Source organism: Halomicrococcus pelagicus, from assembly GCF_050954125.1.
Window position 1 is genome coordinate 1 of record NZ_JBPBWC010000028.1, and the last position, 42,788, is coordinate 42,788.

The 42,788-nt window shown below is 56.3% G+C and carries 41 protein-coding genes and 3 pseudogenes; 21 read left to right on the plus strand and 23 right to left on the minus strand.

The window, feature by feature from the left end:
• Positions 1–345: 345 nt before the first annotated feature.
• Together ACRYA2_RS25310 and ACRYA2_RS25315 are read left to right on the plus strand one after the other, a co-directional pair.
• Entirely contained in the window at positions 346–543 is a 198-nt protein-coding gene (locus tag ACRYA2_RS25310) for a hypothetical protein (RefSeq protein ID WP_433634347.1), read from the plus strand.
• A 333-nt stretch (positions 544–876) separates the two neighbouring features.
• Positions 877–2,223, plus strand: coding sequence for an LVIVD repeat-containing protein (locus ACRYA2_RS25315; RefSeq protein ID WP_433634349.1), 1,347 nt, complete (start codon positions 877–879; stop codon positions 2,221–2,223).
• 812 nt (positions 2,224–3,035) lie between these two features.
• Here the strand turns inward: ACRYA2_RS25315 and ACRYA2_RS25320 are convergent.
• From ACRYA2_RS25320 to ACRYA2_RS25330, 3 genes are all read right to left on the minus strand, one after another.
• A complete protein-coding gene (locus ACRYA2_RS25320) occupies positions 3,036–3,992 on the minus strand; it encodes an inositol monophosphatase family protein (RefSeq protein WP_433634351.1) in 957 nt (318 codons plus the stop codon).
• Positions 3,993–4,216: 224 nt separating this feature from the next.
• Positions 4,217–4,759, minus strand: a complete 543-nt coding sequence (locus ACRYA2_RS25325; RefSeq protein ID WP_433634418.1) for a YqaA family protein — start codon at positions 4,757–4,759, stop codon at positions 4,217–4,219.
• A 275-nt stretch (positions 4,760–5,034) separates the two neighbouring features.
• Positions 5,035–6,102, minus strand: a complete 1,068-nt coding sequence (locus tag ACRYA2_RS25330) for a family 43 glycosylhydrolase (RefSeq protein ID WP_433634353.1) — start codon at positions 6,100–6,102, stop codon at positions 5,035–5,037.
• A gap of 725 nt (positions 6,103–6,827) precedes the next feature.
• On the opposite strand from ACRYA2_RS25330, the gene ACRYA2_RS25335 reads away from it, so the two are divergent.
• On the plus strand, positions 6,828–7,550 hold the full coding sequence (locus ACRYA2_RS25335) for a ZIP family metal transporter (RefSeq protein WP_433634355.1): 723 nt from the start codon (positions 6,828–6,830) through the stop codon (positions 7,548–7,550).
• Positions 7,551–7,855: 305 nt separating this feature from the next.
• Entirely contained in the window at positions 7,856–8,044 is a 189-nt protein-coding gene (locus tag ACRYA2_RS25340; RefSeq protein ID WP_433634357.1) for a hypothetical protein, read from the plus strand.
• Positions 8,045–8,118: 74 nt separating this feature from the next.
• On the opposite strand, the gene ACRYA2_RS25345 is transcribed toward ACRYA2_RS25340, so the two are convergent.
• Both ACRYA2_RS25345 and ACRYA2_RS25350 read right to left on the minus strand, forming a co-directional pair.
• The gene (locus ACRYA2_RS25345) at positions 8,119–10,296 is read right to left on the minus strand and encodes an amino acid permease (protein ID WP_433634359.1); all 2,178 of its coding nucleotides are present in this window, start codon (positions 10,294–10,296) and stop codon (positions 8,119–8,121) included.
• A complete protein-coding gene (locus tag ACRYA2_RS25350) occupies positions 10,293–10,778 on the minus strand; it encodes an NAD-binding protein (protein WP_433634362.1) in 486 nt (161 codons plus the stop codon). The genes ACRYA2_RS25345 and ACRYA2_RS25350 overlap by 4 nt, the downstream gene beginning before the upstream one ends.
• A gap of 264 nt (positions 10,779–11,042) precedes the next feature.
• Here ACRYA2_RS25350 and ACRYA2_RS25355 point away from each other — a divergent pair, with 264 nt between their 5' ends.
• Positions 11,043–11,540, plus strand: a complete 498-nt coding sequence (locus ACRYA2_RS25355) for an Lrp/AsnC family transcriptional regulator (RefSeq protein WP_433634364.1) — start codon at positions 11,043–11,045, stop codon at positions 11,538–11,540.
• Between the two features lie 463 nt (positions 11,541–12,003).
• Entirely contained in the window at positions 12,004–12,399 is a 396-nt protein-coding gene (locus ACRYA2_RS25360) for a hypothetical protein (RefSeq protein ID WP_433634366.1), read from the plus strand.
• Positions 12,400–12,474: 75 nt separating this feature from the next.
• Here the strand turns inward: ACRYA2_RS25360 and ACRYA2_RS25365 are convergent, their stop codons facing one another.
• The gene (locus ACRYA2_RS25365) at positions 12,475–12,675 is read right to left on the minus strand and encodes a hypothetical protein (RefSeq protein ID WP_433634368.1); all 201 of its coding nucleotides are present in this window, start codon (positions 12,673–12,675) and stop codon (positions 12,475–12,477) included.
• 2 nt (positions 12,676–12,677) lie between these two features.
• On the minus strand, positions 12,678–14,267 hold the full coding sequence (locus tag ACRYA2_RS25370; protein ID WP_433634370.1) for a TrkH family potassium uptake protein: 1,590 nt from the start codon (positions 14,265–14,267) through the stop codon (positions 12,678–12,680).
• Between the two features lie 262 nt (positions 14,268–14,529).
• Here ACRYA2_RS25370 and ACRYA2_RS25375 point away from each other — a divergent pair, with 262 nt between their 5' ends.
• Entirely contained in the window at positions 14,530–14,973 is a 444-nt protein-coding gene (locus ACRYA2_RS25375) for a universal stress protein (protein ID WP_433634372.1), read from the plus strand.
• A complete protein-coding gene (locus ACRYA2_RS25380) occupies positions 14,970–17,249 on the plus strand; it encodes an amino acid permease (RefSeq protein ID WP_433634374.1) in 2,280 nt (759 codons plus the stop codon). Before ACRYA2_RS25375 ends, ACRYA2_RS25380 begins: the two co-directional genes overlap by 4 nt.
• Positions 17,250–17,281: 32 nt before the next feature.
• Here the strand turns inward: ACRYA2_RS25380 and ACRYA2_RS25385 are convergent, their stop codons facing one another.
• Positions 17,282–19,474 (minus strand): APC family permease, encoded by a 2,193-nt coding sequence (locus ACRYA2_RS25385; protein ID WP_433634376.1) that lies wholly within the window; start codon positions 19,472–19,474, stop codon positions 17,282–17,284.
• 186 nt (positions 19,475–19,660) lie between these two features.
• Positions 19,661–20,347, minus strand: coding sequence for a potassium channel family protein (locus tag ACRYA2_RS25390; protein WP_433634378.1), 687 nt, complete (start codon positions 20,345–20,347; stop codon positions 19,661–19,663).
• A 78-nt stretch (positions 20,348–20,425) separates the two neighbouring features.
• Between ACRYA2_RS25390 and ACRYA2_RS25395 the strand changes: the two genes are divergently transcribed.
• Entirely contained in the window at positions 20,426–20,785 is a 360-nt protein-coding gene (locus ACRYA2_RS25395) for a hypothetical protein (RefSeq protein ID WP_433634380.1), read from the plus strand.
• Between the two features lie 393 nt (positions 20,786–21,178).
• Positions 21,179–21,934, plus strand: coding sequence for an Lrp/AsnC family transcriptional regulator (locus ACRYA2_RS25400; protein ID WP_433634382.1), 756 nt, complete (start codon positions 21,179–21,181; stop codon positions 21,932–21,934).
• Positions 21,935–22,092: 158 nt separating this feature from the next.
• On the opposite strand, the gene ACRYA2_RS25405 is transcribed toward ACRYA2_RS25400, so the two are convergent.
• The 4 genes and pseudogenes from ACRYA2_RS25405 to ACRYA2_RS25415 form a co-directional block, all read right to left on the minus strand.
• Positions 22,093–22,794: a universal stress protein gene (locus ACRYA2_RS25405; RefSeq protein ID WP_433634384.1), complete on the minus strand. Its 702-nt coding sequence runs from the start codon at positions 22,792–22,794 to the stop codon at positions 22,093–22,095.
• A gap of 171 nt (positions 22,795–22,965) precedes the next feature.
• Entirely contained in the window at positions 22,966–23,244 is a 279-nt protein-coding gene (locus ACRYA2_RS25410; protein ID WP_433634386.1) for a methyltransferase, read from the minus strand.
• Positions 23,245–23,332: 88 nt separating this feature from the next.
• Positions 23,333–23,515 (minus strand): annotated as a pseudogene (locus ACRYA2_RS26695) (toxin-antitoxin system TumE family protein); the annotation flags it as partial.
• 66 nt (positions 23,516–23,581) lie between these two features.
• Positions 23,582–23,662: pseudogene (locus tag ACRYA2_RS25415) on the minus strand (helix-turn-helix domain-containing protein); the annotation flags it as partial.
• Positions 23,663–23,751: 89 nt separating this feature from the next.
• On the opposite strand from ACRYA2_RS25415, the gene ACRYA2_RS25420 reads away from it, so the two are divergent.
• The 5 genes from ACRYA2_RS25420 (at position 23,752) to ACRYA2_RS25435 (ending at position 26,775) form a co-directional block, all read left to right on the plus strand.
• Positions 23,752–24,861 (plus strand): MBL fold metallo-hydrolase, encoded by a 1,110-nt coding sequence (locus ACRYA2_RS25420; RefSeq protein ID WP_433634388.1) that lies wholly within the window; start codon positions 23,752–23,754, stop codon positions 24,859–24,861.
• Positions 24,862–24,864: 3 nt separating this feature from the next.
• Positions 24,865–26,157 carry an MFS transporter gene (locus tag ACRYA2_RS25425; protein ID WP_433634390.1) on the plus strand — a complete coding sequence of 431 codons (1,293 nt, stop codon included), beginning with the start codon at positions 24,865–24,867 and terminating at the stop codon, positions 26,155–26,157.
• A gap of 82 nt (positions 26,158–26,239) precedes the next feature.
• A complete protein-coding gene (locus tag ACRYA2_RS26700) occupies positions 26,240–26,365 on the plus strand; it encodes a DUF8118 domain-containing protein (protein ID WP_472850141.1) in 126 nt (41 codons plus the stop codon).
• A 19-nt stretch (positions 26,366–26,384) separates the two neighbouring features.
• Positions 26,385–26,630, plus strand: a complete 246-nt coding sequence (locus ACRYA2_RS25430; protein WP_433634426.1) for a hypothetical protein — start codon at positions 26,385–26,387, stop codon at positions 26,628–26,630.
• A complete protein-coding gene (locus tag ACRYA2_RS25435) occupies positions 26,542–26,775 on the plus strand; it encodes a SprT-like domain-containing protein (protein ID WP_433634420.1) in 234 nt (77 codons plus the stop codon). Before ACRYA2_RS25430 ends, ACRYA2_RS25435 begins: the two co-directional genes overlap by 89 nt.
• Before the next feature lie 1,318 nt (positions 26,776–28,093).
• Here ACRYA2_RS25435 and ACRYA2_RS25440 read toward each other — a convergent pair.
• Positions 28,094–29,731, minus strand: coding sequence for a potassium channel family protein (locus ACRYA2_RS25440; protein ID WP_433634392.1), 1,638 nt, complete (start codon positions 29,729–29,731; stop codon positions 28,094–28,096).
• Positions 29,732–29,988: 257 nt separating this feature from the next.
• Here ACRYA2_RS25440 and ACRYA2_RS25445 point away from each other — a divergent pair, with 257 nt between their 5' ends.
• A complete protein-coding gene (locus tag ACRYA2_RS25445; protein WP_433634394.1) occupies positions 29,989–30,189 on the plus strand; it encodes a DUF8118 domain-containing protein in 201 nt (66 codons plus the stop codon).
• Positions 30,190–30,290: 101 nt separating this feature from the next.
• On the opposite strand, the gene ACRYA2_RS25450 is transcribed toward ACRYA2_RS25445, so the two are convergent.
• The gene (locus tag ACRYA2_RS25450; protein WP_433634396.1) at positions 30,291–31,631 is read right to left on the minus strand and encodes an RNA-guided endonuclease InsQ/TnpB family protein; all 1,341 of its coding nucleotides are present in this window, start codon (positions 31,629–31,631) and stop codon (positions 30,291–30,293) included.
• 46 nt (positions 31,632–31,677) lie between these two features.
• Here ACRYA2_RS25450 and ACRYA2_RS25455 point away from each other — a divergent pair, with 46 nt between their 5' ends.
• The gene (locus ACRYA2_RS25455; RefSeq protein WP_433634398.1) at positions 31,678–31,905 is read left to right on the plus strand and encodes a hypothetical protein; all 228 of its coding nucleotides are present in this window, start codon (positions 31,678–31,680) and stop codon (positions 31,903–31,905) included.
• A gap of 930 nt (positions 31,906–32,835) precedes the next feature.
• Here the strand turns inward: ACRYA2_RS25455 and ACRYA2_RS25460 are convergent.
• Positions 32,836–33,018 (minus strand): annotated as a pseudogene (locus ACRYA2_RS25460) (hypothetical protein); the annotation flags it as partial.
• Between the two features lie 85 nt (positions 33,019–33,103).
• Complete coding sequence (locus ACRYA2_RS25465) at positions 33,104–34,174, minus strand: DUF7973 family transport facilitator (protein ID WP_433634400.1); 1,071 nt, start codon at positions 34,172–34,174, stop codon at positions 33,104–33,106.
• A gap of 628 nt (positions 34,175–34,802) precedes the next feature.
• Here ACRYA2_RS25465 and ACRYA2_RS25470 point away from each other — a divergent pair.
• Positions 34,803–35,138, plus strand: coding sequence for a PHP domain-containing protein (locus tag ACRYA2_RS25470; RefSeq protein WP_433634402.1), 336 nt, complete (start codon positions 34,803–34,805; stop codon positions 35,136–35,138).
• Between the two features lie 346 nt (positions 35,139–35,484).
• Here the strand turns inward: ACRYA2_RS25470 and ACRYA2_RS25475 are convergent, their stop codons facing one another.
• Entirely contained in the window at positions 35,485–35,934 is a 450-nt protein-coding gene (locus ACRYA2_RS25475; RefSeq protein ID WP_433634422.1) for a phosphorylase family protein, read from the minus strand.
• A 28-nt stretch (positions 35,935–35,962) separates the two neighbouring features.
• On the opposite strand from ACRYA2_RS25475, the gene ACRYA2_RS25480 reads away from it, so the two are divergent.
• Complete coding sequence (locus tag ACRYA2_RS25480) at positions 35,963–36,349, plus strand: DUF8070 family membrane protein (protein WP_433634404.1); 387 nt, start codon at positions 35,963–35,965, stop codon at positions 36,347–36,349.
• A gap of 220 nt (positions 36,350–36,569) precedes the next feature.
• On the opposite strand, the gene ACRYA2_RS25485 is transcribed toward ACRYA2_RS25480, so the two are convergent.
• The 5 genes from ACRYA2_RS25485 to ACRYA2_RS25505 form a co-directional block, all read right to left on the minus strand.
• The gene (locus tag ACRYA2_RS25485; RefSeq protein ID WP_433634406.1) at positions 36,570–38,399 is read right to left on the minus strand and encodes a hypothetical protein; all 1,830 of its coding nucleotides are present in this window, start codon (positions 38,397–38,399) and stop codon (positions 36,570–36,572) included.
• 346 nt (positions 38,400–38,745) lie between these two features.
• The gene (locus ACRYA2_RS25490; protein WP_433634408.1) at positions 38,746–39,339 is read right to left on the minus strand and encodes a metal-dependent hydrolase; all 594 of its coding nucleotides are present in this window, start codon (positions 39,337–39,339) and stop codon (positions 38,746–38,748) included.
• A 130-nt stretch (positions 39,340–39,469) separates the two neighbouring features.
• Positions 39,470–39,715, minus strand: coding sequence for a hypothetical protein (locus ACRYA2_RS25495; protein WP_433634410.1), 246 nt, complete (start codon positions 39,713–39,715; stop codon positions 39,470–39,472).
• Positions 39,716–40,157: 442 nt separating this feature from the next.
• Positions 40,158–40,691: a DUF7344 domain-containing protein gene (locus tag ACRYA2_RS25500; RefSeq protein WP_433634412.1), complete on the minus strand. Its 534-nt coding sequence runs from the start codon at positions 40,689–40,691 to the stop codon at positions 40,158–40,160.
• A gap of 403 nt (positions 40,692–41,094) precedes the next feature.
• On the minus strand, positions 41,095–41,295 hold the full coding sequence (locus ACRYA2_RS25505; protein ID WP_433634424.1) for a hypothetical protein: 201 nt from the start codon (positions 41,293–41,295) through the stop codon (positions 41,095–41,097).
• Positions 41,296–41,582: 287 nt separating this feature from the next.
• Here ACRYA2_RS25505 and surE point away from each other — a divergent pair, with 287 nt between their 5' ends.
• Positions 41,583–42,437: a 5'/3'-nucleotidase SurE gene (gene surE, locus ACRYA2_RS25510; RefSeq protein WP_433634414.1), complete on the plus strand. Its 855-nt coding sequence runs from the start codon at positions 41,583–41,585 to the stop codon at positions 42,435–42,437.
• Positions 42,438–42,564: 127 nt separating this feature from the next.
• Positions 42,565–42,788: helix-turn-helix transcriptional regulator (locus ACRYA2_RS25515; protein WP_433634416.1), on the plus strand; the 224-nt coding region annotated here is incomplete at its 3' end.

The following is a 42,788-nucleotide window of genomic DNA, read 5'->3' on the forward strand; positions in this document are numbered from 1 at the left end:
AGTGAGGCGGGCGATTTCAGCCATTGACCAGCCGAAATTCGCTCCGCCTCATCCTTCAGCCTTAACTAAACGCGACCCATGCAGTGGCAGTGTTCAGATAAGGATAAAGCGGTTGAGAGTCACGGTGCTCTATGCCTGAATTCGACCGCCTCACTGGAGACCTTCCCCGCTAACGATAAGGAGAATAGCGAGAACGACAACGAGACGCACGTTACAGGTCCACGCGTCGGCCAGGACACGTACAGCAACGTCGATCACCGCTACTGGCGGGTAAACACTGCGGGGCTGAGACGACCGACAAACGTGCACTCGACACCTGCTGCTCACCTTCCTTCTTCCCGTTTTATGACTCGCCAGCAGACGCGTCCCGAAGTCGCCGAACAGCGTACGCTCACCGACAGCATCGACGAGCCGACCGACGACTGTGACGCCTCCGATAGCGCGCCGACAACGCAGGCGGCGCTGCTCGGCCGAGCACGAACACATGCGGCCGATGTCGCTGCCGAACACTTCCCCACGTGCCCCGTCGAGTCGATCGACTGAGAGGTCTCTGAGCGGGCCCAATGACAGACTGGCGCTGACCGGTCAGTAGGCCCTGTCAGATGCGTCGATCGTTTCGACCACTCCGCTTTTTCTGAGTCAAGAGGCGTATAACGAAGAACGGCCGCTCCCTCTACGTCCTCTGATGGACGACGATGGAACCTCGACTGAGAAAATTGATGATCTGGCTCACACGAGACAGAGTCGAACAGATTTCCTGCGACGCCTCCTCTGTTTGAACGCGCGGAGACGGCGGGAAAGAGACCATTTCGGTAACATCTATCTGTCTTGTCTCTTGAAAATCACCGTCAAGAACTTACCAACACATAATCACCGATGACTCGCGAGAAACAGAAACGCCGTCGCATACTGAAAGTCTCCGGGGCACTTCTCGCCGGGTCGACCCTGGCTGGCTGTTCTAATTCACAGCCTAAAGACGGCGAAGACAGCACAACGACGACTACTACCGAGAGACAATCGATCAATCCGAGTCGCGTATCGCTGAAGAAACTCGACCAACTGTACCCCTCGGCCCAGCCCCCGTCGAGTTCGCCGAAGCCCAGTGGTGGGTATTCGGAGACGGACGTACGTGACGATGGCCATTACGCTGTTCTCGGAACCAAGTGGGGCGTCGACGGCAGTTATCTCTTTGACATCGCCGATCCGTCTTCGCTGAAACAGGTCCACTACCTGCCCAACAAGAACGACGCACCGACCATCGACGTCAAGTTCGACCACCGGAACGGCCTGTACTATCGGGCGATAGAGCGAACGTGGCCCGGCAACTTCGAAGTCGTCGACTACGGATACTCAACCGGAAAGCCGACGGAACCGACGGTCATCGGCACCGTCTCGGACGGCAAGTCGCACAACGTGGAACCGCACCCGACGAAGCCGGTTCTCTACACGATGAACTACAAACTGAGGACGAATGGGTTCGACGTGTACGATGTCGCCGATCCATCGTCCCCACAGAAACTCGGCGAGTACGGTCCCCAGGGAGCGGGTCACGATATCAACGTTGACTCGGAGCGCGAGGTGCTCTGCTGTGCGTACCAGTCTGGGAAATTCATCGGACTCGTTCTCTACGATGTGAGCGACCCGCGAAACCCGACAAAGATCGGCCGCTTCGACTACCGGAAGCGAAAACCGTACGATCAGGCGAAGGTGGGCGAGGAAGCCTTCGGGAGTGCGCACCACGGGCATTTCGATCCACGACGCGACTTGCTCGTTATTGGAGACGAGCGGGGATCTGGAGTTCCTGGCGGCAAGCACATTTTCGACGTCGGATGGAAGAACGGATCGCTGGCCAATCCAATTCCCATCGGCTTCACTGTCTCGCCGAACGCTCGTCGGATGGGCGACGAGTTCGCTGAACGCTTCGACTGGACCGGCCACCACTTCAATATCGTTCCGTGGGGAGACGCGACGTTCGTCGTCGCCGCCGACTGGCACGACGGGGTGGTGGTGTACGACATCACCGACCCGACGAACCCGCATCCGGTCGATCGGTATCCAACCGACGACGGGACGCAGGCGAACGCGCCGAACGACAAGGTTTCGCTGCTCGGCGAACCGCCGATGGCGTGGCAGGCGGTGTACGACGACTCGCGTGACCGCAAACTGATCGTCGGAAGTGATACATTTACTGGGCTCTACACGTTCGAGCTAACGACCGGATAACGAAAGTTCGTGGACGAAGACGCTTTCAGCTGGATTAATCGCCGCCAGATACGCATTTTTGACTGCCTCGAGCGTTTCAACCCCAGCCAGATCAACGATGACCGCCCCACCATCTTTCCGGTCGTCTGTGATCGTTCACCTGCTGGATTGACCGCCTCGATATCGCCCAGCACTGCGAGCGGTTCACCTCGTCCAACTGGTGGCTGATTTGCGTGGATTGTGGCCAGCGTATCGGGCGGTATCGTCGCTCGAAGACAGTCTGCACTTCCGAGGACTACCAGTGTAGCGACTGTAGTGGAAATCTCCGCGTCGAAGAGGCCCCGGCCAATGATTGTCAGTTGCTACTCGCACTACAGCACGGTAGGTGTGATGACAGTCGCCCGAGGACTCTCGATCATAGCTGGTGCGAGAGCCTGTTATGGTGTCTAGGTAGAAGCCTTGGAAGAGATTTGAACTCTCGACTGACTCCTTACAAGGACGTCACTGAACAGCGCACGCTTACCGAAAGTATCGACGAGACGACCGCCGCTTGCAACGCCTTCCAATAGCGTACCGGAGACGCAGGCGGCCCTGCTTGACCGAGCACGAACGCATGCCGTTGACGTCGCTGCTGAATTCTTTCCCACGTTCCCCGTTGACTCGATCGACTGGGAGGGTTCCAAGCGGCCCCAGCGACAGGCTGGCGTCACCAAATACGATCCAGATTCTGAGTTGGTCACGATCCGTCTCACCTAGGGCGCCTATCAAGAATTCGGTTGGGAGCAGTTCAGCAAGACAGTACGTGAAGAGCTCTATGAGCCCTCCTAATCACACTATTCTGCGGCTGCTTCGATTTGCTGTGTTGCTTCGATAACTTCCTCGTGTGCTCCGCTATTTGACGCGACGAGGCCGTGGCTGTCATGACACCAATCATTACCTTGTAAGTCAGTGACTGTCCCACCAGCCCACTCGACCAGCGCAGCACCTGCAATCGTATCCCACGGATTTAGATCGTCGAGGTTGGTGATGGCAGCTTCGGTCTCGCCTGCGGCAACCGCCGCAAGAGCGAGTTGGGTTGAGCCGTAGCGTCGAAGATCGTTGAACCGTCTGACGACTTCGCTCGTCGCGGTTGCGAACTGGTCTCGACTGTCCATTCCCCACCAGTAGGTTGGTGCAACCATGAACCCGGTTGGATCTGTCCGGTCACTGACCGATACGGGGTCGCTGTTTCGTTGTACTCCGGCAGGACTGCCCGTATAGATATCATCACGTTCCGGAACGGCAGTTGCAGCTGCAACAGCTTCTGCATCCTCTATAGCTGCGACACTGGTACACCACAACGAATTGCCGCGAGTGTAGTTATACGACCCGTCAATAGGATCGACAGTAAATGCAAGTCCGGAACTAGGTACTTTTTTGGTAGCCTCACCCACTTTTTCCTCCCCGACAATGGGCGCATCTGGATAGGCTCGTTTGAGGGTATCAATTGCTGTAGCCTGAGCAGCACGATCAGCGTCTGTTACCACAGCGGCTTCTGAACCCTCTTTATATTCGACTTCAACCCCTGTCCGAAAGAGATTCTCTGCTGTAGCCCCTCCTGTGACGGCTGCTTGTTCGACAACGGGAGTGTAGGGGGAAGGTTCTACGGTCTTCGAGGAAGATGCTTCTGACGTTTCTTCCATTGATTTCGATTCTGCGTTTTGTGCCGACACTGAATTAGCGATGCCGATGCTGGTAACGCCACCTGCGACTCCTTTCAAATATGTTCTTCGGTTAAATGGATCCACCATACAGTGGTTTGCTAGATAATTACAAACAATAAAAGTTAGTGAACTTCAAACAGAGTACTCAGATGAATGTCTCGTTCAGATATCGTCGGTTTGAGCCACTGATTAGCAGACGAGCCAATATATTCTCGATTTCACTCCGTGAAATCTAACAGGGCTGCAGCAGATCGGTGATTTGTGCGTTTTAGCTCCATATGTGACTGGGAGGCATATCGCATCGAGATCGGTTAAAGAATCGTAGCTGTTCCTTCAAAGATAAAAATCGTTACAACAAGACGTCCGAGACTTCCAATGAACGTTGCGGCTGCGAATTTCAAATAATCTTTTTCGAGTATGGCAAATGCATAGATCGAGAGTGTATCTGGAAAGAAGGGAACACACAGTGCAATCGCTAATCCACTATATCCATATCGGCGGGCGAGTTTCACTGTTCGTTTCTCCGACCATTCAATGATATCAAATCGAGACTGACGAAGCCACCGAATGACTGGACCAGATTGTTTTGCCTCTTGCCCGAGATAGAACGCAAGGACACTCCCGACGGCCTTTCCCGTTGCGCTTACTCCCATTATAATTCCGAAATGTACCCAGAGCGGGATTCCGAGTTCAAGCGGTGCAGCAAGTACAACCTCACTTGGACCGGGTAGTATGAATGCTATCAAGAACGAGTAGACGAAAATAATCGCGAGTCCGGGCCATCCGGTTGCAGTATCAACTGCAGCATAGACATTATCAACAATATCTGGAATTAGACCAGAAGCAAAAACGATACTCTCAGAAGCTGCTACAATCACACTTGAGACTCACAAGCGAAAACATAGTAAATATTCGGTTCCCATATTATCCACCGCAAAAGTAACTAGTATTATGTATAATTCGTCACCTTCTTTACCCCCAAAGCGCAAGGTTTGTCGGTTAACTCACGTTCTGCCGTCATGTAGTGGCCGGGCGCCACGCCAGTCACGCTCACGGCCCTTACCTCCGGCTTTGAAACCCATTGACCGAACGTCCCCTCTAGTAGGAGAGTTTTACCCTATTGTAGTGGTCATCGGTTAGTCGGTGGCGTTGCATGTTTCACACTCGGTTTTTTGTTCGGAACGACTGGCCATCTGTCGTTCCAGACGAGTCGATCAAGCATCAGCACGCGTCGAGGCATTGGGCCGACCCAGGGGTTCGACCGCACATAGGCGTGATAGAGAATCCAATAATCGCCATTCGGTCCCCGTAGAACTGCACAGTGGCCTGGCCCAGCGAACTGATTGCTTCCGTGAAGAATCGTCGTTCCAGTTGCTGATAGAAGATTCTCGCCGTTCTTGTTCTGATACGGACCGCGTAGTTTCCGGGAGCGACCGACGACGACGTGATAGGTGCTTTTCGCTCCCTCACAGCAACTTCCGCGAGAGCCGAAAAAGTAGATATAGTCGCCACGTTTAATGAGATACGCAGCCTCAACACCTTCGCCAACGATCTGGAATTTCTCGCCGGTCGTGCGTAGTCCGTCCGAAGAGAGACGAATTCCATAAATTCCGGCATGGCTTCCCCAGAAAAGGTAGGGTGTTCCATGATGAACGAGAAGGCACGGATCGATTGAGTGAGAGACACCGATTTCGTTGCTTCTGAATAACGGACCATGGTCGTCGAATGGGCCGGTTGGCGTGGCAGCGGTCGCGACGCCGATGCCTGGATTACCTGCCTGGAAGGATGCATACGAATAGTATAGTACGTATCGTCCCTGTACTCGTGCTATATCGGGGGCCCATAATCCCCCTTGGTCACGCCATTTCGGTTTTTGCTGGAATGCTTCACCGACGAATTGCCAGTCGACGAGGTTTTGCGATCGTAGAATGGGGATGAGTGGTCGTTGGCCGGGACGTCCCCAATCCTGGTACGTTCCATAGGCGAAATATGATCCATCAGTGCTGGTGACAGTAGGATCTGCAAACACGTGGTTATACACGGGATTTCGGTAGGTGTCAGACTGACCACTCCTCGTATCTTTCTGAGTGGTTTTCGTATCTCCTAATTCGCCTATGCAGCCCGTGAGAGCTGTCATTGCGACCGTACCCCCGGAGCGAAGAACCGACCGCCGTACGAAGCCGTCGGTGCTAGTCATCACTACTCATGTCCTTTTCCAAGACGGATGTGTCCTTTGCCCGTATCTCAGTACAATTCATTCTGACTATCTGTCATGAAAATCGAGATGGAACAGAGGAGGCAGTCTGACTAAAACGAACTAGTAAGTGCGACGCTATTGGCTGAATCTCATCAACACACATTCTGAAACCCTCTCAAACACCTCCGAATTACGCCGGAATAGTGCTAGAAACCTTGTAGTTATCTGGGTCCACGTACTAAAATTCTCTCGCTCTTTACATTCTCCTGATCACAGCCGTACGTCGTCATTCCCATGACGTCCTCGACGGCTTAGACACGTAGTAGAAGTCTTCCAACAGCCAGACGTATGGCTTCATGTGCTAAGCGTTCGTGCCATGCCTTGGGCGACGTCCGTCAGATAGGCCGTTCTCAGTAGAGCAACGACCAGGGCGCTAACAGTGTTAAACATTAAGTCGAGAACGATATCCCGTACTCCATACTGGGCGAGGACGGCTTCTCCATCAATGAGGCTCGCCACACCGCCGCTGGCGACCGAGAACGGAGCGGTTCTCAGGGTTGACTTCGGCGTGAACAACCTCGCCGTCACTAATACGGACATGTTCTGGACGAGCGACGACTTCGACCACTGGCGCAGAAAAGACGATGAACTCGAACAGGGGTATGGCTTGTCCTCGGGAAGACTGGTGATAGCCCTCAACTGCGTGGAAGACAAAAAGCCAACGAATGTCCGAGACACTCGTGCAAGCACTCTTGTACTCGATGCTGGCCGTCGTGGCGGCACTTGCTGGTGGGTTGATCGCCATCTACCGCCCGCCGGGGCCGCAGATGGAGAGTAATGTCCAGCACTTCGCGGCGGGCGTTGTATTTGCCGCCGTCGCCGCCGAACTACTCCCAGATATCCACAGCCGTGCTCCGAGCGTGGTAGTAGTCGGGTTCACAATCGGCGTTGCCACCATGCTCGGGATTCATCAGCTCAGCAAGTACATCGAAAAGCGGGGTATTGGCGGGAAGGTCGCGGGAGCGTCAAGCCTTCTCATCACCGTGAGTATCGACATGCTCATCGACGGCGTCCTGATCGGTGTGACGTTTCTCACGGAAGCGGCCACAGGAATTCTTATCGCGGTGGCACTCGCCATCGAAATCCTATTTCTCGGCGTTGCCGGCGTCATCGCGTTACCGTCGGGGATGGCAGCACTTAAGAAACTCGCGGTACCTGTCGGATTTAGCGGCCTTCTCCTCACCGGAGTAATTACTGGAGTACTGGTATTCGACGGCGTGACCGGGGTAGCAATCGCAGTCGTGCTCTCCTTCGGTTCCGCCGCTCTCCTATATCTCGTGACCGAGGAGTTGCTCGTGAAAGCACAGACAGTTCCGGAGACGCCGACGTCAACGACGCTGTTTTTCGCCGGCTTTCTCCTCATCTTCCTCCTCGATATGGTCCACTGAGATCGTAGCTCGCAATCTAGATCGCCAATGGAACTCATCGCCGGATTGCAGCCATCCGAATGGGAGAGACTCACTTTTCAGATTACGGTGGAACCTACCTATTGTATAATCCTAATCGAATTTTGCGATTCTGGAAGATTTCCATATGAAAACTTGAATAGATAGCGTTTTTAGAAATTTTATACTATACAGAAGATTATCGAAGGGCAACCACCGAACGTCGCCCTCAGAGGAGTGGTTCGGGGCCATACCACATAACCCAAGAAACATTCGTACTCGGGGGCGGACCAATCGGTCTCACGCTCGTGAGCCGACTAGCGGCACAGAACCAGTCTGTCGCCATCGTCGACGAAGAGTCAATGGCAAGCCGCGCACGTGAGGCTGGCCTGATCGCCTACGAATCGACACTCGAGACTGCAACATCATCCGTCGACCGTCCAGCGTCGACCATCGTCACGACGGCCAGTAGTGCGTTCTTCTGGGGACTCTGGTGATGAAACACAGCCATCAATATCAGCGCTTATGCTGCAACGAGGGGAGCAACCCCTGCGTTGGAACCAGCGTCTAGTTAGAACGTAATTCGTTCAAGTAGCCGACGCACGAGACTTGGTCTGCGCGATTCGTGGGGATAGACAGTGACCGTCGTACAGCCCGGACTCGGGAACACCGGCCGGTCGTTGAACAGCGCATCTCGAAGCCTGTCATCGGCCCCGCGACGGACCAACAAGTCAGGTCGAGATGGTTGCCCACCGTCAGTCCAGAGGGGCTCACCGTAGACCGGCATGGAGAGCATCGCAGCCAACTCCGACCGGTACTCGTCGATCGTGCGCCTGTGCTGATCGGTACTCCCATGGTTTGTGGGATACCAGAGGAAAATACCTCCCTCATTTGCTGCGGCGACAGTCTCTGCGACGTTCACTGCCAAAGGCGGGTACGGTCCGTTCTCCCCGGAGAGGACGATCCGTTCCGGACGATCATAGCCGAGGTTGTCCACGAGGAGCACGTCACACGGTGCGTGCCGCACGACCCAGTCAATCGGGTCGCCGAACAGCCGCGACCGCAGCCGCAGTGGTTCGTGTTCGGCCACGATCGTGTCCACACCGCGTTCCTCTGCGAAATTAACGATTGCGTGTTTCGTATCGTGGCTGACGATTTCGTCGGCTTCGATACTAACGTCGAACTCCGTCGAGAGTGATTCCATCCGTGTTTCGAACGAGATATCCGACGCCGACTGGACCGTTGCCTGCTCGGTGAGCGGCGCCTGATCGGGTATCTCTTCGAACCGGCCGACGACTACACGCCCGTCGTCTTGGCGAACGAGATCGGCAGCCAACGCGACGAGTGCGCGTTCGCGGTCGTCGTCCCCGTCTTTCGTGAGTGCGACGAGAACCTCGTGGGTGTGCTCTGCCATGGTGGATTCGACATCCGTAAGAGCGTCCCTTCCGACCTGCCGCCGGAGTGCGTCGGTGGCTGCACCCTCACGGCTGACCCGCGGTCGAACGTAGAGGAGATACCAGCCGATGCTACCGAGTACGATGACGAGAGCTCCCACAAGGGCGACAGCTCCCATCTGCGTGAGGAGCAACACTCCGGTGATGGTACCGAAGATCTGCATCCAGGGATACAGTGGCGATGTGAACTCGGGGTCATACTCCACATTCCCCGTTCGGAAGGCGACGACGGTGAGGTTGATCAGCGCGAAGACCATGATCTGAAAGGCGCTGGCGAGCTTTGCAATCTCGAGAATCGGGACGAACGCGATGAGTATCAGTAACACTGCACCCGTCAAGGTAATCGAGATCACCGGGGTCCCGAACCGGTCGCTGACCGTCGAGAGCGACGGCGGAGCCAACCTGTCTCGGCTCATTGCGAACGGGTAGCGCGACGAGGAGAGGACTCCAGCGTTGGCGGTCGAAATAAGCGCGAGAATAGCTGCGATGATGACAGCGACGACGCCGGCCTGTCCGAGCGTCACTTCGGCGGCGACGGCGACCGGTGTCAGAGACCCGGCGACGCTTCCAGGATCCGTTATTCCGACCAGGATTGCGACGATTGCTACGTAGAGGACCGTCGTGAACGCGAGTGATCCAAGAATGCCGAGCGGAATATTTCGACCTGGGTTCTCGACCTCCTCGGCGATACTCGCGACCTTCGTGACGCCAGCGTACGAGACGAACACCAGCCCGGTGGCGGCCAGCAGACCGCCGATGCCTGCATCGAAGAAGTTGATGTAGTTAGCTGACTGAACACCAGGTGCGCTTCCGGCGGCGAACCAGCCAAGTGCCGCCAGCATGACGACGACGATACCCAGTTGGAGTCGCCCCGTCTGTTTCGCCCCGATGAGGTTCACCAGAATTAAAACTGTTGCCAGTCCTAGGGCAACCGGCTTCAGCGGGAGGTCAAACAGGAGTAATAGATAAGGAACACCGCCAACGAGCGCAAGTGCACCCTTGAACGAGAGGGAGAACCACGTTCCGACGCCGGCAATAGTCCCAAGTAAGGGCCCCATTCCTCGCTCGATGTAGATGTACGTTCCCCCAGCTTCCGGCATCGCAGTGGCCATCTCTGACTTCGAGAGCGCAGCGGGGACAACGAGTAGGCCAGCGATTAAATACGCGAGAATTACGGCAGGTCCAGCGATTTCGAGGGCGAGTGCGGGGAGAATGAAGATTCCACTGCCGATCATCGCACCGATGCTTATCGCGAGGACAGACGGCAGGCCGAGGTCTCGTTCGAGTTCCTTCATGCAGTATACCCAAGCTTGAGTTCCATATTTTCCAGGCTGTCGAGGACTGTGTCGGATAGTACAGTCGTCGCACAGATCGGCTCGTGACCGACCTCGGCAACAAGATCGTATCTGTCGGGAGTGTTCACCAGTACGAGGATTTCGGAGACATCAAAGTGGACGCGTACGAGTTGCGCGATGAGTAGATTCCGGCTGTCCCGCGATGTCGCCACGATGACCGTCGACGTCTCGGAAACGCCGGCCTCCTCCAGCACCTGGATGTTTTCTGGATTCCCATGCAGTCCTGGTAACTCTGTTGAATCGTGTGTTTCGTCGACAATGCTGACGGGGTGACCTTCGGCGTGGAGGCGCCGTGCTATCGATGTGCCCAGGTGTGCGCCACCGAGAACAAAATACTCAGCCTCGATTCCCCCGTTGGACAGTTTCTCATCCGCTAGTCGGGTCTGTTTTATACTCATGATTCTGTCGGTGATTGCTGGCATGTTTCTGTGATACCGAACTGTGGTCGACACTGCTACTAACACACGGAACACTATAAATGAGTCGACTTAATTGACGGAGCGTCAAAATATTGCCCGTATTTCGTCGAACCGTCTTTAGATTCGACGAATCAATTGACGTTTACATTGGACTACGAATTCGCAGTTGTTGAACGACGATACTGTCTGGTTCAGCTAAGTCCCGAGTTACCAGTCATCGAAACAAGCAAACAAGAATAATACTCCGGACAACGAATCACCCAATACATGAAAGACGGCGAACTTGATTCGGTCGATAGATCCATCCTCTATTACCTCCAGCAAGACGCTCGACGGACATCCTCGAACGACATCGCAGAGAAACTCGATCTATCTTCAAGCACTGTTCGAACGCGGATCCAAAAGCTCGAAGAAAGCGGTATCATTCGCGGCTATCACCTCGATATCGACTACGATCTGGCTGGCTATCCCCTGTACACCAAAATCATCTGTACGGCACCGGTCACCAATCGAGACACGCTTGCGAACAAAGCCCGAGAGGTGCACGGTGTCACAGCTGTCCGCGAAATCATGACCGGTAAATGTAACGTGTATGTGAACGCCATTGGACAGAGTCACGATGATCTCAACCGAATCGCTGGCGAACTCGACGAACTCGGTCTCGATATCGTCGACGAACGGATCATCCGAGATGAATACGTCTGTCCGTACCACGGGTTTCTCGAAAAAGAGGACGAGTCACAGCCTACAGACCTCGAAGACTAATTGGCAGATAGCCGGCCGAACCTGGCTCGATGTTACCGTATCTGAGATCGAACAGTAGGGCGAGTCAGGAACCATACGAATGAAAGTGTTGCCATTGCAACAGCCATAATCATCATATTCTGCCAGCCGTTGAGCAGTATCCCCGCAAGCCAGAGCACGACGAACGCACCGGTTCGAAGTGCTCGTCGGTGGTCATGTCGCGCAACTCCCCAATATCCAGCTACGAGTAGCGTGAGGAGTCCAGCAACCCCGAACCCAGTATCGATAACTGCCGGCGTTACCATATCTAACTCGTTGTCCGTTAATCACTTAGACTTATTTTATATATTACACCATATTTCTGCAATCAGTTTTCCCCAAAGCAGTGTGAGAGATGTCGGATTCACTCCCGCCGTTTACGGCGGGATTCTCTCCTCGTAGAGAGATAGAAACCTATACCTCTGCCCCACACAAGGTTCCGTATATGACGAGCTCAAGGACATCCGCATTCATGCTGGGCATCATACTCGGAGTCGCACTCGTCGTTTTGGGCGTCGGTGCCTACGTGCTTTCCGACTTTGCGAGTATCACGGCGCTCATTCCAGCCGTCTTCGGCGTTCTCATCGCCATCTTGGGAGTGGTGGGATACCAACAGACGGATCGGCAACAACTGGCTGCCTACGGAATCGGCCTGCTGGCAGTGCTCGGAGCGCTGGGATCAGCGCGTGGAGTCCCAGACATAATCGCGTTGCTAACTGGTGAAGCAGTCGAATCAACTATCGCGGCCGTCTCACAGGGCACGATGATCGTTATCTGTCTCATCCTTCTCGCCGCCGTGATACAGTTCATCCGCCATACGCGCACTACGACGAATCCGTGAGCGATCTGCAGCCAGAAATCCACGATTCTGAACGCGCTCGGCTAAGAGCCCAGAACTATTCACGTACACCGACCGTCAACGAATACCATTATAGAGCACGTATCCGATGAACGAGAGGATGTACAGTCCTGTGACGGTCTTCGTGAGGAGATTTCGCCCGAGGATGACGAATGCAAGGATGACGACCGGGCCGAGGAGCAGGATAGTATCGAGTACGCGGTCGCGCGCACCGAATCGAAACACCGCACCGACGAAGGGGAGCTTTTCCGGATTCATCGTTATCGGTAAAGGTCGAAGGTGTCGAACAGGCCCCGCAACAGGACCAGCACCGGGATTATTTCGAGCCGCCCTATCCACATATTGAACAGGAACATCACCTTCGGTGCGACGGGCATGTCAGGGCCGGTGATGCCCGACGAGAGGCCGACGTTGCCCTGGGCGGAGGCAACCTCGAAGATAGCGTTTTCCAGCGTGAACGACGGGTCGATGGTCAACAGCAGGACCGCCAGCCCGATTCCGAGGAACAGCATCCAGAGGAACGCGATGATCGATGCTTCCTCGAACTCACGGCTGAGTTCGATCTCAGAGAGATGACGCCCGTTGAGGTTGAGGTAGCGAACCGCCGACTCGGGATAGAAGATGCCTCGAATGCGGAAGGCGGTCCCTCGAATCAGGGTGATGGCACGGATGAGTTTGATACCGCCCACCGTCGATCCGGCGGCTGCGCCGACGAACATCGCCAGCGACATCGTCAGCTGAGCTTGTGGTGACCAGTCGCCGACGCCGGTCGTCCCGAAACCGGTACAGGAGGCCGCCGAGACGAACTGGAACAACCCGTATCGAATCGTCTGGAACAGCGTCGCTGCGGTCCCCGTCAGCACGACACCGTTGGTCACGACGACCTGCGAAGTCTCGAAGGTGCCGTTCAGCAATAGGATCCCGATTAGCGCGACGGACCCGAGCGTGAAGTAGCCCCAGAGCCACCGCGTCTGAATGTCCGTGTACAGGTTCCGCAGGTCGCCCTGGAATATCAGGTAGTGGACCGGGAAGGCGATGCTCCCCAGGACCATGACGGGAATCATCGCGAAGTCGATGAGAGGGCTGTCGTACGCACCGATACTACCGTCGGTGACGCTGAACCCTCCGGTGGCGAGGCCCGTCATCCCGTGGTTGATAGCGTCCCAGGGCGGCATCCCGGCCAGCCACAGGAGGCTGATCGAGAGGAACGTGAAGAGGATGAAGATCCACCAGATTGTTCGGACGGTCGAGACGATGCTTGGATGAATCTTCTCGGAGCGGGCTTCGCTCTCGTACAGCGTCAGCGACCCCGACCCGGGTCGGGCGAGGATAGCCGTCGTGAGGACGATAACCCCGACACCACCGACCCACTCGATGAACGTCCGCCACCATTGGAGAGTGCGCGGAAGCACCGATTCGTCGTCGGTCATCGTCAGCCCCGTCCCCGTGATTCCAGACATCGACTCGAAGAAGCTGTTTAGCGGGTCCTGAAACGCGGCGAGGGTCGGAGTGACGACGTTCGCGGGGACGGCCAGCGGCCCGCCGTACGGGTCGAGTGCGACCGTCCAGGCGATTAGGTAGAACGGGAGGCTTCCGAACACCCCGACGAAGAACCAGCCGGACGCGGCGATCATCATGCCGTGGAGCTTCCCGATGTCCTCGGGGTCGGGGTATCGCGTCGTGAGGAGGTGACCGAGTCCGAGCGGCACCATCCCCGAGATGACCAGCGCGGGAATCGCGTAGTATTCACCCCAGACGATGGCGACGATAATGGAGAGAAATATCATTCCGGAGAGAGCTTCGAGAATCCGTCCGAGATCGCGAGCCAGCGGCTTCAGTCGTCGCCCCATAATGTGCGGCTACCGTCCTGGGGATATATAATCTACTGATTCGTTCTCCGGAATGCTGAATCCAATTCTTTAATGCTGGCCGGAGAGATGGCTGTGGCTTCGCCTCTACTAAGATATCCACAAGACGCCGCCCATTCCTCCACCTCACTCACCGGTTGCAGGCGAATGAACTAAGACATCGGGTTCCCACCAAGTCCGTATGTGCAATGCGCTATCAGCATGCAGTCGCATCCTCTCTATACGAATAAACAGATAGATCAGTATGTCTTCCACACTATTCCAACGAATCATCGTTCCGGTTGCGAATAAAGACGATGCGGAAGCAACCACAGCAGCACTCACACCGTATGTAGACGCGACTACCAGCACGGTCATCGCAGTCCACGTCATCGAGAAAGCAGGCGGGGCTCCGGATAAGGCATCAGTCGAACAACGCGAGCTCTTCGCTGATGAAGCGTTCGAAAGAGTCGCTGACGGGTTGGAGGACGTCGAGTTACAAACCGAGTATCTGTACGGCACGGACGTTGCAGCGGCGATCATCGATGCTGCACATGACCTGGATGCGAGTGCGATTGTCATTACTCCGCGTGGTAGTAGCCAGTGGCTCAAGCTTCTCACCGGTGACGTGACCGCAGGGCTCGTGAACAAGAGCGATATCCCGATTATCGTGCTTCCGGATCACTCGGACGAGGAGGACACACAATGAGCGAATCAGAACAGGAGCTGGCGCGGGACCTCGGCTTCCTCGAGGCCTATACGATCGGTCTCGGAACGATGATTGGGGCGGGAATCTTCGTCCTCCCGAGCATCGCCGCTAATCAAGCCGGTCCCGCGAGCATGATTTCATTCCTCGGGGGTGGAATGGTGTCGCTGCTGGCTGCCCTCTCGTTGTCGGAGTTAGCGACCGGGATGCCGAAGGCCGGCGGCAGTTACTATTACGTGAACCAGGCACTCGGGCCGTTTTTCGGGAGTATCGTCGGGTGGGGTATGTGGGCCGGCCTGACGTTCGCGAGCGCATTCTATATGATCGGGTTCGGGCAGTATCTTCTCCCGGGTCTCGGACAGTATCTGACATTCCTCTCCGGATGGGGTGACATTGGAATCACCGTCGCGGCGCTCGTGATGGCAGCTCTTCTGACGGCTGTGAACTACTACGGTGTCAAGGAGACCGGCGCACTTCAGAACGTCATCGTCCTCTCGCTCCTCGGCCTCATCGTCGGATTCCTCGGACTCGGCATCGTCGACGGGCCGACGATTCAGACGTTCAATCCCAACGGTTGGCCTGCAGTTGCGGCCACGATTGGTACCGTCTACGTGTCGTTCATCGGGTTCGAGGTGATTGCCACCAGTGCCGAGGAAATCAAAAATCCGAGTCGGAACCTCCCACTGGCGATGATTGCGGCTGTCGTGACGCCGACGTTGATGTACGTCGGTGTAATGTACGTCTCGACCGGGACGCTCTCGATTACTGCCCTCGCGAACTCCCGGATTCCGGTCGCCGACGTCGCTGCCGAGTTCATGGGGACGATTGGTTCGTTGCTCATGATTGTCGGAGCCGTCTTAGCCACGGTTTCGAGCGCGAATGCGAGTATTCTCTCGGCGGCGCGCGTCAATTTCGCGATGGGTCGTGATCGAATCCTCGTCAACTGGCTCAACGAGGTTCACGACCACTTCCGGACGCCGTATCGCGCGATTTCGGCGACGGGAATCATCACGCTCGTTCTGATTGGCGTCGGTGTCGGCGTCGGCACGCTTGCCGAGGTGGCGAGTTTCATGTACTTGATCACCTACGCGCTCGTGCACGTCGCCGTTATCGTACTGCGCCGTGCTGACCCGGAGGCGTACAAGCCGTCGTTCCGGATTCCAAGCATCCTTTATCCCGCTACCCCGGTTCTGGGCTTTCTGGCCTGTCTGGCAATCTTGCTCCAGATGAATCTCATCGTTCAGGCGATTGGCACCGTCATTATGGTGTTTGGAATCGTCTGGTACTTCGTCTACGCCCGTGACCGCGCCCTGAGTGAGAGTCTCGTCGGTGAAGCGATTGCGCCGGAACCCACGGCGCTCGCCAACGGTCGGGGCAAGTACCGCGTCGTGGTCCCGGTCGCGAACCCGGAGACGGAACGGGATCTCCTCCGGATGGCTGCTGCCAGCGCTCATGCGCACGAAAACGAGCAGGCCGAGGTTATCGCAGTGAACGTGATCGAGGTGCCACAACAGACGTCACTATCCCAGGACCTCACCTTCGAGGAGGAACGCGTCGAAGGTCAGCAACAACTTCTAGCATCGGCTCGCGACATCGCAGACGACCTGGATATCGGGTTGCGAACGCGGTCGATCGTCGGTCGGAACGCCGGGTCGGTCATCCTGGACGTAATCGAGGAGGAGAACGCCGACCACGTGCTCCTCGGCTGGCAAGGGACTCGCAGCCGCCGAGAGCACGTTCTCGGGTCGACCATCGACCCGGTCATCGGAAGGGCACCGTGTGACGCGACGCTCGTAAAACTCGGACCCGAAGGCGGACGAGGCGAAGGTGACATCATGACCCTCGCCGGAGAAGGACCTCACGCACCCGTCGCTGCTCGGCGTGCCGCGGAGTTCGTCGCTACGACGGACGGGGAGGCTACGCTCACACTCTTCCACGTGCAAGAACCAGACGCCGAGGATGACGACGGTCTCTCCCCGCAAGAGCGTGGTGAGGCAGTGATTGCGGACCTGGCCGAACGTGCCGGAATCGAGTACATGGACTACGACACTCGCGTCGAGGTCGCTGACGATGTCGAACAGGCGATTCTCGACGCCGCGTCGGAGTACGACACGATCTGCGTCGGGGCGACGCGGTCGGGAACGGTGTCACAGGCCGTCTTCGGCTCACTTCCGGAGACGGTCGGTGAGAAGACCGATCGGACCGTCGTGATGGCGCGTGGACCCGAGGAATCGCCGATGTCGGTTCGCGAAGCCATCGTCCGGCGGCTCGAAGTGTAGTCGTTTCTCTCTGGCGTTAGCTGCCTCCCCCTTCAGAATGCGAGTTTCTCGACGAGACCACGTACGAGACTTCGGCTTTTCAGCTCGCGAGGATGAGCCAGTAGAACAGTCGCGTCTATTCGGTCGCTAAGTTCGACTGCCGGATCGCCGAAGGCGAACTCGTGGATGCGTGAATGTGCCACCGTCCCGATGACGGCAACGTCCGTGTCACCGGTAGCTGCAACCAGGCCGTCGATGACGTGAGACGTACGGACGACCTCGCTCTCCGTTGGTGCAGTGCAGAGCTTTTCGAGCTCGGCGTGGTACGTCGTCGTTGCCGTAACCTGTTCTTCGGGTGCCTCCTCTTCGACTGCCGTGAGGAACCGAATCCGGGCATCGTGCTGGACGGCGATGGCATCAGCGAGGAGCACCTTGAGTGGACGATACGGTCCCCGTCGAGTTATCACCGTGATATCGTCGATCGAGTCCAGTCCCCGATGGCGGAGGAATATCGTGTCACAGGGAGCGCCGTTCATGAACCAGTCGACGTCACTTCCGAGGAGTTCTGCATGAAGTCGGTCGGGCTCCCATTCACCCAGCAGAAAGTCGGCATCGACGCTGTCCGCGTAGTTGACGACCGCTCGCTTCAGGTCGTGTGAGACGATTTCTCGGGGAAGAATCTCCGCAGGGAGCTCCGCTGCTATCTCCTCCGTTTGTGCTTCGAACGTCCGATCCGACGCGTCCATGTCAGTGGCCGACGAGAGCGACAGTTGCTCCGGGACTTCCTCGAATCGAACGGCATGAACACGTCCTCCGTTCCGTGCCGCGACACTCGCGGCCACACCGAGTAGCGTCTGCTCCCGATCGGGCGGCGTGTCTTCGTCCATCGCAACGACCACCGTCCCGCCCCCATCTGCGAAGGTTTCTTCCACCTGCTTGAGCGATTGCGCATCAGCCGACCGGCGTAACGCATCGAGAGCTGCTCCCTCTCGCTCGGTCTTTTCGCGGCCATACACTAGATACCAGACGATTCCGATGAGGATGATGCCGACTGCACCTCCGATCGCGACAATGCCCATCTGGGTCAGCAGCACCAACCCACCACCAGTCCCGGCAATCTGGACCCACGGATACCCCGGCGACGTGAATTCCGGCGAGTACGACTCGAGCGAACTTTCCCGGAAGGCGATTAGCGCGAGATTGACGAACGTGAAAACAAGGATCTTGAACGCGCTTGCAAGTTTCGCGAGTTCGACGACCGGCACGAAAGCGATGAGACCTAGCAAAAGCACCCCCGTTAGTCCAACCGAAACGATCGGCGTTTTGAACCGCCCGCTGACCTCGCTCAATCGTTCGGGGGCCAACGCGTCTCGACTCATAGCGAACGGGAAACGAGAGGAAGAGAGCACTCCTGCGTTCGCCATGCTCGTCAGCGCGAAAATGGCGACGGTTGCGAGAGCGAGTTCGCCGAATCGGCCCGCAAACTGGCCAGCGGCGTACGCCATGGGAGTGAGCATATCATCGGCCATCAGGCCGTCAGACGGTGAAACGCCGACGACAACGAACACCGTGAGCGTGTAGACGAGCATCATCGCGACGACGGAGAAGATCATCGCGAAGGGAATGTTCCGGCCCGGATTCTCGACTTCCTCGGCGACGCTGGCGATTTTCGTGACCCCTGCGTAGGAGACGAACACGAACCCCGTGGCGGCGAGGATGCCGCCACTATCGTGCGTCGTGAACGGGCGGAATCGGCTGCTGTCGACGTAGGTGATTCCATCGAACACGAACGCAGCCAGGGCGAGCAGGACGAGACTGACGATAATCGCTTGTAACCGGCCGCTCTGTTTCACGCCGACGACGTTCACGACGATGAGAAGGACGCCCAGACCGAGGCTAAGATACACCAGATAACCGCTTGGGATGGATACGAGAAGAACGACATACGCTCCGAGTCCCACGAGCGCGAACGCACTCTTGAACACGAGGGAAAACCATGCCCCAATCCCTGCGATAGTTCCGAGTAGCGGACCCATTGCACGGTCGATGTAAAGATACGTTCCTCCAGCCTCCGGCATGGCGGTAGCCATCTCTGCTTTCGAGAGCGCGGCAGGGAGGACGATGAGACCGGCGAGAAGGTACGCGAGGATGACGCTCGGACCGGTCTTTTTCGCCGCTAAACCTGGGAGGACGAAGATTCCGCTCCCGATCATCGCCCCGATACTGATCGTGATCGTTGCGTACAACCCCAGATCTCGTTCTAGATCTTTTACCATGGTTTAGTTGTCAACGGTATCCGAGCTGTCTGGTCGGCCCGAGCAGGGTGTCGTCCTCGCTTTGGTGGACATGTAGTATCAAACCATGAGATTGCAAAACACGATGCCGGTATAGAACGGCTCACGCGGATTACTATCGGCTGTAGATATTTGAATTCATTTACGGCTCTCGATTCGTTCTGAGCCTGTAAACATATCCATAACGTCCGGCGTGAATCCTTGTTTAGAGAACACAGTCAGAAGATCTCCGACTCGAACTTCGACGTCACCGCGTGGCGTAATAACGGTTTCATTGCGCTCGATAGCAACGACAAGTACGTCGTCGCCTAGAATACCCATCTCTCCTGCCGTTTGCAGTGTCTGGCCGGCAATCGGGCTTCCTTCCGTCACGGTGATTTCGAAGACTTCTGCCTCGTCACCGATGTGCATGAAGTCCTTGACCGATGGACGCTGAACGGCTCGGAAAAGGTACTCGGCGATGAGATGCTGCGGATTTTCGAGGACGTTAACGCCGATTTGTCGAAAGACTCGCATGTGCTCGGGGTTGTGGACGACCGAAACTAACGACGGAACTTCGAGTTCTTTGGCGAGCAACATCACCATGATGTTGACCGCATCTTGGTCCGTCGTGCTGATGATGGCGTCAGCCTCGTCCGCTCCGGCCTCTTCCAGATTCTCCATGACCGTGGCGTCGGCATTGAGGACGAGACAATCGTAGTTGGTGGCTGCCTTCTCGGCGACATCCGCATCGTTCTCGATGACGACGACGTTGTTCCGTTGTCGAGTAGCCAGTTCGATCAGCGGTGTTCCGATACTTCCGGCGCCGACGATGATGACGTACATCTGTTGGTAGCTTCTGCTAGCCGAGGGTATATAGGATTGTCTAATTAGATATTTAAACAGGGGGCTCGAAGACTGACTATGAGCGGTAGTAGTTCAGGTTCCGATAATCTACGGGTGGCTGCCGGCGTTCCAGACTCGCTCACCGACGAGCTGGCGTCGCTCGACGACGACGCGTTACGAGCAGTCGTCGGTTATGCACGGGACCTCCTGAACGAGCGGCTATCGATGGCGACGCTCATCGAAGAGAACGGCGACGAGGAGATCGCCGACATCGACGAACGCGATGGATACACGTTGGTGACGAAGAAGCAGTCCTGTGCGGACGGTTGCGAACACTGCCCACACGGACCGTACCTCTATCGCGTGCGAGTCGAGCCGTCGCCGACCGACGATGAGCCGACGCTTCACTGGTCGTTTCTCGGTCGCGTGGAGTCTTGACATCCTCGACGACCCAAACCGACACAGCTCCGAAGGTCAGTGTCTCTCAGACGAAGGTGTCCATCGACATCTGGACGAACCTGCCGCAACAGGTCTCTTCGCTCGCTCTCGTGAACGATGGCCGCTGCGGTGGCGACGTCGCGTGTTCGCCCGCCGTGCCGGCCACGTTTCACCGGAGGACCGTGTCCCACAGATCCCGCCGGATGCGTCGACAGACCGAACGTTCTCTTCCCGTACGCTGAACGAAGCTCGGCCTTTTGTATCGCACACGGGAACGCTGTTCCAGTCGAGTGTTCAATAGTCAAGCCGGAAGGTAGACGTTCGCAAACCAAGTGACGGCTTCGCGAAGAACAGGGACGAAAATGGTTTGGTTCCGTGCAGATACGTGTACGTATGGGCTATCGGCTCGACGAGATTGACCGGAGAATCATCTACCACTTGATGAGAAACGCGCGTGACACGTCGGCACCACAGATAGCGGACGAAGTCAGCGTCTCACCGGGGACGATTCGCAACCGCATCCAGCAGATGGAGGACCACGGCATCATCACCGGTTTCCACGCCGCCATCGACTTCGAACGGACCGACGGACGATTGACGAACCTCTACACCTGTACTGCGGATGTTTCCGACCGCGAAGCGCTCGCCAAACGCATCTTCGACATCTCCGGCGTCGTCAACGTCCGCGAACTCATGAGCGGCCAGGGGAACCTCCAGGTCAAGGCCGTCGGCACCGATACGAACGACCTCGCTCGTATCTCCCGGGAGCTCACGGATCACGGGCTCCAGATCGTCGAGGAAAGTCTGATCCAGAACGAGATTTCCCATCCGTACCATCCGTTCGGTCCAGACGAAGGCCAAGGTCGGCTCGAACTCACCGACTTCATGAGCCTCTCCGGTGACGCTGAAGTCGTCGAATTCGTCGTCGACGAGGGAGCGTCGATAGCCGGGAGGACGCTCGAAGAAGCCGGGAAAGAAGGACTCATCGAAACCGAGCTTCTCGTCATCTCGATCGAACGCGGCGATACGATGCTCACACCGAAGGGGGAGACGCGCGTCCAGCCGGACGACGTGATAACCGTGTTCTCGCGCGGCGGCGTCTCGAAAGACCTGCTCACGGGGTTCACCGCCGACCCGGTCGAGGAGTAGTCTGACTCGGTATCGCGAACGAGGATTCCTTGGCAGCGAGAGAGACCAACGCGATTCGAGACGCGTCGACAGTGGACTGCTCGACCGATTTCCGTCGTCGTCTCTCCGGTTTCGTGAACTAGCGCGTACGGTAATTCACGTCCCCGGGAAGACGGTCGTCACTCGCGGACGACGATTATCGGTCGATCCGTCTGCTCTGCAATCGACTCGTAGGTCTTGCCGAACACGCGCTCGAGCGACGACTCCTGCGTCTCGCCCATCACCAGAAGTTCGTAGTCGCGCGCTGCCTGACTTATCGCAAACGGCGGGTCGTCCGAGACGACCACCTCCGTGTCGATGCGCGTCCGCGGGAATCCCTCGTCGACGAGGTGGTCGCGGACCGTCGACAGCATCTCGCGCCCTGCCTCCACGTCGTCGTCGCTGTCGGCGACGTGGAACAGCGTCGTGTGCAGGAGGACGTCCTCGTCGAGCGTGCTCACGAGGTCGGTGACGGGCTCCTGGAACTTCGCCTCTCGAAGGGGAACCAGTACCCTGCCAAGGGTCGTGATGGGATTCGGGACGAGCAGCGCGTCGACGTCGCGGTCTTCGGCGACCGTCGTGGGGACGTCGCTCACGTCCTCGTCCATGACCAGTTCGACGTCCGCCGTCTCGCCGCTCTGAGCGAACTGGTTCGCCAGCGTGTACAGGATATCGTAGGCTTCGACCTCTCGGCGCTGTCGCTCGTCCGCATCCACGTTCGATGGTATCTCGTACACCCCGAGTAACAGCACCCGACACGAGGTGAGACAGTCGATGAACGTAGACGGGAGCGGGTCGGGGTCGGGAAACTCGACCGGTATGAGTACGGTTTGCGGCTCCATATTCTTTAACCAGTACGCAATACGTATCTCCTGTTTAAAAGTACTAACGGATGAGTATTTGCAGCACGATTTGGATACGGTATCGATAATCTCAGGATGCGCGTCGGATTCCGTGAACCAGGAGTCGATACCTCGAAGAGGCATCCCGAGCGAGTTATTTTCAGTGACCCCCTATTCATACGTTTGGTGGTAAACGTCTGCCGCCGGCACCGCCTCGAAGAAGTCCCCGGTAACGTAGGAACACCGATCCTCCACACCCATCTCGAGCGCCCACAATCGGTTCTCCTCCTCGAGGACGTCGGGACGTTCGAGGACTATACCTTCGAGATGCGGGTGTTCGTCGAGCAGTGAACAGAGCAGATGGCCGTGCCCACCGCCCACGTCACACACGTGCGAGACGTCCGACCAATCGTACCCCGCCAGCATCTCACGGGTCCACGCGGTACTCATCACCTCACTCCACCACCCACTGACATCACTAGTACTACACGTACTAGCCGTACTAGCCTCTTACACCGGGATAAGAACAGCCTCTTGTCTACTCCCAAAACGACTGGATACGCTCACTCAACTCCGACACCACACGCGAGATCACCTCCCGCCAATCACTCGCGAACACCATATCCTCACCAGGCGTCGCCGCATCCGGCGGCGGATGAAAATGCTCCCGTTCGTTGTGACTGTTGGGATGCCTATCCCACCGACACTCCCACGACTCCCCATCCCGATACTGCTCCGTTTGAGCTACCCACGACTAAAGTCGTGGGATTCCGCTCGCACCACTGCGAGTGAGATCCGGGTGGCGCTCCGAGATCTCCCGATACGGACACTCGTATTTGACCCGGAACGAGGCCTCGTAGAGACTCATAGAAATATCTTCGAGTTCGAATCAATTAACAGTGCCGCCTATGTCCGGCACCACCTATATTCTAACCATTCCCCTATAGGCAAACATCAATGTCGGAGATGAGTCCCGAAGCACTCGGCGAACGACTACATGCTAACGCCGACCTGCTCGTACTCGATATTCGCCACGAGGAGGAGTACTACGACTGGCACATCCCGGACAGTACCAACGTCGATGTCTACGACGAACTGCGTGACAATCCCGACGCGGCGAAAGACACGCTTGCAGACCTCCCCGACGAGAAGGAGATCGTTACCGTCTGTACCGCGGGCGTCGTCTCACAGACCGCAACGGAGGTCCTTACGGATCTCGAGTACGACGCGAAGACGCTCACGGACGGCATGAACGGCTGGAGTCGCGTCCACGGCCATGCACCCATCCCCGTGGACTTCGATGGCATACTCGTTCAGGTCGCACGCCCGGGGAAAGGCTGTCTCTCGCACGTCCTCATCGCAGACGGGGAAGCCGCCGTCTTCGACCCGTCTCACTACCTCGACGAGTACGAGACGATTCTTGACGACTACGACGCCGACCTCGTCAGCGTCATCGACACCCACGCCCACGCCGACCACGTCTCCGGCGCTGCAGACCTCGCTGACCAACACGATGTCTCCTACTACCTTCACCCGAAGGACGCGCTCGCTCTCGACGCAACGCCCCTCGAAGATGGCCAGACTCTGACTATCGGCAGTCTCGACATCGAGGTCATCCACACGCCCGGCCACAGTGAGGGAAGTGTCTCGTTCGATATCGAGGATGCAGCACTGGTTACTGGCGACACGCTCTTCCACGAGAGCGTCGGCCGTGTCGAACTCGGCGTCGAATCAGGAATCGAAGATTCCGACGTCGAACAGAATGCCGAGACGCTCTACGAGAGCCTCCAGCGGTTGCTGGAGCGACCGGACGACACACTCGTGCTGCCGGCGCACGATCCTGGCTCACCTGAACCACCGGTGACCGCGACGCTCGGTGACGTCAAAGATCGAAACGAAGATCTCGACCGTGACCGCGAGGATTTCGTCGCGGAACTCGCATCGGATATCCCAGATCATCCGCCGAACTTCGAGCGCGTCAAGCGGACGAACGTGGGACAGGAATCAGTTCCTGACAACGAGCTAGCCGACCTGGAACTAGGCCCTAACAACTGCGCAGCCGACTAATCCATGAGTACGGAGACTGACCTCAAACAAGGTATCCGTGAACATCTCGGCCAGTTCTCGCTGCACGTCCTGTTAGTGTTCGCTACGGGGTTGACCATCGGGTCCGAACGCGCAGTCGTCCCCGTGTTAGGACGGGACGTGCTCGGCGTCGAATCACTACTCGTCATCGGGTCGTTCGTCGTCTCGTTCGGCTTCGTCAAAGGATTGCTCAACCTCTACGCCGGCAAGTGGGGGGAAGAGTACGGTCGAAAGCCAGTGCTTATCCTCGGCTGGGCAACCGCATTGCCGCTTCCAATCATTCTCATCTTCGCTCCGAGCTGGGGCTGGATTACCGTCGGGAACATCCTGTTGGGGATCAACCAAGGGCTGACATGGAGCATGGCGATCAACGCCAAGATCGACCTCGCAGGCCCCGACCAGCGCGGGCTCGCCGTCGGCATCGACGAGGCGTTCGGGTACAGCGGCGTCGCCGTCGGTGCCTGGATTACGGGCGTCATCGCCGCCCGAACGAGTCTCCGGCCCGAGCCGTTCTACTTCCTCGCCGCCGTCGTCGTGCTGGCGTTCCTCACCTCGATCGTCCTAATCAAAGAGACCGTCCAGTACGCAGAAGTCGAAGTCGATGACGACGACCACCACGATGCGAACCTCCCGTTCAACGAAGTACTGAAGCGGGCGACCTACGGCGACAAAACACTGTTTGCTGCTGCACAAGCGGGCCACATTGAGAAGTTCGTCGATACACTGTTCTGGCTTGCCGTTCCGCTGTATCTCACGAGTCAGGGCCTCGGAATCGCAGCGGCCGGATTCGTCGTCGGCGTCCATAGCGCGATGTACTTCGTCCAGATCGCAACTGGTGGCCTTGCCGATCGCATCGGTCGTCGTCCGCCTGTCGTCGCTGGGATGTTCCTCGCCGGCGCGGGAATCCTCGGAATGGTACTCGTCGATGGCTATCTCCCGTGGGCCGTTCTCGCCGGTGTGTCTGGCCTTGGAATGGCGTTACTCTACCCGAATCTGATGACCGTTCCCGGCGACGCCGCCCATCCGACGTGGCGTGCAACCGGGATGGGTGTCTATCGGATGTGGCGCGACGCCGGCTACGGCGTTGGCGCAATCCTGATCGGGCTCTCGATGGAGTTCGTGAACGCCGAAGCTGCGTTCTACATGACCGCCGCTCTGATGTTCGTCTCTGGAGCAATTGTGTTTCTCTGGATGGAGGAAACCCACCCCGAGTTTGGGACCCACGAGCCTCCTGCCCCTGCGATGGAACAACCGGCTCAGTCGGCTCCTCAAGACTAGCTTGGCAGACCAGTCTTTTCCGATTTCCTGATCGTATCGTACGTTCACTTTCTCTCAGCGCGTGTGGGGCCAGGACAGTGCTGTGACGCGCGTAGTTGGCCCGCACATCGGCCAGGGCACGTACGACAATGTCGATCACCGCTACTGGCGCTGCGAGCACTGCGGGGCTGAGACCACGGACAAACGCGCGCTCGATGCCTGCTGCTAACCTCCCTTCTTCCTGTTTTATGACTCGTCAACAGACGCTTCCCGACGTCGCCGACCAGCGCACGCTCACCGACAGTATCGACGACTGTGATACCTCCGATAGCGTGCCAAAAACGCAGGCGGCGCTGCTCGACCGAGCACGAACGCACGCCGTCGACGTCGCTCGCGAGCATTTCCCTGAGTTCCCCGTTGAAGCGATCGACTGGGAGATCTCTGAGTGGGCGCAGCGACAGGCCGGCGTCACCGAATACGACCCCAGATACTGAATCGGTCACGATCCGGCTCACCTGGGACGCCTACCAAGAGTTTGGCTGGGAGCAGTTCAGCAAGACGGTGCGGCACGAACTCGTCCACGCCTGGCAGTACTGGCAGTTTGACGACGCCGACCACAGTGAGACGTTCGCCCGCTAGACCGACCCGTTGGACATTGACCAGCATTGCGAGCGATTCACCTCGCCCAACTGGTGACTGATCTGCGTAGACTGCGGTGAGCGTATCGGGCGCTATCCCCGCTCGAAGACCGTGTGTAATCCCGAAGACTACCAGTGCGGTGACGCGGTGGAAACCTGGATGTCGAGAAGGGGCCTAGCCAATGACCGCCGACCGCTGTCCGCACTGCAAGGCGGCGGTCGCGACAACGACTGTCCGGGGTCCCTCAACGATGGTGGTGCATCCGTGCGGACATGAAATCGCGTCGGAATCGCCACTGATCGAATTCGGCGACCCCTCGCCTCACGCCCCGACGAGTGGCTCACGGCCTTCCTGGCCGACACTGCCGACGACTGACGGCCGCTGGCGCTGTCGACCCTCCGTCTTCACTTCAATTACGCCGTCTGATTCGCTTTCCACACGCCGTAGCCGTTCTGTCGCGCCGTCTGCATCTTCTGCATGAATAACGGGCGCTTGCTGAACTCACTGTCTGTGACGCGGGCATAGCCAAATCTGGAGCAACTGGCGGCCCTGCCGGGATGACGGCACACCCTCGAACACCGCCGGATTCGCGTCCTTCGCTGGCTGCGGCGTCTCAATTTCTACCAAGCGAAGGATGGAATTGAAGGGGAGAGAGTGACACTGCGAACCGGGCAGGTCACAGCGCTCTCGATGGGGAAGCCAGCCCCGTTGATGGGCAGGCGAATCACGGCCACTATGGAGCGTGATGCCGCGTGCCACAGTCGTGCGCATAGTATTATAAAAAGTATGTATGCGTTCACAAGTAGGATGTTATCAAGAATGAAAGTGTGTTGAGAAAACTTGAGTCCGAACGACCGTGCTATTCGTCCTAATTATCAGCGTAATGGTTCTAGGTGCTGCCGAATGTTCGAGCGCTGTCGCTACGGACGGGTAGGCATCCACCGCCGCTGAGCGGCCTAGCGTAGCTCGTTGATGCTCCTGGGGGCGTGATGGTCTTCGACGCGAGTTCGATGGTAGTCGCCGACGGTACGCTCGTTTTGGTCAGAGACACGCTCGGCAGTCAGCAGGAGCTAATGGCATGCGTCGTTTGCATCCCTCCATGTCGAGATCATGGGTGCAACTCTGTGGGTGGAGATTGCGCGCCACACGGTGAACAGATATAGCATGCGTCAGGAGTGCACCGAGATTGCGATGCCACTCTTGTTTCGACTCCTGCGTCTAAGGTGCTTACTTCCAGTCTGTGTGCGAGAAGATTGCAGGCATGCTCTAAGTGGGGGAGAAGAAGGGAGGACGGCCTCCCACCCGGACGTGTCCGGTCTCACTCTCCGAATTTACGTTCAAACGCTGTGATAGAGTCGTCGATTCCAGCGATGATGACTTCATCATCGGCGGCAAAGGTAAAGCTCGATGGATCGAACTCAGTAATCGTCGTCCTGTTTCTGATGACTGCCACCACCGTACACCCCGTTTCTGTCCGAACCTCAGCATCGGCGAGTGTGGTCCCGGCTAGTCCCGTGGCTGGAAGACGAACAATGCTTACTCGTTGATCGTACGCCAGTACCTCTTCGTCTTCGAACACTGTCGAAGCAAGCATACGGCCGCTGACCGTCGTTAGCGACTGCACGTAGTCAGCTCCTGCTCGATACAATTTCTGAACATTCTCATCTTCGTTCGCTCGCACCACGATATAAAGTTCCGGATTGAGATCACGAGCAATCAGAGTCGAAAAAATCGCTGTTGTATCGTCTGCGACAGTAAGGATCAGGGACGAAGCCTCTTTGATTTCCGCTTCTATCAATACATCAGGATCACGCGCATCACCGGCGATATCGACATTCTCTTTGGCATCGATGTCAAGAACCGTCAGCCAGGAGTTTAGCGGGGCCAGCGTCTCGTATGCTGCCTGTCCGGCATCACCGTAGCCAGCCAGGATGATCTTCTGAGGAGTAAACTCGCGGACGGACGAAGCCGTCGCTTCTCGCAAGGCGTCTATCTGGTCTGGTTCCCCAGCCACGAGCAACCGAATCCCGGCATTCAATTCGGCGTGCGGATCGACTGGCGTTACAAATTCACCGTCGAACCATGCACCAACTGCGTTCACGCCGAATTGCTCGCGCAGTCCTGCCTCGGCGAACGTCTTGTTACAGAGCTCGCTGTTCTCTGCAACCGAGAGTTCAAGGAGCTCAAAATCATCACCGATGACTGCCCCTTCTTTGTCATCTGTCGTTACGGCTGTGGGCAGTTCCAGAGCTAAACTCTTGCCCAGTAACTGGCGGGGCGAGAGAACTTCGTCAGCACCGGCCACTTGGTGATAGTGAGTCAATTCTGCGTCTTCGACGAGGGTGATTATACGAACGTCTGGAGTGATATCGCGCACTGCAAGGACGATACTCGCATTTGCATCGTCGGCAGCGTCGGCGACGACGGCAGTCGCCGACTCAATCTGCGTGTTTCGTAGTGAGGTTGTGGATTGTGGATCGCCGTAGACGACCCTGTATCCTGCTTCGTGGAGTTCATGTGCTATCTCAGAATTGGATTCGATTAGAACGTAGTCGCGGCCCCGAGCGTCGAGTTCCATAATGAATGCCTCGGTGCGAGGGGTGTGTTCGCAGACGATGACGTGGTCTCGGAGTCCGGTGACTGCCTTGGGAGCGGTCGGTGTAAGCGCGCCACGAAGCCAGGGGACAGCGAATACATCGACTGCAGTGAGGATAAGCGCGATCCCGGCGAATTGCATTCCGATCGCTAGGAAATTCATTTGGGGGGTGCGCCATGGCGCATCTTCTCCATATCCTGTGGTAGTGAAACTCTGAACGACGACTTGAAGAGATCGATAGAAGGGTTGCGGACGATGCTCCCAGATGGCCATACCGGCATTATAGATGCCGGTGAGTATTAGGGTCGTTACAATAACCAATGCAAGATAAGAGACGGTTCGACGAGTTTGAAACGGCATATGAGAGAATAGGTCTCGTCAGTAGATATCTGCATGGTCCCACTGGGACTGCGACGACGACGAACTCGGCACCTTTCTTCTTGTTGCTCGCACTCGTCGCGGTATCGACATGGAAATCCCTGGCCAGGTCGAAGTGACTAATGAGAGCCACAACGACCCCGCTGACCATCAATACGTTGTCTCGCTTGACGACGTGACCGGCGACCTACTGGCGCACCTGCCCACACCACGTCCACCGCAACGCCCACTGCAAACACATGGCCGCCGTCGAAGACGCGACCACCGACGGCTCCCTCGACGCCTTCCCCACTGGCGACGATGACGAGAATGATGGGCCGCGCATAACTGGTCCGCACGTCGGCCAGGACACGTACGGCAACGTCGATCGCCGCTACTGGCAGTGCGAACACTGCAGGACTGAGACGACCAACACACGCACACTCAAGCACTGCTGCTAACCGCCGACGAAGACGCTGCGACCCATACCGGCGATGGCACCGAGTATGACATCCTCCCCGGCGTTCACGCCGGGGTTTCCTCCGTGGGAGTCTCAGCCGGTCTACGACTCCCCGGAAGCAACATTCCCGTCCCGGTAGACGGTACTCGGGTCTGTGCGCTGTTCTTTGGGACGGTGAGAGCGCGGTGACTCCGACCAGTCGTGGTCGTCCCACTCGAACCGCACGGGCCGTGCCATCGGCCTGACTGCCTGTTCTGTGTGCCGCTTCAGGAACGTTTCCGACGCCGTGAGGTCGGCGTGCCCCTCGAACCCACACGGGCAGGTGAGCGTGTCCCGATGCCGTGTCGTTCGGTCTGTCCCCCCGCACTGGAGACACTCTTGGCTGGTCCACGCTTCCGACCGAACTTCGACCGAGATACTGTATTCCTCGGCGGTACATGCTAATCGTTCGGTAAACTTCTTGAACGACCAGAAGTTGTGAGTCTTGGCATTGGTTTTGACCGACCAGTGCGTTTCCAGCACGTCGGTAAGACCACCGATATACACGGTATCAACCCCGTCCTCGTACAGTCGGTCCAACAGGTCACGACACAACGCTTCTTGAGCGTGGTCGCGGCGACGAGTCCGTTTCTGGTACAGCCGCCGGATACGCTCGCTACTGTATCGGCCTTCTTCGAGTTTCGACTGTAACCGGGCGATTTCTCGTGTCGTGTCACGGAATCGCTGGAACAACTCGCGCCCTTCGTACAGATATTGCTCACCGGTCGTGGTGGTACAGGCAACGAGATTGTTCGCACCAATGTCCAGAGCGGCCTTTTCATCGGCCAGTGGAGTGTTCCGTGTATCGTCAGAAACAGTCACGGGTTGCGAAGCTCGGAAGGTGCTGTCTGTCTCGTCGTACCACAGGCCCAACCGGCCCTGTTTGTCGTAGTCGGACCAAGTCGGGCCGCCAGCGATTTCGAGTCTGAGACGCCCGGTGTGGTCGTATTGGTCTTTCAACTCGCTCCCGACCAGTATCTCAAGGCGGGCCCACTCGCCCCATTCGACGGTGTACGACGTGTTGCGAATGACGGTTTTGAGTTGGCGTCCCTCGTCCTCGTTGCCACGGAATCCCGGCGGTTCCGGGTGGTTCGTAATCGACGTGTTCGACTCGTCGTGATATTGGTCTTTCAGACGGAAGAACCCGCGCCACGCTTCGCTGTTCTTCCGTATCACCTGTTGGGCAGTGGACGCGCCAAGCACGCCTTTGTATTTGCCTTCGAGTCGGCCTGTATCGGCGTCCCACACGTCCTCGCCTTCGAAGCCGTCCTCGCCGTTGTACCGCATGAGGCGCTGGTAATTGACTTCGTTCCAGAGAGCGGCGGAAGCGTCCAACAGGTCCCGTAGCAGTTGCTCTCCATCGTCAGAGAGCGGTCGCACAGCGAACGTGTTGGTACGCTTCATACCACAACCGTTTACCCGTCTTTCCGTCAAATAAGTCTTGTAAGACATGACGACTGAAACGCCACTAACCTGCTACATCTGTGGACGGACCAGCGACGACTGGATGGCAGTTGACATGATTGGGTTGTTCGAGGACCAAGAGGCAGCCCGTGAACGCTTCAAAGAAAAGCACGACAAGGAACCAGAAAGTTACCTGTTCGTCTGCCCGGAATGTGAGGACGAGACCCCTCACCACGCCGAGAACTCTTACGAGAAATACGGGAAATACCAATGAGGCCAGCAATCGACATTTCGCACGGTTTGCACGGACGGCTCAAAGACTATGCAGAAGCGAACAATGTGGACCTCTCGGAAGCCTATGTAGAAGTGTTAGAGGCTGGTCTTGAATCGTTGGAGACTCAGGATCAGCAGTAAGGTGGCGGTACATTAACCGAGCTTACGCGATTCACGCCTGCCGTGAACGGCGGGACCCTCTCGCTGTTGAAAGGTAGGTGAAGTAGTCGTCGTCGCTCATCACGCGTTCTGGGATCATGCCGCAAGCGGGTGTGTCGGTAGGTTTGGAGACGGTGCTGAGCGTGAACCGTTTCACGACGATATCGTAGAGGAAGATAATGGTGCCGATGATGATTATAGTATCGCCAGAGAGGCATGAAACCCACTGCTCACCTAGTCATCCGCTGATCCCCGTAAGACGGGATTTCAGCCAGGTCTCATTTACAGCAAATGCTCTCCTAAGGGAGTGCTCACGACTGGAGTGGACAGAATGATTGTCTCTTATCGATAGATAGAATCCCTCTGGATGTGGAGTCCCCGCTCCGATTCCAGAGGGATCGTGGGTGCCGAGACAAGACGCTCCAGATCACTTCTGGCCGCTCTCCACGAACGGCCACTCACTACTCACGAGCCGTCTCTCTATAGTAACTCGCCAATTGAAGAAGCGATAACGCAATTGAGGCCATCAGACAGTACGAATTTCTCACAGCCGAGTTCTGCCACGAGAATCGAGATATAGAAGGTTCAAATGTACCGTTTCACGGACTCACGTTTCAGAATTGGATACTGAAGGGAGACATCCTTCGATCAAGGCTGCCAGACTCCGGTGCAATCGCTGTGAAAATCTACTGCAGCATACCTTTATCGCGCTCAGAAACCTCCCTGAATCAAGTTTTCATCGAGAGGGTGACGCAGCTGTCGCTACTAGGAGCTATGCTGCAGTCGCTTGTTCGGCGAGCGCATCGACATCCTCCAGGTCGTCCGGCTCTAACAGCAACCGAAGGCGTGGCCGCCCACCCTCGATCGGAACCTTCTCTGTATCAATCAGCCCATGATCTTCAAGGCATGTCTTGGTCCGCGAGAATGTTGCTTTACTCGCCAGTCCTACGTCCTTCCGGTTATCTTGAACGAGTCATTGGTCGAATCGAACGGCGTCAGCCGTGCGCGAGTAGATGTGTAGTTCACCGTCTGAAAAAGAGTTAAAGACCAAGGTATCCGGAATTGGGCAATAGGCCAGCCAGATAGAGCACGCCAATTACGAAAGTGTAGATGGTGATCGACATCGCGGGCGGGTCGACGTGCGTCCCAGAGTGGGCGTAGAAGATTCGTTGGGTGACTTCGCCAAGCAACGCTCCAACGACGCCACCAGCGATAGCAACAATCATCACTACCAGTTCACTTCCTGTCATTCCCGCAGCGACGACCGCGAATGTGGAACCGCCAAGCGTGATATGGTGAGTAACCGGGAACTTCTCAACGCCGAGGTTGAGAAACAACAGACTTGCGGCCGAGATACCGTATGCCATGAAGATACTCCCGGTCATAATCCAAGTCCAGCCGCCCAACGCACCACCGACCAATCCGATCGCCGTGACGCCGGACCACGTGTACTGGTGGGGAAGCCACGGTTCGACGGCGAGCCGGCCACTGCTGTCACTCCGCGTCTCGTCCCGTTCGAACGGCCCCATATCGAAATAGCCACTACCAGCCGGACTCCCGACGATCGGGTAATTAAAGGCTATGCGGGCGATGACCGCAGTTGCGAATACGGCTAATGCGATCCCATCGTAGGGAAGCGCAAACGCGCCGCTAATGCGAGCGATCAGCATGCCGAGGATGCCAAAAATGGCACCAACTGCGAGGATGTCTGGTTTCGTACCGAAGGCATAGAGGATGTCTTTTCCGAAGTGGTAGTCCCATCCCTCCGGTTCCATCTCTCCGTATCGCTGGCCTGCGTAGGCAGCGGCCGCAACGCCGCCAGCGAAAGCGACGTGTGGCCCCGTGACTGGTCCGAACCCGATCGTACCAGTCACTCCGGACGCCAAGTCGGCACCGGCGAGCCCAGTGAACTCTGTGCCTGTACCGCTGAGGGCGTTCAAACCTTCACCTAGCAGAACAACAAATCCGGTAAACACGAACGATGGGAGTGCTCCGACTGACGCTCCGAACGCGCCGCCCGCTGCGGCAGCGAGCACTAATACAATGAAATGCCCGTACTCCATATCGAGGATCGGGACCTGCAGGGCGACGTCGATTAGTTCAATAGTCATACGCACCCTTCTCCGTCATATGTGTAGTTACGCGAGGGAATGATGTGTCTTTCCGGCGACTGAGCCAGTCGTTATTGCTTCCCGATGTCGATGGATTCTGGATAGCGACTGTCTTTGTTGTCTTAGAGGTATCTCTCATGGCGTGCGTACCATAGCTCGCCTCCGAATGGTTCTGTTTGTGTTTTTCTTCTCCGGTTAGGACAATTCTCCCTGCCTGATGGAGAGCAACGAAGTGCAAACTGGTCAATCTCTGATCAATCACGCTAGTGGGGGTGTGTGCTGGCATTAGCCCAATCTGCTTCATGTTTATATTTGTTAGGATTGGTGGCAACAACAACTTCCTCTCTCATAAGTGTTCGCTAAATAATAGCATGGTGATCCGCGGAGCCTGACCTCGAGACGCTCGGCTTGGTTCGCCTGGAGATGTTTTTAAGAGCCGACAAAGGAGTACTCATTAAGATCGTCAATATGGATCAATATAGTACGACTAATTCGTTCACCTTCTGTTTGGGACTATCTGTCTGCGAGGAGAGCCCCGTTTCCGGCGGGCGTGAAGCCGACATCTCCCACACAACCCACGCATCGACCCCATACGGAGGTCGATAAGTACTTCGAGAAAGTCGTCGCATTGGTCGATTCGGAGTTGTTCGAGATCGCGGCCCATCTCGACCTTATCGAGCGCAACTCCGCCCTCCGAGGATTCGCGACCGAATCACACTATCGGCAGGTCGCCGAGGCCCTCAAACGCTCGCAGACGATCACCGAACTGAACGCCGGGCGCATCCTCGACAACTACGGGGAGTACCACCCATCCCCCTCGTTTCTGGACATCCTTCAGGAGTACAACGTCTCCGTTACCGTCGGAACTGACTCGCACACTCCGGAGGCACTCACCGACCGCGTACCCCACGTCGCTGGCTGGTTTGAGGAGAAGGGGATTGCACCCACCGAACTTCCAGTATAAACGCGGCTGCTCGTGCGTCCGCACACCTGTCTGTGAGTCCGACTAGACTGACAATCTCCGACGGCGAGTCGTCCGTCACGGGACAAGTGTGATGTCCGCACACTTACAGAACAGCTATTTCGTCTCTGACGGGTTGAAACGAACGATAGTCGTCTGCTGCTTACATCCTCTGTATCTTGCACGCGGGTATTGTCAGCCATTGAGGGTCTCAACAGAGCCTATTCCCCACTCCTCACAAACGGACCTGAATCGGCGTGACGGAACACCTGGCGCACTTTTTCTCCGACGACCGCCCCGTGCTGCTCCGGTCGGCGTTGACTACTGCTCTTGAATCTCGGACTTCTCTTTAAGTGGTTCTGGCGACAAGGGATAGATACGACGGACGATCCTCGCGATGTTTCCTTTCGAAGCCTGAATTTCGAGCACCAGCTATGTCGACGGTCGTGAATGAGACGTCGATATGACTCCTCACTATCTGTCTGTTCTCACAATAGTCCAACAGACATACTTGCGACGGGGATCGGACATGGCTAGCGCAAAGGAAGCCCGGGCCAGGCGAGAAAAGGAGTGAAATAGCACCAGGTATAATGTCTCGATACTGAGTAATCGTGAAGAGGCTTGCAATTTTCATCTCTATGGTCAGGACGTCATCTGCGGTATAGTAATTGATTTCAGCAGTCGTCTCTCGATAGAACGCGTCAGTCGTCTGCGTCGCCCCATTGTGAGCGTCGATCCCCGCTGTAGCTGGTTGCCGTTGCAGTTCTATGTATAGACTCCACCCCGTCCACAGCCAGATCTATTGTTGACTAATATGTTTTGTTATTATGGTAGATTGGTCGCTCATTCGTCGGTGTGGCCTCCGCTATAGCCTTGGATATGGTAGCGTCACCGTTGCCATTGTTGTCGCCGCTGCAACGACCGTCCGCTCGTGGGCGCTTCTCTTTAGTCCTGTTCTGATTGGGGTTTTACTTGTCGTGTACTCGCTGAATGGGTCTGGGGACGTTCGAACGGGGGCTGCTGTTGTGGCGAATGAAGACCCAACAGGAGTGACAGGTACAACCGTTGGCCCAGCCGACGAAAATCAGACTCCAACGACACTGGAATCTGACATCAAATTTTTCTTCTACGCAATTGGCCTGGTTGTATTCGGAATGCTTGGAATGGCGTTCATCGTTATTACAGGACAGCTATCCTCATTCTATACTTTTTGAACGACAGCCGCTTTTTCAGCAACTATAGAGACGACGACGATATGACTCGCGGCGGACGGCCGACAGTCACCTCGCCCTGAAGTCGGGGACTGTGACGTCGAATCGAGGATTTGTCTCGTACTCCACTACGGAGGCAGAGGCAGAGTCCACCGACAAGCCCCACCCTCAACGAGCGAACTCGTCAGGGTGAGCGAAGTAGGAGGGGGTTGTTGACTCGTCGTTAATTCTCAAACGCCGTTGTTGTCCACTTTGGGAACTCGTATCCGTCAGCTTGTGTCTTGGCCTCGTACATCCACAATGCTCCGTGCGATGTTTCCGCCTTATCGTAGATCTTCGTTTCGTCCATCGTGATAAGTTTGTACTTCGTCCCGCCGTCATATGGAACGGGAACAACCGACGGATGCGGAGCCTCATCATTGGTGTTCACCTCCAAATCAAAACCAGTCCGATTTGTCGAGACCGTCGGATACTCACAACTCACCATCTGGCCTGCCATCGAGGGATCAGCGTATAGCACCTCGTATTCGCCGTTGACCTTGACAATCCGGCCTCCCTCGATCTGATTCGTCGAATCACGGTATGAATCGAGTACCGTCCACCCACTCGTTAATGATTCGTCAGTTGTCTCGGCGATCGACACCTCATCTATCCCACCGGAGTTATAGACTGCACGCCATTTCTCAGCATTCTCGTCATAGATACCGTTGAAATCGTGGTATCCCCCGTTCCCTACAGTGTTGCTCCGCGGCAAGTTTGAGTCAATCGCTTCCAAGTAATGTGTACCGTTGAGGATGTTTTCTTCAGTGTGCGTTACCCATATCCGCTGAAACCCGTCATCCTGTTTTGGGTCGTTCGGGCCATTTCCGAATCCACTCCACATAATCGTGAATTTGTCGTTCATATCGTCGTAGATAACGTGTGATGCGACATAGTTCGAAATGTAGTCAGTCTTGGCTTCCGCGAAGAGAACAGCCTCCATTTCGATTTGGAACGTCTCGAGATCAATGGTTGCAATCGTTTGGTAGCCGCGATGGTTTACCGCCCCTGGTGTGAGCGCACAGTAGAGCTTTTCGTCCTTGATGAGTGGCGCTCCGTTCTTGTGGGTGACAGGGACGGGGCCCCGAACACCGATTTGGTATGAGTGGAACAGCTCAAAATCGCTGAGTGTTACACTCTCACCGCCGCTGCACGCTGTGTGGACGTATGGATTGAAACTCTCCCATGTCGGTCTATCGAAGAAGTCGTACACCGGCTGGGTCGTCCCGGCATACCCAATACGGGCGTCTCCGTAGTATTTCCAGTCTTTTTCGCCATTCCCTTCACGTGCTAAGCAGGAGATATGATCGCCCTGGAAAATAACGTACAAATCAAATGGAGCTGACGGTAGAGAATAGTCAGTGTCGAACGCTTCTGTGTTTGTATGGGTTGTGCCAGTCTCGTCAGTTAATTTTTCGAATAATTGGAGTTGGTTGTCAGCCACATTACTCCCAATCCAGAGATAGTTGTTATCGTCTTGAATAAGCCCGATTCCAGCGTTCGATACGCTACCTTGCGTTCCAGGAGTCCCGCTGGACTCCTCAACGCGGAGCATTCCGCTGAAAAACGGCGCAACGGGGTGACATCGGGGCTCATAGCCCATTGCTCCGAAGTTTCCTGAACTCTTCGAGACCGTCATCGTCCCCGCCTCGATAGTTTGCTCGACACCGGTCCTCTTGAGCTGGTGCTTTTCGATCATGTTGCCTGCCCCTTCTTCCGCGCTCCTAAATGGCTGGGCGGCCATCGACCACCGGTACAATGGTACTGCTGGCGTTTCCTCCAGTCCAAACTCCTTAGGGAGGACATCACGCCACGTCCGATCCATTTCCCACGTTATCTTCTCAAGTGGTGTTCCATCTGTCACCGCGGACTTCTGTTCACTGTTTGTTTGTGAGACTGTGTATGAACCGGCAGCGAATCCTGCTGACCCAGCAGCCGTAGCAATTGCTCCCGCCGTCCTAAGATACGAGCGTCGATTAAGTAACGACTCGTTGTTCTCCATCTCACGTGCCATGCCGGATTTCAATGGACAACTACAATTTAAATAGGTTGCGGTATGGGAGAGCAGGTGCATCCCAACACCACCTCGCCCTCCCTGAAATCGTCCCCTAACTGCAATACAACCCCATTATTCCGGCCAAAATCGTCTAGGTCATCCTGGCCGTCGTGATCGTCGAAGTTGCTGATTCGGTAGTGAGTGTTTGGGGTGTGGTCGCCGTGGTTGTTGTAGTGGTTTGACTGCCGTCAAGTCCGAATCCACCGAGACAACCGACAAGCACAACCAGGAGGACAAAGTCGAAAACGGGCAGAGATCGCACCATACCTGCGGTCGTCTCTAGGATTAGTTCAGTCTTCTAGCCTCAAAATACTAGCCACCAACATTGCCACTGCAGTGAAAGCATGTAGCCGACGGTGGCCATCGCGACGGTGCCAGCGAGAAACAGCACGCTGTTCGCGAGCGTGCTGTCGGCGTGAAGCCCCGACAGAGACACTCGCCGACGAGAGAACGGCAGAAACGGCTTGATGCCGCTCGTCGTGATGATATCGCCGGCCAAATGCACGCAGATCCCGCCGACGCCAACCGCGAACCCAGCGAACGTGAGCGTCGCTGGATCGAGCGCTGCCAACTGGTCGATCACAACGGTGATGCTTGTGGTGTCGATCCCGGCGGTCGTTGCTGCCAACCACTCGGCAAGCGGGACCGTGACATAGCGACCGAGTAGCCATCCGAAGCCGGCGCAAATGACGCCAATGATGCCGGCGGCGGTGAGTGAATGGCTGACGCCTCGGTGGGAGAGACCTGGTATCCAGTGGTCGTTGTCGGGGCGTGGTTCGACCGTGATCACGCCGACCGCGACCAGGAGGGCGAGCGCGGGCTGGCCGCTACTCGCAAGCACGTACACGATGGGTGCAAGGACGAGTAACGCTAGTCCAAGATGGCCGTGTCGATGCATGCTACACCTCGCTATTGTATAAATCCACGTAGAACGGCTACTAGGATAAGTTCTTTGTATATATCGTATTCAACTGAAATAGGCAAGAGAAGTTATTGACTGATGATTTGATGTTCTTCGCAATTCTTCTCTATCCCATCGAGTAGTGCCGACCACGAATTAACTCGTCTACGCGCTCGGTGGCCACAAGCTCACCGTTCTGTTCCTCGAGATAGCCATTTTCGATGGCCTCGGTGATTGCAGTGCCGAGGTCGCTGTTGAACCGACTATGATGCTGGGCAATCGTCCCTACCTGCTCGCGAGCTATCGTCTCGCGATTCTTTCCGCCCGTGTTGTACTCGACAATCCGCGCGATGATCGTCGCACTCTCGGTCATACCTTACGCTAACAAACGAGTATCGGTAAAGGCTATCCTGAGTTAGTATGTTATGATAACGAAGTTAGAGCCTCTATACTACCTCTCTTCTTAGAATATTCGCCTGCTACTGACTATGCGTCTGACGGGCGTGCGACTCATTTCGATTGGAACAATTCTCCCACAATTCAAAGTGGAAGGCAGTGCGGCGGGTAGGACTGTCTTGTGAATAACTGGAACGTGGGGTGGAACACGTTCCATGTGGAATCTGTGAGTCGAGTGCGGAGAGGGTAGGTGCTCATGCACTCGACACGGCATTCTTTTGGGGCGAGTGAACAAGTGACTTTGGCTGGCTTACCCCGTCTTCAGATCGAATAGAATTCTACGAACTGACATCGAGCGGATGTAGTTCGTGGTGGCAAAGACATGATCCAAAAACGCCGCAAGCAACGGGGTTACTAGACTATTGGCCAGGCGGCAACCCACGTATAGCATGACGATGATGGTAGAGATACTGGCCGAGTGCCAACAGTGCGTAAAGACTGAGAATCACCGGGATAGCCGTGGACTGGGAGAGCATCACGAATGGACTAATTTCCCCCCAAACACCACCTAGCAACACGAAACTCACGAGCGAGAGCGAGAGATAGTATCGATACCAGGGCTTCGTCGACGGAGAGTTCGCACTAAGATAGTCGTCAAGCAGATAAGCGTGGTCGGAAAGCTGGACTGTCCCGGCGTCAGCATCAAATTCGAGCAAGTCAGCGTCCTCAAGTCGCGGGAGATGGGTTTGATAGAGCGAAATGTAGCCGCGTTTCCGTTGCTGGGGTGTCAGCTCCTCCGGTGTACTATCCTGTTCCCATGCGGCGACGTGTGTAGCCAGAATAGACAGCTCAGCGGTGGGGCCATCGCGACGGAGGTAGTAGAGTACGTATCGACGGCGAGTGCTCTTGAGCACCTCGAACAGATCATCTTGCGAGAGGTCAGAACTAGCCATGAGACAGCGACTCTGTTATCCGCACAAGTGGACTGGCTAGCCTGCTCATCATCCTCATTCCCCCAGAAATCACACCCACCACCACTGCATAGCCGAATATTACCTGATCAGTACTTTGTTCTACTGCGGTTGTTCTACCCCAGTGTCAGTCTACTATCCTTTCTTTGAAGCACTAGTAAGGACGTTCTCGAAGTCAGATACCGGAAGAAGAGCGTGTCTACAGCTAGTACCATCTGCTACCTCAGAGGACGGATAGAGGAAGTCCCAGCAACCACCAGAGTCGCGAATTGCGGGCCTCACGCTGGCGGGGACGGGGTTCCAGCTTTCCTGAGGGCGTCGACCCAGCGAATCCACGTGCATTGATAATCTTGACTAGTAGTGAATCACTACTTCTCATCGATAGTCAAAGCTCAACTTCGCTCATCGACGTGATGATATTCGCTTCCGTGGGTGCGGCCAGATACGGCTCAATCGCATCATAGCTCGACCACCCACCGAGCGCCATCACGATCCGCGGCGAGACGTTCTCCTCAACGAGTAAGTGATTCGCCCAGCAGCGACGTAAGTCATGCGTAGACACGCGCCGATAGTCGTCGTCGCCTATTTCTTCGGCTGCTTGGTCGGCGGCCTGCTCAACCCAGTACTGGACAGTACGTTTCGACCGCCCAACAGGGGGTCATCGTCGCGAAAATCGGTCTGCTGGACGTAGCGATTGGTCATTGTCTCGACCTCGGCCGGCAGCCACGTTTCGCGTTGCCTGCCGCCTCGTAGTTCCCGGTCATGTTCTTGCCATTCCTGATGTCAAGCTCGTAGAATCGTTACGGAAAGTGCGCTCTCCGTAGGTCGGAATCCACCACATCCTTAGTAGCCGGGATTCGTCTGTTGAATCCAATGACCCAGCCAAATGTTCTCCTGACCAATGATGACGGAATTGATGCCCCCGGCCTCGCCTCACTGTATGAAGAATTAACAGCAATTGCAGACGTCACTGTGATCGCGCCTGCTGACAATCAAAGCGGTGTTGGCCGGACCCGCAACGGCACAGTGACACTCGCCGATCATCCCTGGGGCTACCAATTGACAGGGACACCCGCCGATTGTGTCGCATTTGGCCTTGGTGGGGGCGTCGAGACCGAGTTTGATTTTGTCCTCGCAGGTGTCAATGATGGTCCGAATATTGGCAACTATGTCATCGGCCGATCAGAGACCGTCGGTGCCTGCGTCGAAGCCGCCTTCCTCGACGTTCCAAGTATTGCAGTGTCCGCATATCATTCACAGGATTACCACTGCTATCCCCCTGATCAATATGAATTCAATCAGCCAGCCGCCATCACACGGCAACTTCTTGAGCAACTTACTTCGGCAAATCTGTCTACAGATCTCGGGTTTTTGAATATCAATGCACCTGTTAACTGTACATCGCCCCCACTTCGGCTCACTCGCCTCGTCGCTGATTACGCACAGCGTGTTGAGTACGAGAGAGACAAGTCGTCAGTGAACGACGGCTCTCATACATCGATTCCTGATCGAGATGCGAGTCAACATGATTTGGATGGAACTACGATCGAGTTAGTCGATAAAACCTGGCCGCATGTCGATGGCTACGAGAATCCACTCCACGAGGCAGACCAATACCAAGACCGATATCCCGAAGCCAGTGATCGGCGAGCGCTCATTGACGGAGCAGTCAGTATTTCGCCGCTATCACTCACTCCTATGTCGAGTCACCAACGCTCTCGACACTGATCGATACGATCAACGGAACGTAATGCCAGCCACCGCATCTCATGCACTCATAAGTCATCAATTCGTGTGAACTTCAATATACAAAAATTAATTTAATATATAGGTTATATTATATAGTCGAGTACCAATGCACAATCTCACCGGCTTTCAACGTGACCTGCTGTACGTCATCAACAGCTTAGACGAACCACACGGTCTCGCCATCAAAGACGAACTCGAAGACTACTACGAAAAGGAAATCCATCACGGGCGGTTGTATCCCAACCTCGATACGCTCGTCGACAAAGGCCTTGTCGAGAAGGGTGAGATAGATAACCGGACGAACTTTTACACGCTGACCCAACGTGGCCA

What these genes read in the sequence shown, in the direction of transcription:
- ACRYA2_RS25310 (WP_433634347.1), top strand. Translation starts at nt 346, where the DNA reads ATGACTCGCCAGCAGACGCGTCCCGAAGTCGCCGAACAGCGTACGCTC.
- ACRYA2_RS25315 (WP_433634349.1), top strand. Translation starts at nt 877, where the DNA reads ATGACTCGCGAGAAACAGAAACGCCGTCGCATACTGAAAGTCTCCGGG.
- ACRYA2_RS25320 (WP_433634351.1), bottom strand. Translation starts at nt 3,992, where the DNA reads ATGGTGGATCCATTTAACCGAAGAACATATTTGAAAGGAGTCGCAGGT.
- ACRYA2_RS25330 (WP_433634353.1), bottom strand. Translation starts at nt 6,102, where the DNA reads ATGACTAGCACCGACGGCTTCGTACGGCGGTCGGTTCTTCGCTCCGGG.
- ACRYA2_RS25335 (WP_433634355.1), top strand. Translation starts at nt 6,828, where the DNA reads ATGTCCGAGACACTCGTGCAAGCACTCTTGTACTCGATGCTGGCCGTC.
- ACRYA2_RS25345 (WP_433634359.1), bottom strand. Translation starts at nt 10,296, where the DNA reads ATGAAGGAACTCGAACGAGACCTCGGCCTGCCGTCTGTCCTCGCGATA.
- ACRYA2_RS25350 (WP_433634362.1), bottom strand. Translation starts at nt 10,778, where the DNA reads ATGCCAGCAATCACCGACAGAATCATGAGTATAAAACAGACCCGACTA.
- ACRYA2_RS25355 (WP_433634364.1), top strand. Translation starts at nt 11,043, where the DNA reads ATGAAAGACGGCGAACTTGATTCGGTCGATAGATCCATCCTCTATTAC.
- ACRYA2_RS25360 (WP_433634366.1), top strand. Translation starts at nt 12,004, where the DNA reads ATGACGAGCTCAAGGACATCCGCATTCATGCTGGGCATCATACTCGGA.
- ACRYA2_RS25365 (WP_433634368.1), bottom strand. Translation starts at nt 12,675, where the DNA reads ATGAATCCGGAAAAGCTCCCCTTCGTCGGTGCGGTGTTTCGATTCGGT.
- ACRYA2_RS25370 (WP_433634370.1), bottom strand. Translation starts at nt 14,267, where the DNA reads ATGGGGCGACGACTGAAGCCGCTGGCTCGCGATCTCGGACGGATTCTC.
- ACRYA2_RS25375 (WP_433634372.1), top strand. Translation starts at nt 14,530, where the DNA reads ATGTCTTCCACACTATTCCAACGAATCATCGTTCCGGTTGCGAATAAA.
- ACRYA2_RS25380 (WP_433634374.1), top strand. Translation starts at nt 14,970, where the DNA reads ATGAGCGAATCAGAACAGGAGCTGGCGCGGGACCTCGGCTTCCTCGAG.
- ACRYA2_RS25390 (WP_433634378.1), bottom strand. Translation starts at nt 20,347, where the DNA reads ATGTACGTCATCATCGTCGGCGCCGGAAGTATCGGAACACCGCTGATC.
- ACRYA2_RS25395 (WP_433634380.1), top strand. Translation starts at nt 20,426, where the DNA reads ATGAGCGGTAGTAGTTCAGGTTCCGATAATCTACGGGTGGCTGCCGGC.
- ACRYA2_RS25400 (WP_433634382.1), top strand. Translation starts at nt 21,179, where the DNA reads ATGGGCTATCGGCTCGACGAGATTGACCGGAGAATCATCTACCACTTG.
- ACRYA2_RS25405 (WP_433634384.1), bottom strand. Translation starts at nt 22,794, where the DNA reads ATGGAGCCGCAAACCGTACTCATACCGGTCGAGTTTCCCGACCCCGAC.
- ACRYA2_RS25410 (WP_433634386.1), bottom strand. Translation starts at nt 23,244, where the DNA reads ATGAGTACCGCGTGGACCCGTGAGATGCTGGCGGGGTACGATTGGTCG.
- ACRYA2_RS25420 (WP_433634388.1), top strand. Translation starts at nt 23,752, where the DNA reads ATGTCGGAGATGAGTCCCGAAGCACTCGGCGAACGACTACATGCTAAC.
- ACRYA2_RS25425 (WP_433634390.1), top strand. Translation starts at nt 24,865, where the DNA reads ATGAGTACGGAGACTGACCTCAAACAAGGTATCCGTGAACATCTCGGC.
- ACRYA2_RS25430 (WP_433634426.1), top strand. Translation starts at nt 26,385, where the DNA reads ATGACTCGTCAACAGACGCTTCCCGACGTCGCCGACCAGCGCACGCTC.
- ACRYA2_RS25440 (WP_433634392.1), bottom strand. Translation starts at nt 29,731, where the DNA reads ATGCCGTTTCAAACTCGTCGAACCGTCTCTTATCTTGCATTGGTTATT.
- ACRYA2_RS25445 (WP_433634394.1), top strand. Translation starts at nt 29,989, where the DNA reads ATGGCCGCCGTCGAAGACGCGACCACCGACGGCTCCCTCGACGCCTTC.
- ACRYA2_RS25450 (WP_433634396.1), bottom strand. Translation starts at nt 31,631, where the DNA reads ATGAAGCGTACCAACACGTTCGCTGTGCGACCGCTCTCTGACGATGGA.
- ACRYA2_RS25455 (WP_433634398.1), top strand. Translation starts at nt 31,678, where the DNA reads ATGACGACTGAAACGCCACTAACCTGCTACATCTGTGGACGGACCAGC.
- ACRYA2_RS25465 (WP_433634400.1), bottom strand. Translation starts at nt 34,174, where the DNA reads ATGACTATTGAACTAATCGACGTCGCCCTGCAGGTCCCGATCCTCGAT.
- ACRYA2_RS25480 (WP_433634404.1), top strand. Translation starts at nt 35,963, where the DNA reads ATGGTAGATTGGTCGCTCATTCGTCGGTGTGGCCTCCGCTATAGCCTT.
- ACRYA2_RS25485 (WP_433634406.1), bottom strand. Translation starts at nt 38,399, where the DNA reads ATGGCACGTGAGATGGAGAACAACGAGTCGTTACTTAATCGACGCTCG.
- ACRYA2_RS25490 (WP_433634408.1), bottom strand. Translation starts at nt 39,339, where the DNA reads ATGCATCGACACGGCCATCTTGGACTAGCGTTACTCGTCCTTGCACCC.
- ACRYA2_RS25495 (WP_433634410.1), bottom strand. Translation starts at nt 39,715, where the DNA reads ATGACCGAGAGTGCGACGATCATCGCGCGGATTGTCGAGTACAACACG.
- ACRYA2_RS25500 (WP_433634412.1), bottom strand. Translation starts at nt 40,691, where the DNA reads ATGGCTAGTTCTGACCTCTCGCAAGATGATCTGTTCGAGGTGCTCAAG.
- surE (WP_433634414.1), top strand. Translation starts at nt 41,583, where the DNA reads ATGACCCAGCCAAATGTTCTCCTGACCAATGATGACGGAATTGATGCC.